The sequence below is a fragment of the Streptomyces sp. NPDC051180 genome (assembly GCF_040689545.1).
Lineage (GTDB): Bacteria > Actinomycetota > Actinomycetes > Streptomycetales > Streptomycetaceae > Streptomyces.
In genome coordinates this window covers 226,735-282,008 of sequence record NZ_JBFBBC010000005.1, presented here as the reverse complement: position 1 = coordinate 282,008, position 55,274 = coordinate 226,735, and the positions used below count along the sequence as shown (strand labels likewise).

61 protein-coding genes and 3 tRNA genes (2 of these 64 only partly in view) are annotated in these 55,274 nt (G+C 69.9%); 39 read left to right on the top strand and 25 right to left on the bottom strand.

The window, feature by feature from the left end:
* From fusA to AB0424_RS12610, 4 genes are all read right to left on the bottom strand, one after another.
* A protein-coding gene (gene fusA / locus AB0424_RS12625; protein ID WP_366304581.1) for an elongation factor G crosses the window boundary here: on the bottom strand, positions 1 to 2,010 show its 5' portion. Its footprint begins 120 nt before the window's first position; 2,010 of the gene's 2,130 nt are visible here — the first part of the coding sequence; the start codon lies at positions 2,008 to 2,010; its stop codon lies beyond the left edge, outside the window.
* A 39-nt stretch (positions 2,011 to 2,049) separates the two neighbouring features.
* On the bottom strand, positions 2,050 to 2,520 hold the full coding sequence (gene rpsG, locus AB0424_RS12620; RefSeq protein WP_015035567.1) for a 30S ribosomal protein S7: 471 nt from the start codon (positions 2,518 to 2,520) through the stop codon (positions 2,050 to 2,052).
* A gap of 2 nt (positions 2,521 to 2,522) precedes the next feature.
* Positions 2,523 to 2,894 carry a 30S ribosomal protein S12 gene (gene rpsL / locus AB0424_RS12615; protein ID WP_003948652.1) on the bottom strand — a complete coding sequence of 124 codons (372 nt, stop codon included), beginning with the start codon at positions 2,892 to 2,894 and terminating at the stop codon, positions 2,523 to 2,525.
* A 300-nt stretch (positions 2,895 to 3,194) separates the two neighbouring features.
* The gene (locus tag AB0424_RS12610) at positions 3,195 to 3,644 is read right to left on the bottom strand and encodes a helix-turn-helix transcriptional regulator (RefSeq protein ID WP_366304579.1); all 450 of its coding nucleotides are present in this window, start codon (positions 3,642 to 3,644) and stop codon (positions 3,195 to 3,197) included.
* Positions 3,645 to 3,897: 253 nt separating this feature from the next.
* On the opposite strand from AB0424_RS12610, the gene AB0424_RS12605 reads away from it, so the two are divergent.
* The 3 genes from AB0424_RS12605 to AB0424_RS12595 all read left to right on the top strand — a co-directional run bounded on the left by AB0424_RS12605 (position 3,898) and on the right by AB0424_RS12595 (position 5,220).
* Positions 3,898 to 4,173, top strand: a complete 276-nt coding sequence (locus AB0424_RS12605; RefSeq protein ID WP_366304577.1) for a WhiB family transcriptional regulator — start codon at positions 3,898 to 3,900, stop codon at positions 4,171 to 4,173.
* A gap of 145 nt (positions 4,174 to 4,318) precedes the next feature.
* On the top strand, positions 4,319 to 5,023 hold the full coding sequence (locus AB0424_RS12600) for a hypothetical protein (protein WP_366304787.1): 705 nt from the start codon (positions 4,319 to 4,321) through the stop codon (positions 5,021 to 5,023).
* Positions 5,017 to 5,220 carry a hypothetical protein gene (locus tag AB0424_RS12595; RefSeq protein WP_366304576.1) on the top strand — a complete coding sequence of 68 codons (204 nt, stop codon included), beginning with the start codon at positions 5,017 to 5,019 and terminating at the stop codon, positions 5,218 to 5,220. The genes AB0424_RS12600 and AB0424_RS12595 overlap by 7 nt, the downstream gene beginning before the upstream one ends.
* A gap of 98 nt (positions 5,221 to 5,318) precedes the next feature.
* Here the strand turns inward: AB0424_RS12595 and AB0424_RS12590 are convergent, their stop codons facing one another.
* Positions 5,319 to 6,146 (bottom strand): hypothetical protein, encoded by an 828-nt coding sequence (locus AB0424_RS12590; protein WP_366304574.1) that lies wholly within the window; start codon positions 6,144 to 6,146, stop codon positions 5,319 to 5,321.
* Between the two features lie 257 nt (positions 6,147 to 6,403).
* On the opposite strand from AB0424_RS12590, the gene AB0424_RS12585 reads away from it, so the two are divergent.
* From AB0424_RS12585 to AB0424_RS12570, 4 genes are all read left to right on the top strand, one after another.
* Positions 6,404 to 6,814, top strand: coding sequence for a hypothetical protein (locus AB0424_RS12585; RefSeq protein ID WP_366304572.1), 411 nt, complete (start codon positions 6,404 to 6,406; stop codon positions 6,812 to 6,814).
* Positions 6,815 to 7,063: 249 nt separating this feature from the next.
* Positions 7,064 to 7,675 carry a phage tail protein gene (locus AB0424_RS12580; RefSeq protein ID WP_187623348.1) on the top strand — a complete coding sequence of 204 codons (612 nt, stop codon included), beginning with the start codon at positions 7,064 to 7,066 and terminating at the stop codon, positions 7,673 to 7,675.
* Between the two features lie 88 nt (positions 7,676 to 7,763).
* Positions 7,764 to 8,054: a hypothetical protein gene (locus AB0424_RS12575; RefSeq protein ID WP_366304570.1), complete on the top strand. Its 291-nt coding sequence runs from the start codon at positions 7,764 to 7,766 to the stop codon at positions 8,052 to 8,054.
* A gap of 110 nt (positions 8,055 to 8,164) precedes the next feature.
* Positions 8,165 to 8,491 carry a hypothetical protein gene (locus AB0424_RS12570; protein WP_366304568.1) on the top strand — a complete coding sequence of 109 codons (327 nt, stop codon included), beginning with the start codon at positions 8,165 to 8,167 and terminating at the stop codon, positions 8,489 to 8,491.
* Between the two features lie 27 nt (positions 8,492 to 8,518).
* Here AB0424_RS12570 and AB0424_RS12565 read toward each other — a convergent pair whose 3' ends face one another.
* Positions 8,519 to 9,433, bottom strand: coding sequence for a hypothetical protein (locus tag AB0424_RS12565; RefSeq protein ID WP_366304567.1), 915 nt, complete (start codon positions 9,431 to 9,433; stop codon positions 8,519 to 8,521).
* 303 nt (positions 9,434 to 9,736) lie between these two features.
* Between AB0424_RS12565 and AB0424_RS12560 the strand changes: the two genes are divergently transcribed.
* From AB0424_RS12560 to AB0424_RS12495, 14 genes are all read left to right on the top strand, one after another.
* Positions 9,737 to 9,949 carry a hypothetical protein gene (locus AB0424_RS12560; RefSeq protein ID WP_366304565.1) on the top strand — a complete coding sequence of 71 codons (213 nt, stop codon included), beginning with the start codon at positions 9,737 to 9,739 and terminating at the stop codon, positions 9,947 to 9,949.
* Positions 9,950 to 10,041: 92 nt separating this feature from the next.
* Positions 10,042 to 11,022 (top strand): hypothetical protein, encoded by a 981-nt coding sequence (locus tag AB0424_RS12555; RefSeq protein ID WP_366304563.1) that lies wholly within the window; start codon positions 10,042 to 10,044, stop codon positions 11,020 to 11,022.
* Between the two features lie 27 nt (positions 11,023 to 11,049).
* Entirely contained in the window at positions 11,050 to 12,249 is a 1,200-nt protein-coding gene (locus AB0424_RS12550) for a phage tail protein (protein WP_366304561.1), read from the top strand.
* A complete protein-coding gene (locus tag AB0424_RS12545) occupies positions 12,246 to 13,490 on the top strand; it encodes a tape-measure protein (RefSeq protein ID WP_366304559.1) in 1,245 nt (414 codons plus the stop codon). The genes AB0424_RS12550 and AB0424_RS12545 overlap by 4 nt, the downstream gene beginning before the upstream one ends.
* A gap of 39 nt (positions 13,491 to 13,529) precedes the next feature.
* Positions 13,530 to 14,462, top strand: coding sequence for a phage tail protein (locus tag AB0424_RS12540; protein ID WP_366304558.1), 933 nt, complete (start codon positions 13,530 to 13,532; stop codon positions 14,460 to 14,462).
* A gap of 51 nt (positions 14,463 to 14,513) precedes the next feature.
* Positions 14,514 to 15,707 (top strand): hypothetical protein, encoded by a 1,194-nt coding sequence (locus tag AB0424_RS12535; RefSeq protein ID WP_366304556.1) that lies wholly within the window; start codon positions 14,514 to 14,516, stop codon positions 15,705 to 15,707.
* Positions 15,708 to 15,743: 36 nt separating this feature from the next.
* Positions 15,744 to 16,952 carry a hypothetical protein gene (locus AB0424_RS12530; RefSeq protein WP_366304555.1) on the top strand — a complete coding sequence of 403 codons (1,209 nt, stop codon included), beginning with the start codon at positions 15,744 to 15,746 and terminating at the stop codon, positions 16,950 to 16,952.
* A gap of 49 nt (positions 16,953 to 17,001) precedes the next feature.
* Positions 17,002 to 18,141: a hypothetical protein gene (locus AB0424_RS12525; protein ID WP_366304553.1), complete on the top strand. Its 1,140-nt coding sequence runs from the start codon at positions 17,002 to 17,004 to the stop codon at positions 18,139 to 18,141.
* 10 nt (positions 18,142 to 18,151) lie between these two features.
* Positions 18,152 to 19,291, top strand: a complete 1,140-nt coding sequence (locus AB0424_RS12520) for a hypothetical protein (protein WP_366304552.1) — start codon at positions 18,152 to 18,154, stop codon at positions 19,289 to 19,291.
* A complete protein-coding gene (locus AB0424_RS12515) occupies positions 19,291 to 19,860 on the top strand; it encodes a hypothetical protein (protein ID WP_366304550.1) in 570 nt (189 codons plus the stop codon). The genes AB0424_RS12520 and AB0424_RS12515 overlap by 1 nt, the downstream gene beginning before the upstream one ends.
* A 34-nt stretch (positions 19,861 to 19,894) precedes the next feature.
* Complete coding sequence (locus tag AB0424_RS12510) at positions 19,895 to 20,272, top strand: ATP-binding protein (RefSeq protein ID WP_366304549.1); 378 nt, start codon at positions 19,895 to 19,897, stop codon at positions 20,270 to 20,272.
* A 109-nt stretch (positions 20,273 to 20,381) separates the two neighbouring features.
* The gene (locus AB0424_RS12505) at positions 20,382 to 21,293 is read left to right on the top strand and encodes a peptidoglycan-binding protein (protein WP_366304547.1); all 912 of its coding nucleotides are present in this window, start codon (positions 20,382 to 20,384) and stop codon (positions 21,291 to 21,293) included.
* Positions 21,294 to 21,328: 35 nt separating this feature from the next.
* Positions 21,329 to 21,565 carry a hypothetical protein gene (locus tag AB0424_RS12500; protein ID WP_366304545.1) on the top strand — a complete coding sequence of 79 codons (237 nt, stop codon included), beginning with the start codon at positions 21,329 to 21,331 and terminating at the stop codon, positions 21,563 to 21,565.
* On the top strand, positions 21,552 to 21,815 hold the full coding sequence (locus tag AB0424_RS12495) for a hypothetical protein (protein ID WP_366304544.1): 264 nt from the start codon (positions 21,552 to 21,554) through the stop codon (positions 21,813 to 21,815). Before AB0424_RS12500 ends, AB0424_RS12495 begins: the two co-directional genes overlap by 14 nt.
* A gap of 66 nt (positions 21,816 to 21,881) precedes the next feature.
* On the opposite strand, the gene AB0424_RS12490 is transcribed toward AB0424_RS12495, so the two are convergent.
* The 10 genes from AB0424_RS12490 to AB0424_RS12445 form a co-directional block, all read right to left on the bottom strand.
* Positions 21,882 to 25,781 (bottom strand): DNA-directed RNA polymerase subunit beta', encoded by a 3,900-nt coding sequence (locus tag AB0424_RS12490; RefSeq protein ID WP_366304543.1) that lies wholly within the window; start codon positions 25,779 to 25,781, stop codon positions 21,882 to 21,884.
* 99 nt (positions 25,782 to 25,880) lie between these two features.
* Positions 25,881 to 29,363: a DNA-directed RNA polymerase subunit beta gene (rpoB, locus tag AB0424_RS12485; protein ID WP_366304542.1), complete on the bottom strand. Its 3,483-nt coding sequence runs from the start codon at positions 29,361 to 29,363 to the stop codon at positions 25,881 to 25,883.
* Between the two features lie 547 nt (positions 29,364 to 29,910).
* Positions 29,911 to 30,294, bottom strand: a complete 384-nt coding sequence (rplL, locus tag AB0424_RS12480) for a 50S ribosomal protein L7/L12 (RefSeq protein ID WP_056552432.1) — start codon at positions 30,292 to 30,294, stop codon at positions 29,911 to 29,913.
* A gap of 111 nt (positions 30,295 to 30,405) precedes the next feature.
* On the bottom strand, positions 30,406 to 30,936 hold the full coding sequence (gene rplJ / locus AB0424_RS12475; RefSeq protein WP_055641868.1) for a 50S ribosomal protein L10: 531 nt from the start codon (positions 30,934 to 30,936) through the stop codon (positions 30,406 to 30,408).
* 248 nt (positions 30,937 to 31,184) lie between these two features.
* The gene (locus tag AB0424_RS12470; RefSeq protein WP_366304539.1) at positions 31,185 to 32,123 is read right to left on the bottom strand and encodes a hypothetical protein; all 939 of its coding nucleotides are present in this window, start codon (positions 32,121 to 32,123) and stop codon (positions 31,185 to 31,187) included.
* A gap of 119 nt (positions 32,124 to 32,242) precedes the next feature.
* Positions 32,243 to 32,971, bottom strand: coding sequence for a 50S ribosomal protein L1 (rplA, locus tag AB0424_RS12465; RefSeq protein ID WP_015035537.1), 729 nt, complete (start codon positions 32,969 to 32,971; stop codon positions 32,243 to 32,245).
* A gap of 78 nt (positions 32,972 to 33,049) precedes the next feature.
* Positions 33,050 to 33,484, bottom strand: a complete 435-nt coding sequence (rplK, locus tag AB0424_RS12460; protein ID WP_015035536.1) for a 50S ribosomal protein L11 — start codon at positions 33,482 to 33,484, stop codon at positions 33,050 to 33,052.
* 158 nt (positions 33,485 to 33,642) lie between these two features.
* Positions 33,643 to 34,566 (bottom strand): transcription termination/antitermination protein NusG, encoded by a 924-nt coding sequence (gene nusG / locus AB0424_RS12455; protein ID WP_366304537.1) that lies wholly within the window; start codon positions 34,564 to 34,566, stop codon positions 33,643 to 33,645.
* A 44-nt stretch (positions 34,567 to 34,610) separates the two neighbouring features.
* Positions 34,611 to 34,898, bottom strand: a complete 288-nt coding sequence (secE, locus tag AB0424_RS12450) for a preprotein translocase subunit SecE (protein ID WP_017239539.1) — start codon at positions 34,896 to 34,898, stop codon at positions 34,611 to 34,613.
* A gap of 103 nt (positions 34,899 to 35,001) precedes the next feature.
* Positions 35,002 to 35,074 (bottom strand) — tRNA-Trp (locus AB0424_RS12445).
* A 205-nt stretch (positions 35,075 to 35,279) separates the two neighbouring features.
* Here AB0424_RS12445 and AB0424_RS12440 point away from each other — a divergent pair.
* From AB0424_RS12440 to AB0424_RS12430, 3 genes are all read left to right on the top strand, one after another.
* Complete coding sequence (locus AB0424_RS12440) at positions 35,280 to 36,506, top strand: pyridoxal phosphate-dependent aminotransferase (protein WP_366304535.1); 1,227 nt, start codon at positions 35,280 to 35,282, stop codon at positions 36,504 to 36,506.
* Between the two features lie 140 nt (positions 36,507 to 36,646).
* Entirely contained in the window at positions 36,647 to 37,669 is a 1,023-nt protein-coding gene (locus AB0424_RS12435; protein ID WP_366304534.1) for an adenosine deaminase, read from the top strand.
* 142 nt (positions 37,670 to 37,811) lie between these two features.
* Positions 37,812 to 38,444, top strand: coding sequence for an NAD(P)H-binding protein (locus AB0424_RS12430; protein ID WP_366304532.1), 633 nt, complete (start codon positions 37,812 to 37,814; stop codon positions 38,442 to 38,444).
* A 22-nt stretch (positions 38,445 to 38,466) separates the two neighbouring features.
* On the opposite strand, the gene AB0424_RS12425 is transcribed toward AB0424_RS12430, so the two are convergent.
* From AB0424_RS12425 to AB0424_RS12400, 6 genes are all read right to left on the bottom strand, one after another.
* Positions 38,467 to 39,585: a UDP-N-acetylmuramate dehydrogenase gene (locus AB0424_RS12425; RefSeq protein WP_366304785.1), complete on the bottom strand. Its 1,119-nt coding sequence runs from the start codon at positions 39,583 to 39,585 to the stop codon at positions 38,467 to 38,469.
* Positions 39,582 to 40,010, bottom strand: coding sequence for a MaoC family dehydratase (locus AB0424_RS12420; protein WP_366304530.1), 429 nt, complete (start codon positions 40,008 to 40,010; stop codon positions 39,582 to 39,584). The genes AB0424_RS12425 and AB0424_RS12420 overlap by 4 nt, the downstream gene beginning before the upstream one ends.
* A gap of 2 nt (positions 40,011 to 40,012) precedes the next feature.
* Positions 40,013 to 40,465, bottom strand: a complete 453-nt coding sequence (locus AB0424_RS12415) for a MaoC family dehydratase N-terminal domain-containing protein (protein ID WP_366304528.1) — start codon at positions 40,463 to 40,465, stop codon at positions 40,013 to 40,015.
* A 136-nt stretch (positions 40,466 to 40,601) separates the two neighbouring features.
* The gene (gene rpmG / locus AB0424_RS12410; RefSeq protein WP_003956487.1) at positions 40,602 to 40,766 is read right to left on the bottom strand and encodes a 50S ribosomal protein L33; all 165 of its coding nucleotides are present in this window, start codon (positions 40,764 to 40,766) and stop codon (positions 40,602 to 40,604) included.
* 88 nt (positions 40,767 to 40,854) lie between these two features.
* A tRNA-Met gene (locus tag AB0424_RS12405) sits at positions 40,855 to 40,927 on the bottom strand.
* 44 nt (positions 40,928 to 40,971) lie between these two features.
* A tRNA-Thr gene (locus AB0424_RS12400) sits at positions 40,972 to 41,044 on the bottom strand.
* Between the two features lie 206 nt (positions 41,045 to 41,250).
* Between AB0424_RS12400 and AB0424_RS12395 the strand changes: the two genes are divergently transcribed.
* The 3 genes from AB0424_RS12395 (at position 41,251) to AB0424_RS12385 (ending at position 44,693) form a co-directional block, all read left to right on the top strand.
* The gene (locus tag AB0424_RS12395) at positions 41,251 to 42,531 is read left to right on the top strand and encodes an amidohydrolase family protein (protein WP_366304527.1); all 1,281 of its coding nucleotides are present in this window, start codon (positions 41,251 to 41,253) and stop codon (positions 42,529 to 42,531) included.
* A 2-nt stretch (positions 42,532 to 42,533) separates the two neighbouring features.
* Positions 42,534 to 43,190, top strand: coding sequence for an SDR family oxidoreductase (locus AB0424_RS12390; RefSeq protein ID WP_366304525.1), 657 nt, complete (start codon positions 42,534 to 42,536; stop codon positions 43,188 to 43,190).
* A gap of 1,035 nt (positions 43,191 to 44,225) precedes the next feature.
* A complete protein-coding gene (locus tag AB0424_RS12385) occupies positions 44,226 to 44,693 on the top strand; it encodes a hypothetical protein (protein ID WP_366304523.1) in 468 nt (155 codons plus the stop codon).
* 545 nt (positions 44,694 to 45,238) lie between these two features.
* Here AB0424_RS12385 and AB0424_RS12380 read toward each other — a convergent pair.
* The 3 genes from AB0424_RS12380 to AB0424_RS12370 form a co-directional block, all read right to left on the bottom strand.
* Complete coding sequence (locus AB0424_RS12380) at positions 45,239 to 45,784, bottom strand: hypothetical protein (protein WP_366304522.1); 546 nt, start codon at positions 45,782 to 45,784, stop codon at positions 45,239 to 45,241.
* A 139-nt stretch (positions 45,785 to 45,923) separates the two neighbouring features.
* Positions 45,924 to 46,469 carry a GNAT family N-acetyltransferase gene (locus tag AB0424_RS12375; RefSeq protein WP_366304783.1) on the bottom strand — a complete coding sequence of 182 codons (546 nt, stop codon included), beginning with the start codon at positions 46,467 to 46,469 and terminating at the stop codon, positions 45,924 to 45,926.
* 40 nt (positions 46,470 to 46,509) lie between these two features.
* Complete coding sequence (locus tag AB0424_RS12370; RefSeq protein ID WP_366304520.1) at positions 46,510 to 47,268, bottom strand: GntR family transcriptional regulator; 759 nt, start codon at positions 47,266 to 47,268, stop codon at positions 46,510 to 46,512.
* A gap of 455 nt (positions 47,269 to 47,723) precedes the next feature.
* On the opposite strand from AB0424_RS12370, the gene AB0424_RS12365 reads away from it, so the two are divergent.
* From AB0424_RS12365 to AB0424_RS12310, 12 genes are all read left to right on the top strand, one after another.
* Complete coding sequence (locus AB0424_RS12365) at positions 47,724 to 47,990, top strand: DUF6284 family protein (protein WP_366304519.1); 267 nt, start codon at positions 47,724 to 47,726, stop codon at positions 47,988 to 47,990.
* Positions 47,987 to 48,163 (top strand): hypothetical protein, encoded by a 177-nt coding sequence (locus AB0424_RS12360; protein WP_366304518.1) that lies wholly within the window; start codon positions 47,987 to 47,989, stop codon positions 48,161 to 48,163. Before AB0424_RS12365 ends, AB0424_RS12360 begins: the two co-directional genes overlap by 4 nt.
* Positions 48,160 to 49,293, top strand: a complete 1,134-nt coding sequence (locus tag AB0424_RS12355; RefSeq protein WP_366304516.1) for a conjugal transfer protein — start codon at positions 48,160 to 48,162, stop codon at positions 49,291 to 49,293. Before AB0424_RS12360 ends, AB0424_RS12355 begins: the two co-directional genes overlap by 4 nt.
* Positions 49,290 to 49,625 (top strand): RRQRL motif-containing zinc-binding protein, encoded by a 336-nt coding sequence (locus AB0424_RS12350; protein ID WP_366304514.1) that lies wholly within the window; start codon positions 49,290 to 49,292, stop codon positions 49,623 to 49,625. The genes AB0424_RS12355 and AB0424_RS12350 overlap by 4 nt, the downstream gene beginning before the upstream one ends.
* Positions 49,622 to 49,840, top strand: coding sequence for a hypothetical protein (locus AB0424_RS12345; RefSeq protein WP_366304512.1), 219 nt, complete (start codon positions 49,622 to 49,624; stop codon positions 49,838 to 49,840). The genes AB0424_RS12350 and AB0424_RS12345 overlap by 4 nt, the downstream gene beginning before the upstream one ends.
* Entirely contained in the window at positions 49,837 to 50,217 is a 381-nt protein-coding gene (locus AB0424_RS12340) for a DUF6251 family protein (RefSeq protein WP_366304510.1), read from the top strand. The genes AB0424_RS12345 and AB0424_RS12340 overlap by 4 nt, the downstream gene beginning before the upstream one ends.
* Before the next feature lie 76 nt (positions 50,218 to 50,293).
* A complete protein-coding gene (locus AB0424_RS12335) occupies positions 50,294 to 50,503 on the top strand; it encodes a DUF6257 family protein (RefSeq protein ID WP_366304508.1) in 210 nt (69 codons plus the stop codon).
* A gap of 90 nt (positions 50,504 to 50,593) precedes the next feature.
* Positions 50,594 to 52,756 (top strand): cell division protein FtsK, encoded by a 2,163-nt coding sequence (locus AB0424_RS12330; protein ID WP_366304507.1) that lies wholly within the window; start codon positions 50,594 to 50,596, stop codon positions 52,754 to 52,756.
* A gap of 224 nt (positions 52,757 to 52,980) precedes the next feature.
* Positions 52,981 to 53,169, top strand: a complete 189-nt coding sequence (locus tag AB0424_RS12325; protein ID WP_366304505.1) for a hypothetical protein — start codon at positions 52,981 to 52,983, stop codon at positions 53,167 to 53,169.
* Between the two features lie 3 nt (positions 53,170 to 53,172).
* Positions 53,173 to 53,514, top strand: coding sequence for a hypothetical protein (locus tag AB0424_RS12320; protein WP_366304504.1), 342 nt, complete (start codon positions 53,173 to 53,175; stop codon positions 53,512 to 53,514).
* 85 nt (positions 53,515 to 53,599) lie between these two features.
* Positions 53,600 to 54,472, top strand: coding sequence for a bifunctional DNA primase/polymerase (locus tag AB0424_RS12315; RefSeq protein WP_366304502.1), 873 nt, complete (start codon positions 53,600 to 53,602; stop codon positions 54,470 to 54,472).
* A gap of 1 nt (position 54,473) precedes the next feature.
* On the top strand, positions 54,474 to 55,274 hold the 5' portion of the coding sequence (locus AB0424_RS12310) for an ATP-binding protein (RefSeq protein ID WP_366304500.1). Its footprint extends 675 nt past the window's final position; 801 of the gene's 1,476 nt are visible here — the first part of the coding sequence; the start codon lies at positions 54,474 to 54,476; its stop codon lies beyond the right edge, outside the window.

Below are 55,274 nucleotides of genomic sequence, written 5' to 3'. Positions count from 1 at the left end.
GTAGCCGAACATCTCCGAGAGGGGCACGAGGCCCTTCACGACGCGGGCGCCGCTGCGCTCCTCCATGGCCTGGATCTGGCCACGACGGGAGTTGATGTCGCCGATGACCTCACCCATGTAGTCCTCGGGCGTGGTGACCTCGACGGACATCATGGGCTCGAGGATGACCGGCGAAGCCTTCCGCGCGGCCTCCTTGAACGCCTGCGAACCGGCGATCTTGAACGCCAGCTCGGAGGAGTCGACCTCGTGGTAGCCACCGTCGAGAAGAATGACGCGAACGCCCGTCATCTCGTAGCCGGCCAGGATGCCGAACTGCATGGCCTCCTGCGCACCCGCGTCGACCGAAGGGATGTACTCCTTCGGGATGCGGCCACCGGTGACCTTGTTCACGAACTCGTACGAGGCGTCGCCGCCCTCGATGGGCTCGATCGCGATCTGCACCTTGGCGAACTGACCGGTACCACCGGTCTGCTTCTTGTGGGTGTAGTCAAGTCGCTCGACGGCCTTGCGGATCGTCTCGCGGTACGCGACCTGCGGCTTGCCGACGTTCGCCTCGACCTTGAACTCGCGACGCATGCGGTCGACGAGGATGTCGAGGTGAAGCTCGCCCATACCACCGATGATGGTCTGGCCGGTCTCCTCGTCCGAGTGCACCTGGAAGGAGGGGTCCTCCTCCGCGAGACGCTGGATGGCGACACCCAGCTTCTCCTGGTCACCCTTGGACTTGGGCTCGATGGCGACCTGAATGACCGGCGCCGGGAAGTCCATGGACTCCAGGATGACCGGGTTCTTCTCGTCGCACAGCGTCTCACCGGTGGTGGTCTGCTTGAGGCCCATGACGGCGACGATGTCGCCGGCGCCCACCGAGTCGATCTCCTCACGCTTGTTCGCGTGCATGCGGTAGATCTTGCCGATGCGCTCCTTCTTGCCCTTGACGGAGTTCAGCACCGCGGTGCCGGCCTCCAGGCGACCGGAGTAGATCCGGACGAAGGTGAGCTTGCCGAGGTGCGGGTCGCTCGCGATCTTGAACGCGAGGGCCGACAGCGGCTCGTCGTCGGACGGCTTGCGCTTGACGACCAGCTCCGCGTCCTTGACGTCGTGGCCCTCGATGGCCTCGACGTCCAGGGGGGAGGGGAGGTAGCGCACGACCGCGTCGAGCAGGGGCTGGACGCCCTTGTTCTTGAACGCGGTGCCACAGAAGACGGGGGTGACCGTCTTCTCGCCGCCACCCTTGCCGGAGGCAATGGTGATGCGACGGACGGCAGCGTAGAGCTGCTCCTCGGTGGGCTCGACACCCTCGAGGAAGAGCTCCATGAGCTCCTCGTCGTTCTCGGCGACGGTCTCGACCAGCTTGGCGCGCCACTCTTCGGCGAGCTCGGTGTGCGAGGCCGGGATGTCGACGACGTCGTACATCTCGCCCTTGCTGGCCTCGGCGGACCAGACGAGGGCCTTCATGCGGACGAGGTCGACGACGCCCTGGAAGTCCATCTCGGCGCCGATCGGGAGCTGCATGACGATCGGGACGGCGCCGAGGCGCTCCACGATCATGTCGACGCAGCGGAGGAACTCGGCACCCGTACGGTCGAGCTTGTTGACGAAGCAGATACGCGGAACGCCGTAGCGGTCCGCCTGACGCCAGACAGTCTCGGACTGGGGCTCGACACCGGCCACGCCGTCGAACACGGTGACAGCACCGTCGAGCACGCGCAGCGAACGCTCCACCTCGACGGTGAAGTCGACGTGACCCGGCGTGTCGATGATGTTGATCGTGTGATCGACGTTCTCGAGCGGCCAGTGGCAGGTCGTCGCGGCGGACGTGATCGTGATGCCGCGCTCCTGCTCCTGCTCCATCCAGTCCATCGTGGCAGCGCCGTCGTGGACTTCACCGATCTTGTACGAGACGCCGGTGTAGAACAGGATCCGCTCGGTGGTGGTCGTCTTGCCCGCGTCGATGTGCGCCATGATGCCGATGTTGCGCACCTTGGCAAGGTCAAGCGAAGTGGTAGCCATATCGGCTCAGTCTTCTCTCGGTCTCGATGTGGGTTGCGACTACCAGCGGTAGTGCGCGAAGGCCTTGTTGGACTCGGCCATCTTGTGCGTGTCCTCGCGCTTCTTGACCGCAGCTCCGAGGCCGTTCGAGGCGTCGAGGAGCTCGTTCATGAGGCGCTCGGTCATGGTCTTCTCGCGACGGGCGCGGGAGTAGCCGACGAGCCAGCGGAGGGCCAGCGTGGACGCGCGGCCCGGCTTGACCTCGATCGGCACCTGGTAGGTGGCGCCACCGACACGGCGGGACTTGACCTCGAGGGCCGGCTTGACGTTCTCGAGAGCGCGCTTCAGCGTGATGACCGGGTCCTGGCCGGTCTTCTCGCGAAGACCCTCCATGGCGCCGTACACGATGCGCTCGGCGGTGGAACGCTTGCCGTCAAGCAGGATCTTGTTGATCAGCGAGGTGACAAGAGGAGAGCTGTAGACCGGGTCGATGATGACCGGGCGCTTCGGGGCGGGGCCCTTACGAGGCATTCTTACTTCTCCTTCTTGGCGCCGTAGCGGCTGCGAGCCTGCTTACGGTTCTTGACGCCCTGCGTGTCGAGGGAACCGCGGATGATCTTGTAACGAACACCCGGCAGGTCCTTCACACGGCCACCGCGCACGAGCACGATGGAGTGCTCCTGCAGGTTGTGACCCTCACCCGGGATGTAGGCCGTGACCTCGATGCCGGAGGTCAGACGCACACGCGCGACCTTACGGAGCGCCGAGTTCGGCTTCTTCGGGGTGGTCGTGAACACACGCGTGCAGACGCCGCGACGCTGAGGGGAACCCTCAAGTGCGGGCGTCTTGTTCTTCTCGACCTTGTCCTGCCGGCCCTTACGGACCAGCTGCTGGATCGTAGGCACTACTTCTCCGGTTTCTGTGTGCCGTCGGTAAAACTAACCTGGAACATTCACCGACCCACGCGGTCGGGTGTGTCGGATCTCGCGGACCTCCCGCACGAGGCGGGAACGGCGCGGATCACGGTGGCCGATATATGACTCGCTGTGCGGTTGAGGACACGCACGCGAGCCCAGGCACACCCCAGGCACAAGGCATGAGCGTACCTACCGCACGGACTCCGGTCAAAACAAATGCCCGCACGCACGGAGGACCGGCGGCCCGGAAAGGGGCCGCCGGTCGCGCCCGGTGGCGATCCGTCGCGGTCAGTCGCGGGCGGTGCGCCTCGGCTCGACGGCCGCGGGGCCCTCGACGGCCTCCGCGTCGGGCTCCAGGAACTGGTTCACGACCTTGACGAAGACCCCGAGGCGCTCGTCGGGGACGCCGAGCCAGCGGGCGAAGTCCTCCATCGTCGGCTGCCAGTCGTCGGGCGGCAGCAGGTCCGCGGCGAGGGGGAGTTCCTCGGGGCTGACCCGGCCGGACCGGATGAGCATGTCGCGGACGGAGACGCCGAGCAGGGGGGCGATCCTGCGCATGGTCTCCAGGTCGGGCATGCTCTGGCGCTGCAGGAGCCGCGTGACGGCGGCGCGGTGCACGCCGGCCTCGTCCGCGATGCGGGACTTGCCGCCGCCGCGGGGGCTGTCGATGTCGTAGCCGCGCGCCCGCATCAGGCCCTCGACCCATCCTGCGAACTCGTCGAGCCCTTGAGTGCTCATGTGTGTACCGCTCCTCGCTCCCCCACCCTCCGGATCCCATACCTTAGCGTGCTTGCGCGCACGGAATTACGTGCTTTCGGGCACGCAATCGTGTCGAATCGGTGAAGGGTCCGCGCCGCCGTGCGGGTTTTTTGTTGCGCGCTCGCACGCAACGTGTAACTCTGGCTCGCCGCCGCACTCGTCGGCCCCCCGAGCCCCAGGAGCCCCACCGGCCCCATGGAGCCGGACGGGCCCCGGACCGTGGAGAACTCCCTTGTTCCAACCCGACCCGTCCCCCTGGCAGGCCCACGCCGCGTGCGCCGGCCTCTCCCCGTCCGTCGTCTTCGCCCGCCGCGCCCAGGAGGCGGCCCCGGCCCTGCGGGCCTGCGCCGACTGCCCCGTCCGCCGCGAGTGCGCCTCCGCGGTGGCCCCGGCCGAGAGCTACTTCGACGGCGTCTGCGCCGGCCGCCTCTGGCGCAACGGCCGCCCGGCGGACGCCCAGCGCGTGGCGAAGGCGATCGCACGGGCGGGGAGCGGCCGCCGTGGCTGACCGCACCGGGGACACCGGCACCGCGGAGACCCGCCCCGCCGGAAGCCCGCCCCGCACCTCCGCCGGGCGGACCGCCCGGACCGGCGCCGACCGCGCCCCCACCGCCCGCCCCGTCCCGGCCGCCGCCGGCCGGACCGTCGAGCTCGTGCTGCGCGACATCACGCTCTGGGCCGCCTCCCTGGTCCGCCAGTTCCCCGAGCTGGCCGAGGAGTTGGCGCCCGGCCGCCGCTCCCCCGCCGGGAGCGCGCCCACCGCCCCGCACCCGGGCCGCGACGAACTGATCCGCGAGGAGCGGCGGGAGGCGCTGCTCCTCGAACAGCGTCACGGCCTGTCGGTCCCCGGGCACGGCGCCGCCCCGATCCGGCTGCACATCTCGGACGCCATCCGGGACATCACCGACGGGGTGGTGGAGCTGGAGGAGGCGGTCTGCGCCCGGCTCGCGCTGCCGCGCCCGCGCCGGGCCGGGGTGATCGAGCGGCTGCGGCGGATCGTCGGGGTGATCGACGCCGTCGCCGCCCACCCCGACCTCGCCCGCCACGTCCGCGACGAGATCCGGCGGATGGCCCGCCGGTGCGCCCGGACGCTGGGCGACGCCGAGACGGTCGTCCGCGTGTCCGGCCGCTGCCCCTGGTGCGACTCGGTGTCGCTGCGGGCGTTCCCCGACCGCCGCGCGGTGCTGTGCGTGAACCCGGCGTGCGTCTGCACGGACGCCGCCTGCGGCTGCCAGGACGACCCCGCCTACCGGCACCTGTGGCCCGAGGGGCAGTGGCAGGAGCTGTCGGACGCCTCGGGGACCGGTACCGAGGAGATCGCGGCGGCGATGGACGACACGAAGGAGACCTCATGCTGAGCTCGCCCGCGCTGCCCGCGCTGATCCCCGGGCCGCTCGCCGCCGAGGAGGCGGGGGTCGCGCCCGCGACGATCCGCAAGTGGGTCCAGCTGGGTCATCTGCGGGCGGCGGGCCGGGCGGGGCGGGCGCAGCTCTTCCGCCTGGAGGACGTGTTCGCGGCGGAGCGGCTGGCCCGCCGCCGGCCCCGTACCGCCTGATCCCCCGCCGGTGCGGGCCCGGCGCCGAGCGCCCCGCCCCCGTCCCGCCGCCCCGCCCCCTGAGCGCCCCGCGTCCCCTGTGGACGCGGGGCGCTTCGTCATGCCGCCAGGAAGGCGCGCAGGGAGCCGACGAGCGCGTCGGCGAAGCGCTCGCGCACCGGTTCGGGGACGCGGTCGAGGGAGAGGTAGGGGTTGAGGTCCTCCAGTTCGACGAGGAGCAGCTCCCCGTCGGGCGCGCGGCAGGCGTCGACGCGCTGGATGCCGTGGTCGAGGGTGTTCCACGCGATGAAGCGGCGGGCGAACGCGAGGTCCTCGGCGGTCGGCTCGTACGGTTCGAGGACCCAGCGGCGCTCCGGGTCGGGGGCGTACAGGGCGTACTGGAAGAGGTCGTCGACGAAGTAGAAGGAGACCTCGTACCGGAAGTCGACGCGCGGCTGGACGAGGAGGTCTCCGTAGGAGAGGCCGGCGAGTTCCTCGTACGGCAGGAAGCGCAGCCCTATGGAGTCGGCGCCGGCCTTGGGCTTGACCGCGTACCGCTCGGCCTCGGGCAGCCGGTGGAGGTCCTCGGGCCGGTCGACGGTGGGGATGACGGGGTGGCCGGCGGCCGTCAGGTCGAGGAGGTACCGCTTGCCGGCCATGTCGCCGCGGCCGTGCAGCGGGTTGTAGACGCGGGTGCCGAGGGCGGTGGCCCGCTCGCGGAAGGCGTCGTACTCCTCGCGGTAGCCGAGGACGGGTCCGCTGTTGCGGACGACGACGGCGTCGAAGTCCGCCATGAGCGCGGCGGCGTCGAGCGGGTGGCAGAGGGCCAGGTCGAAGTCGGCGCGCAGCCGGGCGGTGAGCTGGATGTCCTCGTCACAGTAGCGCCGCCCCCGGGCCGGGTAGGCGAGGTCGGTCACGTAGAGCAGGTGGGGGCGGTCGGCGGACACGGGCGGCTCCCTGGGGTTCGGTGACGGCCAACCTATCCAGTGGTGATCCCGGGCCCGGGGCACAGGGGTCCCGAACTAGTTGCGTGCGCGCACGCTCTCTGTCACAGTTGGTGCAGCGGCGGAGCTGCGCCCGCAGGACGGGCGGCAGTCTCCGCCGTTCGCCGTCCGGGCGCGCTGCCGCGCGCCCCGCCCCTCCCGCCGGAGCGCCCCGGACGGCCCCCGTCCCGCACCCGTCCCCTCTCCCGAGGAGAACCGTCATGACCACTCCCCCGAGTGCTTTCCCGGACGTCGAGAAGCTGGTCGTCGACGTCCTCAAGGCCGACCCCGCCCTCGCCGGCGTCACCGTCGCCGCCGGCGCGCCGGCCGGCTTCGACGGCACCCAGAGCGCCGTCCTGGTCAACCGCCGCGGCGGCGCCTGGATCGGCGACCTGCACGTCGACATGCCGCTGATCGAGTTCGAGGTGTACGGGCCGAGCAAGACCGCCGCCCACGTCCTCGCCAACGCGGCCCGGCGGGCGCTGCTCGCCACCATCGGCAAGCAGCTCGGCGCGAACAACGTCGTCCACGACGTCGAGGAGCAGGACGGGCCGCGCTGGATGCCCGACTACCTCTACCGGGGCGCCAACCGCTACCTCTGCGTCATCCGCCTCTCCCTGAGCGTCTTCTGAGCCTCCCCGAGCGCCTCACGGGACCCCGCGGGCGTCCTCCGGGCCCCGACAGCCCGGACGGACCCTGATCCGTCCGCCGTCCCGACCGCCCCTCCCGGCGGCTCGGGCCTTCGAGCGCCCCGAGCCCGCGCGGCTCCCCGACGGGCGCTCGCCCACAGACCAGGCCCCGCCGTCCGGCGGGGCCTTTGCCGTACCCGGACCCGACGTCCGGGGCGGTCGTCACCACCCAACCCAAGGAGAAACCCCACCATGGCTGGAAACAACTCCGCCGAGATCCGCGTCGCCGGCACCGGCAAGCTCTACGTGGCCGACGCCGGCACGTCCGCCCCGGCCACCTTCGGCACGGACTCCGCCGCCGACTGGTCCGGCGCGGGCTGGAAGGACCTCGGCTTCACCTCCGGCGACGGCGTCACCTTCTCGAAGAAGGACAAGCTGGAGGCCATCGACTCGTGGCAGTCGGTCTCCCCGGTCCACTACATCTACTCGAGCCGCGACCTCTCGCTGAAGTTCTCGCTGCTCCAGTTCAACGAGGACACCCTGCCCTTCTTCATGGGCGGCGACGCCGTCAAGGCGGAGCCGACGCCGGCCGTCGACACCTACCGGTACGAGATCGCCGAGCGTCCGTTCGCCGACGTGCGCGCCCTCGGCCTGGAGTTCACCGACGTCAAGGCCGGTGGCACGACCGCGGTGAAGTACCGCTTCATCATCCCGCGCGGCCAGGTCACCGCGACCGACGACATCAAGCTGGCCCGCAAGGCGGCGTCCCAGCTGGGCGTCACCTTCAGCGCCATGTCGAAGGGCGACGGCAAGCCGCTGGCGACCTTCCTCATGAAGGACAGCCAGTACAGCGCGACGGTCTGATCCCTCTCCACCCGGGGCGGGACGGCACACCGCCGGCCCGCCCCACCCCTCTCCTCCTCACTCACGCGAACAAGGAGTACGCATCACCATGGCCCGCTTCGACGTCAACGCCGCCCGCGCCCAGCGACAGGAGGCCCACGGCCGCGCCTGGTCCTTCGAGCTGGACGGCGAGAGCTACACCCTTCCCACCGAGCTGAGCCGTGCCACCGCGAAGGCGCTGCGCAAGCTCGACGACAACGACGTGGACGGGCTGCTCGCACTCCTGATGGGTGAGGCGCAGTTCTCCCGCTTCGAGCAGCACGACACCACCATGCAGGACATCGCCGCCATCCTGGAGGCGTACGGCAAGGAGACCGGGCTCGGCCTGGGGGAAGACTGAGCCTCGCCGAGTTCGTCGACGAACACGCCGAGGCCCTTGAGGCGGACCTCCTCCGCTACTACGCCGTCGACCTGCTCGACTGGCACCGCGGCGAGCTCTCCAGCCGCCGCGTGCTCGTGCTGATCAAGCACCTGCCGCGGGACAGCGCCGTCCAGCGCGAGCTCCACGGCGAGGCCGCCGAGTGGTCGATCGGCGACCATCTGCTGGCGGCGGCGGTGGATCACCTGGCCATCTCCAACTGGATGTTCGCCTGCGTCAACACCGGTGAGGACTCCGACCCGCCGGAGGCTCCGACGCCCGTCCCCCGTCCCGGTGCCCCCACCGACGGCGAGGACGGCGCGGAGGCGTCGGCGGACCCGGTCACCGGCGGGGAGGGCGCGCCCGCAGAGGAGAGCGCCCTGCCGTCGCACCACGCCATCGCCCGGTTCTTCGGGTGATCCCGCGGCCCCCGGAGCCCCTTCCCGTCAGGGAGTGGGCTCCGGGGGCGCTTCTTCCCGTCCCCGCTCGGCGCCCATGTCCTTCTCCAGGGCCCTGGCCCGGTCGGACAGCCGGCGCCCCCTGCCCGCGCGCGCGTCCGGTTCGGCGGCCTCGGCCTCGCGCCGGTCGGCGGGCGGGCCGACGGGCACTCCGGCCAGCGGCGGGACGATCGGCCGGCCGCCCTTGCCGCGCACGACCTTCCGCACCGGGCGGCCGTTGCGGCGGGCCCGGCTCTCCTGGGCGGTCACCAGGACGTCCGGCTCGCCCTCGGGCTCGTACGCGCTCCGGTGCTCGGGCTCGACCTCCCCGTCGGGGGCGTCCGCCTCGGGCGGCTCCTCCTGACCGGGCCGCCGCCCCGCACCCTGGCCCTGGCCCTGGCTCTGGCCCGGTCCCGTTCGCAGGCCGGACTCGGACCGCTGTCCCGGTACGGGGCGCCGTTCCGGTTCGGCCCGCTGACCGGGTTCGGCCCGCTGGTCGAACTGTTCGCGTTCCCTGCGGACGCGCTCCTCGGCCTCGACGACGGCGGCGGGCGGTTCCAGGAGCCGGGCGAAGGGCAGCGCGATGACCCGGGCGCCTTCCTGACCGGCGCCCGTGCGCCGCTGGGGGCGGCGGATTCCACGCGCGTCACCCTGGCCCTGGGCGTAGGCGTCGGCGACGCGCCTCTCGTACTCCCGCCGGATGCGCGGCAGTTCGTCGGACACGGCCTCCGCCCAGCCGGCGGTGAACGCGGCCGTCTCCCGGCGGTCGACCTCGGCTCTCGGGATCACGACGAGGTCCTCGGGGGCGTACCCGGACACATGGACGAGTTCCGAGAGGTACGCGAAGAGATGGGGCAGATCAGGGTGGGCGGCCAGCCAGTCGACGACCCGCTCCCGGTGACTGGCACCCGGCTCCGTATCCATGGTCAGTGCTGCCTTCCAGCCCCCTGGGGTCCCCGCGCGCCCCTCGCGCCCCTCGCCCCCAGGAGTGGTCCGGTCCGGGGAACGCGTCTTCCAGGTTACCCGGTCGAACACATGAGCCGTTCAGCCGCCAACACGTTCGGAAAACGCGCAAGAAGACACACCGTCAGGCGTTTCCCGCTCGACAAACCTCGAACAGATGTTCCACACTCTGTTCGCACAGTAGTTCGAACACGTGGTGCCCCCGCTCCTCACTCCGCGGCGCCGCCACACACGCACGGGCAAGCAACCGGAAGGCAGGCGTCCATGACCCAGCAGGCCGAGGCATCGCGACCGCAGATCCCTCTCCAGGACCGCCTCCGCCAGCTCCTCGACGGACCCGTCGCCCTCGACAAGAGAGCCCTGCTCGGCACCTTGTACGCCGAGGTCTCCCGCTACGAGACCCTCGCGTACACGGCGGGCTGGAACGACGCCCTCGCGACGATGCGCCGCGGCCCCCGCCGGGACGACGACGCCTAGCAGCGCCGGCTGCACCCGCACGAACGAGCCCCTGCCCCCACCGGCAGGGGCTTTTCGGCGCTTGGCCCCCACGGGCCGGAAGCGGAGCAATCATGGCAGAAGTAACGAACGAGGACCTCCAACTCCAGATCGCAGGCATCAGGCACTACGTACGGAAGGTCGACGGCGGCTGGCTGCCCACGACCGAGTGGCTGAAGCAGAAGCTGGCTCCCCTGGAGCTCGTCGGCGACATGAAGGAGAAGATCGAGGACATCCACAAGGAGGTCGTCAAGAACCCGGTCTCGGAGTACTTCGAGGCCGCCGGCCTCGACGGCATCGCCGCCGGTATCGAGAAGCTCTACGAGGGCGAGGGTTTCGGGACGGCCTTCAAGTACTGGGGGTCGACCGTCGTCGGCGGCATGGTGGCCCTCGTCATCGGCGCGCTCAGCGTCTACCTGGCGGGCAAGTTCGTGGGCCTGCGCCGGGACATCCAGGAGCTCATCAGCCGTGACGGGCTGATCCGCGGCTACGACGAGAACGGCGATCTCACCCGCCAACCCCGAACAGCCATCGAGGACCGGGAGCGCCGGGTCGCCCGAGGCGGCGGCACCCTCGCCGACATCCCCCAGAACGCCAACTTCGACGCCCTGCGCGGACAGCTGGAGTCGCTCAACCCGGAGCTGGAGAAGTTCAACCAGCGCGCCCCCGGCTTCGTCACCAACTTCCGCAAGATGCCGAGCGCCGCCAAGCTCACGCCGACGGCGGAGGGCGTCGACAAGATCGCCAAGGCCGTCACCGAAGCCCCGAACGCCTCGACCCTCGGCAGGGTCGCCAAGAGCCTCGGCAAGATCACCGATGCCGTGAAGGACGCCAACCCCGGCCACATCTCCAAGGTCGCCAAGGCCGTCGGGAAGCTCAAGCTCGCCGTGGACGGACTCGACACGGCCAATATCCCCAAGGCCGCCCCCCTCCAGGGCGCGGCCGACGCGGCGCACAACCTCGCCACCAACACCGGGACCCTCGCCGGGAAGCTGCGGGAGTTCGCACGGACGGTCAGCTCCCTGAACGACGAGCTCGGCGGCGCGGCCACCTGACCCCCACCCCCCGAAAGGAGGTGACCCATGTCTCTCGTCAGAAACCTGAAGAACGCGTCCGACTCCCTGCGCAGCCTCAAGACGCAGGCGTCCGGCGCCGGAAGCTCGGTCAAGAAGGTCGGTGACGCCGGAAAGACGGCGTCGAGTCAGCTGCAGTCCCTCAAGACCAACGCCCAAGGCTCCAACACCCAGCTCAAGAACCTCAAGACGGCTTCGGACCAGGCCGAGAAGGCCATGTCCAAGGCCGGCAGGACGGCGGAGTCCGCCGGCACCAAGATGGGCAAGTACGAGTCCGGAGCGGGCAAGGCCGCCAAGGGCCAGGACAAGCTCAACAAGTCGATGAAGGGCAACTTCCTCGCCCGGCTCATCGAACTGTTCATGCCGCTGATCGAGAAGATCGTCGACATGGCGCTGCAGTCGAAGACGATGCAGAAGATCCTCAAGAAGGCGTTCGACGCCGTCAAGACGGTCATCAGCTCGGTCATGAAGGCCGTCGGCCCGATCATGAAGAAGGCGGGCGACCTGATCAAGACGGTCTGGAACGGCATCAAGAAGGCCGTCTCCACCGTGGTCAAGGCCGTCGCCACCGTCATCAAGACCTACGTCACCATCTGGAAGACGGTCATCACGACCGTCATGAAGGCGATCAAGGCGGTCATCGGCACCGTCTGGAACGGCATCAAGGCCGTCATCACCCCGGTCGTGAACTGGATCAAGAGCGCGATCCCGAACGCCTTCTCCGCCGTCAAGGACAAGATGTCCTCCATCTGGAACGGCCTGCGGGACATCGCGTCCCGGGCGTTCGAGGGCATCAAGAGCGGCGTGTCCGGTCCGATCAACGCCGTCATCGGCCTGATCAACCGGATGATCCGGGCCGTCAACGGGGTCAAGGTCAGCGTCCCCGGCTGGGTGCCGGTCGTCGGAGGCAAGACCTTCGGCGTCAACATCCCGACCATCCCGATGCTGGCCACCGGTGGTGTCGTCATGCCCCGCACCGGCGGCGTCCCTGCCATCCTCGCCGAGGCCGGCGAGGCCGAGGCCGTCCTCCCGCTGTCCAAGCTGGACCGGCTGCTCGCCCTCACCGCCCGCCGGGCCCGCCTGGCCCAGGGCCACCCGGGCGGCGCCAACGGCCCCGGCCTGCACATCGAGAACTACCACGCCGCCCGCAACAGCGACCCGCAGTCCACGGCGGACGCCCTGATGTACCTGGCGAAGGCGCGCGGATGAGTGCCGCGGTCGCCATGCCGAGGTTCGGCACGGTCACTCCGGCGATGGCCTCCCTGCGCCAGGGCGCCGGTCAGGCGGGCGACTCGTTCAAGCGGCTGCGGCAGGACGTCCAGCGGGCGGCGGGCGGCATCGGAGGTCTCACCACCGCGCTGCGCACCGCCGGCACCTCCGTCCGCACCCTGGGGAACACCGCGTCGGGGGCGGCGACCTCGGTCCGGCGGCTCAAGCAGTCCAAGGCGGCCACGGGCGTCAGGAAGCTCGGCACCGCCGCGGGCAAGGCCAGGACCGTCGCCGGGAAGCTCGGCCCCGCCGTCGGCGGGGTCCTCGCCCTCCTCGCCCCGCTGCTGCCCGTCACCGACACCATCACCCGGCTGATGGACACCTACGGCACGGTCATGACGGTCGCCTCGGTCGCCATGACCGGCATCAACCTCGCCATGAGGGCCAACCCGATCGGCTTCCTCGTCGGCATCCTCGTACCGGTCGCCGCCTGGCTCATCGAGTACGCGATGCAGACCGAGACCGGCCAGAAGATCATGAAGCAGGTGTTCCAGGCGGCGCTCAAGGGCTTCCAGTCGGTCTGGACGTTCCTGCAGCCGGTGATCAAGCTGATCGGGCAGGCCGTCGGGACGTACTTCAAGGCGTACCTGACGCTCTTCACGGGCGCACTGAAGATCATCGGCAGCGGGATCGGCGGGATCTCCCGGGTCCGCACCACGGTCACCTCCGCCTCCCACGCCCTGCGCGGCATCGCCTCGCGCACGATCGGCGGGATCAAGAACGCGGTCAAGCCGGTCCTGTCCTTCATCACCGACAAGATCCCGGGTTTCTTCCGGCACGCGAAGGACGCCGTCGCCAACGCCCTGCGGGGCATGGGCGATCTGGTCAAGGGCGCCCTCAGCGCCGTCCTCGGCGTCGTCAAGGGCCCGATCAACGGGCTGATCGCCTTCGCCAACTGGATCATCGACGGGCTCGACAAGCTCAGCTTCAGCCTCCTCGGCAAGAAGTTCGGCGTCGACCTCGACAAGATCCCGATGCTCGCCGAGGGCGGTGTCGTCTTCCCCGGCGCGTCCGAGGCGCCGCGCATCGACCCGATCTCCGACCTGGAGCACCGCCGCGTCCCCGCGCTCACCGAACCGCCCCGCAAGCCGTACCGCGTGCGGGACTTCCACGAGGACCCGGGCGCCGGCCCCCGGTCGACCGCCGAGGACCTGCTCTTCCTCGCGACCGCCCGCGCGTGACACCCGCCGACCTCCCACCAGAAGTGAGGTGACGGCCCCATGGCCGAGACCACAACCACCTACGCCGGCAGCGACCTCACCGCCGACCTCGCGCCCGGCTCGCTGATCACCCAGGACGGGCAGATCCAGTGGGCCGGGCTCCTCATCGGCCCCGGCACCCCGTTCAACGTCGACAGGTCCGGCCTCCAGGGCTGGGAGGACCTGCCCGAGTACGACTCCTCCGACGCCGACCGGCCGACCTCGCACGGCGCCTGGCCCGGCTCCCGGTACGCCAAGCCCCGCAAGATCGCCGGCACGGTCGTGCTGATGCCGGAGTTCAACGGGGCGACGGAGGTCATCCGCGCCCTGCGGCAGTCCCTCGCCCTGCTCGACGAGGAGCGCTGGCTCACCGTCCGGCTGCACGGCGAGATGCTCGCCGTGCGCGCCCGGATCGCCCAGCGCGTGGTCCCCGCGGACCAGGGCTTCGCCACCCAGGGCAGTTCGAGGATGTCGATCCAGTGGCTGGCCGCCGACCCGCGCCGCTACGCCGTCAACGAGCAGACCGCGAGCACCACGGCCCCGCAGCCCGAGACCGGCCTGACCTGGCCGCCGGAGGGCCTGCAGTGGCCGCTCTCCTGGGGCCAGGCCACCTCCACCGGCGACGCCGTCGCCGAGAACACCGGCTCCGCCGCCGCCCACCCCCTGATCGCCTTCCGCGGTCCGTGCTCCATGCCGACCGTCACCGAGCGGATCAGCAAGCGCCGGCTGCGGTACGCCATCGACCTGGCCGCCGGCGACGAGCTCGTCGTCGACACCGCCAACGGCACCGTGATGCTCAACGGCACCGCGTCCCGCCGCCACACCGCCATGGCGGACTCCAGCCCGGAGGAGCTCTTCGTGCTCGAACCGGGTCGCACGGAACTGGCGTTCCGGCCCGACGAGGCGACGCCGGAGGCCGTGATGACGGTCCGCTGGCGCAGCGCCGAGTGGTGACCGGACCCCGCTCCTCGCCCGCTTCCCCCTCCTCACGAAAGAGGTGAACCCATGACCGTACGGGCCGCCTGGCTCCAGCCCACGGGCCAGACCCGGGAAGACACCCGGATCGCCCTGTCGGCGCTCCTCACCCCGAACGGACAGAGCGCGGCGGAGACTCCGCTGCGCTCGCGCCCCGGCATCGTGCCGGGCGGCCTGGCGCTGACCGGCACCGGACCGATGCAGTGCTCGATCGGCACCGGCCGGGCCGTCATCCAGGGCGGCGACACCGCCCAGGGCGCGTACATGCTCGCGGTGACCGCCCCCGAGACGCTCACCCTCGCCGACGGCGACCCGCAGAACGGCCGGATCGACCTGATCGAACTGGCCGTCCTCGACGACGCCTACGACAGGAGCGGCTCCACCACGGCCGTGATCCGGCTCGTCAAGGGCGCGCCCGCCGCCGCCCCGGTCGCCCCCAACTCCGGTCCCGGCAGCGCCTTCCCGCTCTACACGGTGTCGGTCCCGGCCGGCGCCTCGGCCGGCAACGGCGGCGTCCAGTGGACCACCCCGGGCGTGGTCACCACCCAGCACTACCCGATGACGGCGCTCGGCGGCATCATGCCGACCAGCGGCTTCAAGGGCGCCTACGCCGGCCAGTACCGCGACGTCGCGGGCCTGCTGCAGCGCTGGGACGGCACGACCTGGATCTCGTACCCGAAGCACATCGGCGGCATCGCCCCGCACGGCACCATGACCAGCGGCGGGTACGCGGGCCAGTACCGCGACAACGCCGGGATCCTGCAGCGCTGGGACGGCTCGGCCTGGCAGTACGCCGAGGGCAAGGCGACGATCCTGTTCAGCGCCTCCCAGACCGCGATGCAGAGCGTGCCGACCGGCACGTGGACGCCGATCACCCTCCAGGGCGTCGACATCGACGACTTCACCGGCTGGAACGGCACCGACAGCTTCGTCGTCCCGCGCACCGGCTGGTGGCGGGTGTCCGGCCACGTCGCCTGGAACGGCGACTCCACCACCGGCGTGCGCGGCGCCCGCGTCACCGTCGGCGGGGTCGGCGTCCCCCGGATGACCTGGCTCGCCCCGGCCTCCACCGGAGCGGTCACCGTCGGCGGCCAGGGCCTGGTCAAGCTCACCGCCGGGAACGTGGTGCAGCTCGCCGGCTACCACAACCACACGGCGGCGGTCCGCACCCTCGGCGGCTCCGGCTACTACTGCAACCTCTCCGCCCAGTGGATCCGGTCCTGACCCCGCCCTCCCCGTAACCCCGATTGGAGCAACGCCATGAACCTGCGCAGCAGCTGGACCCTCGAGACCGGCCAGACCCGCGAGGACACCCGCCTCACCCAGATGGGCGCCACCAACGCGCTCAACCCCGTCCAGGTGCGGTCCGGCATCCTGCCGGGCTCGTACGACGGCAAGTACCGGCTGTCCGGCTTCTGGATGACGAACTCCGCCGCCATGTCGGCGATCGTCTCCGAAGGCCGGGCGGTCATCCAGGGCGACATCTCCCAGGGCGCCTACCCGGTGACGCTGCCGACCTCCGAGGTCGTCACCTTCGCCGCCGGCAACGCGCAGTTCGACCGGATCGACCTCGTCGTCCTGCGGATCTACGACAAGCTGTACGAGGGCACCCGCAACGAGGCCGTCGTCGAGGTCATCCAGGGCGTCCCCGAGGCGAACCCGAAGGCGCAGCCGGTGCCGGCGCGCAGCCTCCCGCTGTACGAGGTGCGGGTCCCGATCGGCGCCAGCGCGGGCAACGGCGGCATCCCCTGGGCCTCGGCCCTGAAGGACCTGCGCTCGACCGTCGTCTCCGCGGGCGGCATCCTGCCGGTCGAGGGGCCGGTCCAGCCGGGCGCCTACCCGGGCCAGTACCAGGACACCCCGAACAGCCAGTTCCAGCGCTGGGACGGCGGCAAGTGGGTGTCCTACCCGGAGGCCGTCGGCGGCATCATCCCGGCCTCCGCCTCCACCACCCAGGGCAGCTACACCGGCCAGTACCGGGACACCACCGGCGTGCTCCAGCGCTGGAACGGCACGGCGTGGGCGCCGGCGTTCCCGGGGCCGTACTTCGCCGACCAGCAGGACGCGGGCTACACCCTGTCGACGACCTACGTGAACACCCTGCTCGACCGGACCACGAACCCGTTCACGCTGACCTTCACGGCCCCGCCGTCCAAGAGCGTGCTGATCACCTTCGGCTCGCGGGTGGAGACCATCCTGGAGTCCGGCACCAACGCCGCCGCGGGCGCCTGGATGTGCCTGAAGATCACCCAGGGCGCCACGGTCGTCCGCGACCTGGACGACGAGCTGGCGGTGAAGGGCGGCCGCTCGGTGGCCCCGGCGGACGGTGTCTCCGCCTCGACGGTGCAGCGCCTGAGCGGCCTCACGCCGGGCGCCTCGTACACGCTCACCGCGTTCTACCGCACGACGCACGCCAACATCCGGGCGTGGTTCGACAACAGCTTCATGCAGGTCACCCCGCAGTACTGAGCCCACGCGGCCGCCGCCCCGCCCCCGTCCCGCCCGACAGGAGAACCGCATGCCCGTACGATCCGGCTGGCTGACGCCCACCGGCCAGACCCGACAGCACACCCGTCTCACCCACATCGGCGCCACCACCCCCGTGAACCCGCTGGCCTCGCGGTCCGGCATCCTGCCGGGCTCGTACGACGGCAGGTCCCGGGTCGGCGGCCTGTGGATGGCCTCCTCCGGCCCGATGACGGCCACCGTCTACCACGGCCGGGCGGTCGTCCAGGGCACCAATGCCGACGGCGCCTACCCCGTCGCCCTCGACCAGGACATGGCCGTCACCTTCGGCGACGGGGACCCGCTCAACCCGCGGATCGACCTGGTCGTGCTCCGCGTCCACGACCACGACGCCGACACCCAGGGCAGGTACGAGGCCGTCGTCGAGATCGTCAAGGGCGAGGCGAAGGCCGCCCCGGTGGCCCCGGCCGCCCCGGCCCGCTCGCTGGTCCTGTTCAGCGTGAAGGTCAAGGCCGGGGCCTCGGCCGGCAACGGCGGCATCGACTGGGCCGGCGGCGCCTCCACCGACCTGCGCACCACGCTGGTCGCGGCGGGCGGCATCCTGCCGGTCTACAACAACGCCGGCGTCCCCGGCTCCTACCCGGGCCAGTACCAGGACAACGACAACGCCCACTTCCTCCAGCGCTGGGACGGCACGGCCTGGGTCGCCTACCCCAAGGAGATCGGCGGCATCGCGCCGAGCGGCACCCTCACCACGGGCAGCTACTCCGGCCAGTACCGCGACTCCGGCGGCCAGCTCCAGCGCTGGAACAACAACGCCTGGACCGCCTACCAGCCGCCCGTCGAGGTGGAGACGAGCGGCACGGGGGCGACCCCTGCCGCCGGCTGGACCCTCGTGGGCTTCGCGGGCCGCAGGACCCGCGGCGTGGCCACCGTCTCCGTGACGGTGTCCCGCAGCGGTGCCGACCTCACCGCCACCACCGCCGGCAACCTCAGCCCCGACGAGCTGGTCTGCACCCTGCCGGCGGGCTGGCGGCCCTCGTTCGCGTACGAGGCGTCCGGCACCGACTTCTACGGCCAGGGCGCGTTCACCTTCTCGCCCGACGGCAACGTCCATGTGCGCACCTGGTCCGCGAACGGCGTCCTGACCGCCGGCCGGAGCATCCGCATCACCGCCACCTACGTCCTCTGAGGGGACCTCGATGACGATCGACACGCCCTACCGGGCGATCTTCTGCGACCTGCTCACCGACCAGACGCTCGACATCCTCCCCCTGCGGGACGTCTCCTTCGACGACTACATCGGCAAGGCCGGCTCGCTCTCCGGCACGATCCCCATCCCCGACGAGGCCATCGCCGAGCGCGTCAAGAAGGTCCGGGAGGGCCGCACCGCGGTCTACCTGGAGCGCGGCGGCGACCTGTGGTGGGGCGGCATCGTCTGGACCACCACCCTGCAGTCCAGCGGCCGCGGGGTGCTGACCCTCGGCATCCAGGCCGCCACGTTCGACTCGTACGCGGGCCGCCGGCGCATCCGCACCGACATCACGTACGACACCCCCACCCAGCAGCTGGTGATCGCCCGCAGGCTGTGGGCGGAGCTCGACGTCCAGACCTACCCCGGCGACCCGGACGCGGAGAACCCCAAGCGCCTCGGGATCTCGTTCGGCGACGAGGTGCCGCGCAAGCCCGAGGTCAAGCGCACCGTCTCGTGGCGCAGGGGCGACGAGACCGTGTACCTGGACGCGCTCAACCAGATCGCCGAGATGCAGGACGGCTTCGAGCACCAGATCCTGGTCTACCGCGATCCCGTCTCCGGACAGCGCATCCGGCAGCTCCGGCTCGGGGAGCCGAAGATCGTCAACGGGTCCACCGACCTCCTCTTCGACCGCCCCGGCGTCATCCTGTCGTACTCCTTCCCCTACGACGCGACGCGCGGCGCCACCACCGCCGTCGCCCGCGGCGCCTCGGCGAACGGCAACGCGGCCCAGGAGTCCCGCCCGCTGTACGGCAAGGAGCAGTACCGCAGCGAGCTGCTCGCCGACGGCTGGCCCCTGATCGACCTGTCCTCCGACCACAACGAGGTCACGGACGAACTCGCCCTGGAGGCACTGGCGTCGGCCGAGCTGAACCAGGTCATGGGCGCCGTGGTGATCCCGGCGATCACCATCCACCTGGGCGGCATCGTGCCGCCCGCGCTCATCGGGCGCATGGCCCGCATCCGTATCCACGACGAGTGGTTCGCCCAGGGTCTCGACGCCCGCTACCGCATCATCGGCGTCAAGGTCACCCCGCCGGAACGCGGCCGCTCCGACACCGCCGAGCTCTACCTCGAGGAGTCCTGATGCCCCAGCTGCCCGAGGACATCATCGACCGGCTGAACCAGATGGAACGCCGGCTCAAGGCCCTGTCCACCGCCGTCAACACCCGCCCCGCCGTCAACGAGTTCCGCCCCCCGCAGACCGGCAGCGTCACCATCACCCGGCCGCTGTTCCGGATCTTCGACGGCTACAACCACGAGATCTTCGCCGACGACATCATGACCGGCGGTCTCGCCCGGCCCTGGCTGCCGCTCACCCCGCCGCTGCCGAGCGACACGAGCAAGTGGCCCTCCACCACCGCCGGCGCCTTCACCACGATCGCCCGCTGCTCCAACCCCATCTGGCAGCCGAAGATGCGGCTCGCCGTCAACACGGCGGCGTCGACCGGCGGCGCCGGCCAGATCCGGGTGCTCGTCGACAGCGTCCCCTTCGGGCCCGTGGTCACCGCCGGCACCATCTACGACCACCTCGGCCTGCTGCCCGGCGACATGAAGACCCGCTTCGGCCAGACGATGTACATCGAGATCCAGGCGCTGGCCACCGCGGGCACGGTCTACGCCCAGCCCGTCCTCATCCACGGCGCCCAGACCTGACCCACCCGCCGCACAGCGACCACGAGGAGCACCCATGACCATCGACCCCACCCAGCCCTGGGGCGTGACCATCGACTACGCGGGCCGCGCCGTCGTCACCGAGGACGGCCACACCCTGACCGTGCGCGTGTACGACAACACCATGGGCTACACCCTGCAGCGCGACCCGGTGACCGGGCAGTACCCCTCGGTGTACGTCACCGCCGAGCTCACCGAGAAGGGCACCGGCGACGCCACCCTGCGCGGCTCCGGCCTGGTCGTCGTGGAGGCCCGGGACGGCGTCCCGACCGTCCCCGACCAGACGGCCGTGCAGCGCGCGGTCACGGCCGCCCTCGCCGACTTCGAGACCCGCCGGGCCGCCTGCGCCGCGCTCTGCGCGACCTGGGCCCCGCCGGCCCCGCCCGTCCCGTAGGCCCTCCGGCCGACCGGGACGCACCCGCGCCCCACCTCGTACGCCCGCCCGACCGGCTCCCCCGGTGCGGGCTTTTTTCATGTCCGCACACCTGTCCGGAGGACACCAGATGGCCACTCCCCTCACCGCGGAACGGCTCGTCGCCGCGCTCCGCGCCGAAGGCGTCACCGTCGTCGAACACCCCGGCTGGCGCACCCACAGCCGCAACCACGTCGGCGCCTGGGGCCCGGTCACCGGCGTGATGATCCACCACACGGTCTCCAGCGGCACCGCCTCCTCCGTCGAGCTCTGCTTCGACGGGTACGAGGGCCTGCCGGGGCCGCTCTGCCACGGTGTCATCGCCAAGGACGGCAGCGTCCACCTCGTCGCCAACGGCCGCGCCAACCACGCCGGCGGGGGCGACCCGTCGGTCCTCCGGGCCGTGATGAGCGAGACGTACGGGGACCGGCCGCCGGCCCCCCGCGTCCACCAGGGCAGCCCCGGCGCCGTCGACGGCAACTCCCGCTTCTACGGCTTCGAGTGCGTCAACCTCGGCACCGGCAACGACCCCTGGCCGGCCGCCCAGCTCGACGCGATCGAACGGGTCTCGGCCGCCCTGTGCCGGGCCCACGGCTGGGGCGCCCGCTCCGTCATCGGCCACCTGGAGTGGTCCGACTGGAAGAACGACCCCCGGGGCTTCGGCATGCCGACCCTGCGCGACCGGGTCCAGGCCCGGCTGAACAAGACGCCGTCGAAGAACGTCCCCTCCACGGGCAAGCCGGCCGCACCCCGCCTCCAGCCGTTCCCGGGCGCCTCGTTCTTCCGCAAGGAGACGAGCTCCCCGGTCATCACGGCCATGGGCCGCCGCCTCGTCGCCGAGGGCTGCTCCGCGTACACCGTCGGCCCCGGCCCCCGCTGGAGCGAGGCGGACCGGCTCGGCTACGCGAAGTGGCAGCACAAGCTCGGCTTCCGCGGCTCGGACGCCGACGGCGTCCCCGGCGCCGCCTCCTGGAACGCCCTGAAGGTCCCGTACACGCAGTAGGCACCCCCCGACCCCCCACAGCAAGGAGTCACCCGATGTCCGATGCCGCCAAGCGCACGGCCCGCACCGTCCTCCAGTCCGCCGTCGGCATCGCCGTCGTGCTCCCCGCGATCGTCGACGCCTCCGGCGTCCCCGCCACCCTCCCCTGGGTCGCCGGGGCGCTGGCCGTCGCCGGCGGGCTGGCCCGTGTGATGGCCCTCGACGCGGTGCAGAACCTGCTGCCGTCCTGGCTGCGCAGCACCACCCCGGGCGGTGCCGATGACCGAGTCTGACCCGAACGACCCGGTCGCCGTCGCCGTCGAACTGGAACGGCTGCGCGGCACGCTGGAGGCCGGCTTCGCCCGAGTCGACGGCTCCCTCGCGCTGCTCGTCCAGCGCAGCGACCAGACCGACCGGCAGCTCGCCGACCACGAGGCCCGCCTCGACGAGCTGGAACGCTCCCGCTGGCCGCTGACCAGCATCGCCGCGCTCACCGCGAGCGCCGGCGTCCTCGTCGCGGTCTGGGAGCTGGCCGGCCGCTGAGCCGGCCCCGGGCACGCCGAAGGGCGGCCACCCCGTCGCCGGGGTGACCGCCCTTCGCCCTACTGCTTACTGGTTGTACGGACCGTAGTCGTAGTCCTCCAGCGGCACGGCCTGGCCGGAGCCCGAGCCGAACGGCGAGTAGTCGATGTCGTCGTAGCCGACGGCCGAGTACATCGCGGCCTTGGCCTCCTCGGTCGGCTCGACCCGGATGTTGCGGTAGCGGGAAAGACCCGTACCGGCCGGGATGAGCTTACCGATGATGACGTTCTCCTTGAGGCCGATGAGGCTGTCGGACTTGGCGTTGATCGCCGCATCCGTCAGGACTCGGGTCGTCTCCTGGAAGGACGCCGCCGACAGCCACGACTCGGTGGCGAGCGATGCCTTGGTGATACCCATCAGCTGCGGACGGCCGGAGGCGGGGTGACCGCCCTCGGTGACCACACGACGGTTCTCGGTCTCGAACTTCGACCGCTCGACCAGCTCGCCCGGCAGGAGCTCCGCGTCGCCGGACTCGATGATCGTCACGCGGCGGAGCATCTGCCGGATGATGATCTCGATGTGCTTGTCGTGGATCGACACGCCCTGCGAGTTGTAGACCTTCTGGACTTCGCCGACCAGGTGGACCTGGACCGCGCGCTGACCGAGGATCCGGAGCACGTCGTGCGGGTTGGTGGCACCCACGGTGAGCTTCTGGCCCACCTCGACGTGGTCGCCCTCGCCCACGAGCAGACGGGCACGCTTCGAGATCGGGAACGCCGTCTCGTCGGTGCCGTCGTCCGGGGTGACGACGATCTTCTTGGTCTTCTCGGTCTCCTCGATGCGGACGCGGCCGGCCGCCTCCGAGATCGGGGCGACACCCTTGGGCTGACGGGCCTCGAAGAGCTCGACGACACGCGGCAGACCCTGGGTGATGTCGTCACCGGCCACACCACCGGTGTGGAAGGTACGCATCGTCAGCTGGGTACCGGGCTCACCGATGGACTGGGCGGCGATGATGCCGACCGCCTCACCGATGTCGACCAGCTTGCCGGTGGCGAGCGAACGGCCGTAGCAGAAGGCACAGGTGCCGACCGCGGACTCACAGGTCAGGACCGAACGGGTCTTGACCTCCTCGACGCCCGCGTTGACCAGGGCGTCGATGAGCACGTCACCCAGGTCGACGTTGGCCGGCGCGATGACCTTGCCGTCGACGACGACGTCCTCGGCGAGCATCCGCGCGTACACGGAGGTCTCGACGTCGTCCGTCTTGCGCAGGACACCGGCCTCGTCCTTCGCCGCGATCCGCAGCTTCAGACCGCGCTCGGTGCCACAGTCCTCCTCGCGGATGATGACGTCCTGCGAGACGTCCACCAGACGACGGGTCAGGTAACCCGAGTCGGCGGTACGCAGGGCGGTGTCGGCGAGACCCTTACGGGCACCGTGCGTGGAGATGAAGTACTCGAGGACGGTGAGGCCCTCGCGGAACGACGCCTTGATGGGACGCGGGATCGTCTCGTTCTTGGCGTTGGACACCAGACCACGCATACCCGCGATCTGACGCATCTGCATCATGTTTCCTCGGGCACCCGAGTCGACCATCATGAAGATGGGGTTCGTCCGCGGGAAGTTCGCGTTCATCGCCTCGGCGACCTCGTTGGTCGCCTTGGTCCAGATCGCGATGAGCTCCTGCGTGCGCTCTTCCTTGGTGATGAGACCGCGCTCGTACTGCTTCTGGACCTTCTCGTCCTGCGCCTCGTAGCCCTTGACGATCTCCTTCTTCGCCTCGGGAACGACGACGTCGGAGATGGCCACGGTGACGCCGGAGCGGGTCGCCCAGTAGAAGCCGGCCGCCTTCAGGTTGTCGAGCGTCGCCGCCACGATGACCTTGGGGTAGCGCTCGGCGAGGTCGTTGACGATCTCGGAGAGCTGCTTCTTGCCGACGGAGTAGTCGACGAACGGGTAGTCCTCGGGCAGCAGCTCGTTGAAGAGCGCGCGGCCCAGGGTCGTCCGCAGACGGAACGAGTCGCCCTGCTGCCACTCCGGCTCGCCCTCCTCGGCGACCGGGGGAACCCAGCCACGGGGAGCGACGGTGCCGACGGGGAAGCGGATCTCGATCTCCGACTGGAGCGCGAGCTCGCCGGCGTCGAACGCCATGATCGCCTCGGCCGTGGAGCCGAACGCGCGGCCCTCGCCCTTGGTGTCACGGAGCTCGCCGTCGGTGGTCAGGAAGAACAGACCGAGGACCATGTCCTGGGTCGGCATCGTGACCGGACGGCCGTCGGCCGGCTTCAGGATGTTGTTCGAGGACAGCATCAGGATGCGGGCCTCGGCCTGCGCCTCCGCGGAGAGCGGCAGGTGCACGGCCATCTGGTCACCGTCGAAGTCCGCGTTGAACGCGGTGCAGACGAGCGGGTGGATCTGGATGGCCTTGCCCTCGACCAGCTGGGGCTCGAACGCCTGGATGCCGAGGCGGTGCAGCGTGGGCGCACGGTTCAGCAGGACCGGGTGCTCGGCGATGACCTCTTCGAGGACGTCGTACACGACCGTGCGGCCGCGCTCGACCATCCGCTTGGCGCTCTTGATGTTCTGCGCGTGGTTCAGGTCGACCAGGCGCTTCATCACGAACGGCTTGAAGAGCTCCAGCGCCATGGCCTTGGGCAGACCGCACTGGTGCAGCTTCAGCTGCGGACCGACGACGATGACGGAACGCGCGGAGTAGTCCACACGCTTGCCGAGCAGGTTCTGACGGAAACGACCCTGCTTGCCCTTCAGCATGTCGCTGAGGGACTTCAGCGGACGGTTGCCGGGGCCCGTGACCGGGCGACCACGACGGCCGTTGTCGAAGAGGGCGTCGACCGCCTCCTGGAGCATCCGCTTCTCGTTGTTCACGATGATCTCGGGGGCACCGAGGTCGAGCAGACGCTTCAGGCGGTTGTTGCGGTTGATCACGCGGCGGTACAGGTCGTTCAGGTCGGAGGTCGCGAAGCGGCCACCGTCCAGCTGCACCATCGGACGGAGGTCCGGCGGGATGACCGGGACGCAGTCGAGAACCATGCCCTTGGGGCTGTTCGCGGTCTGCAGGAACGCGGAGACGACCTTGAGGCGCTTGAGCGCACGGGTCTTCTTCTGGCCCTTGCCGGTGCGGATGATCTCGCGGAGGCGCTCGGCCTCCTCCTCCAGGTCGAAGGACTCCAGGCGCTTCTGCAGCGCCGCGGCACCCATCGAGCCGTCGAAGTACGTGCCGAAGCGGTCACGCAGCTCGCGGTAGAGGAGCTCGTCGCCCTCCAGGTCCTGGACCTTGAGGTTCTTGAAGCGCGACCAGACCTCGTCCAGACGGTCGATCTCGCGCTGCGCACGGTCGCGCAGCTGCTTCATCTCGCGCTCGGCGCCCTCGCGCACCTTGCGGCGCACGTCGGCCTTGGCGCCCTCGGCCTCGAGCTCGCCGAGGTCGTTCTCGAGCTTCTTGGCGCGGGCCTCCAGGTCGGAGTCGCGACGGTTCTCGATCTGCTGGCGCTCGACGGAGACGTGCGCCTCCAGCGAGGGCAGGTCACGCGTACGACGCTCGTCGTCGACGTACGTGATCATGTACGCCGCGAAGTAGATGACCTTCTCCAGGTCCTTCGGGGCGAGGTCGAGCAGGTATCCGAGACGCGACGGGACGCCCTTGAAGTACCAGATGTGGGTGACGGGAGCGGCGAGCTCGATGTGGCCCATCCGCTCACGGCGCACCTTCGCGCGGGTGACCTCGACGCCACACCGCTCACAGATGATGCCCTTGAAGCGGACGCGCTTGTACTTGCCGCAGTAGCACTCCCAGTCCCGGGTCGGACCGAAGATCTTCTCGCAGAAGAGTCCGTCCTTCTCGGGCTTGAGCGTGCGGTAGTTGATGGTCTCCGGCTTCTTGACCTCGCCGTGGCTCCACTGACGGATGTCGTCAGCGGTAGCCAGACCGATCCGGAGCTCGTCGAAGAAGTTGACGTCGAGCACTATGCGTCAATCCCTCTCAGGGTTGTAAGTCTTGGGGTCTGGAACGGGGGTCCTGGGGCCGGCGGGGGGACCATCACTGGTCCCCCTGCCGGACTCCCGTCAGACCTCTTCGACGCTGCTCGGCTCGCGCCGGGACAGGTCGATACCGAGCTCCTCCGCTGCGCGGAAGACGTCCTCGTCGGTGTCGCGCATCTCGATGGACATGCCGTCCGAGGACAGCACCTCCACGTTGAGGCACAGGGACTGCATCTCCTTGATGAGCACCTTGAAGGACTCGGGGATGCCGGGCTCAGGGATGTTCTCGCCCTTGACGATGGCCTCGTAGACCTTCACACGGCCGGTCACGTCGTCGGACTTGATCGTCAGCAGCTCCTGGAGGGCGTAAGCGGCGCCGTACGCCTCCAGCGCCCACACCTCCATCTCACCGAAGCGCTGGCCACCGAACTGGGCCTTACCACCCAGCGGCTGCTGGGTGATCATCGAGTACGGACCGGTCGACCGGGCGTGCAGCTTGTCGTCGACCAGGTGGTGGAGCTTGAGGATGTACATGTACCCGACGGAGATCGGGTCCGGGAACGGCTCGCCGGAGCGGCCGTCGAACAGCCTCGCCTTGCCGGACGGGAGGACCAGGCGGTCACCGTCGCGGTTCGGGAGCGTGTGCTCGAAGAGGCCGGAGATCTCGTCCTCGCGGGCACCGTCGAACACCGGGGTGGCGACGTTGGTACCGGGCTTGACCTCGTCGGCGCCGATCGCCTGGAGGCGCTGCGCCCACTCGTCCGCGAGGCCGGAGACGTCCCAGCCGCGGCTGGCGAGCCAGCCGAGGTGGATCTCCAGGACCTGTCCCGGGTTCATTCGGGACGGGACACCCAGCGGGTTGAGGATGATGTCGACCGGGGTGCCGTCCTCCAGGAACGGCATGTCCTCGATCGGCAGGATCTTGGAGATGACGCCCTTGTTGCCGTGACGGCCGGCGAGCTTGTCACCATCGGTGATCTTGCGCTTCTGGGCGACGTAGACGCGGACCAGCTGGTTCACGCCCGGGGGAAGCTCGTCGCCCTCCTCGCGGTCGAAGACGCGCACGCCGATGATCTTGCCGATCTCGCCGTGGGGCACCTTCAGCGAGGTGTCGCGGACCTCACGCGCCTTCTCGCCGAAGATCGCGCGGAGCAGGCGCTCCTCCGGGGTGAGCTCGGTCTCGCCCTTGGGCGTGACCTTGCCGACCAGGATGTCGCCGGCGACGACCTCGGCACCGATGCGGATGATGCCGCGCTCGTCGAGGTCGGCGAGGACCTCCTCGGAGACGTTCGGGATGTCCCGGGTGATCTCCTCCGGGCCGAGCTTGGTGTCACGGGCGTCGACCTCGTGCTCCTCGATGTGGATCGAGGAGAGGACGTCGTCCTGCACGAGGCGCTGCGACAGGATGATCGCGTCCTCGTAGTTGTGGCCCTCCCACGGCATGAACGCCACGAGCAGGTTCTTGCCGAGCGCCATCTCGCCGTCTTCGGTGGCGGGACCGTCGGCGAGGACCTGGCCCTCGATGACGCGGTCGCCCTCGTCCACGACGACCTTCTGGTTCACAGAGGTGCCCTGGTTGGAGCGGGAGAACTTGTGCAGGCGGTACGTGATGTACGTGCCGTCGTCGTTGGCGACCGTGATGTAGTCGGCCGACAGCTCCTGGACGACACCGTCCTTCTCGGCCTTGAGCACGTCGCCGGCATCGGTGGCGCAGCGGTACTCCATGCCGGTGCCGACGAGCGGGGCCTCCGACTTGATCAGCGGGACGGCCTGGCGCATCATGTTCGCGCCCATGAGGGCACGGTTGGCGTCGTCGTGCTCGAGGAACGGGATCATGGCGGTCGCGACCGACACCATCTGGCGCGGCGAGACGTCCATGTAGTCCACGTCCGACGGCTCGACGTAGTCGACCTCGCCGCCACGCTTGCGGACCAGGACGCGCGGCTCGGTGAACTGCATCTCGTCGTTGAGCGCGGCGTTGGCCTGCGCGATGACGAAGCGGTCCTCCTCGTCGGCGGTGACGTAGTCGACCTCGTCGGTGACCTGGCCGTCGACGACCTTGCGGTACGGCGTCTCGATGAAGCCGAACGCGTTGACGCGGCCGTACGAGGCGAGCGAACCGATCAGACCGATGTTCGGGCCTTCGGGGGTCTCGATCGGGCACATGCGTCCGTAGTGGGACGGGTGCACGTCTCGGACCTCGAAGCCGGCCCGCTCACGGGACAGACCACCGGGACCCAGCGCCGAGAGACGACGCTTGTGCGTCAGACCCGACAGCGGGTTGTTCTGGTCCATGAACTGCGACAGCTGGCTGGTGCCGAAGAACTCCTTGATGGAGGCGACGACCGGCCGGATGTTGATCAGGGTCTGCGGCGTGATCGCCTCGACGTCCTGGGTGGTCATGCGCTCGCGCACGACGCGCTCCATACGAGCCAGACCCGTGCGGACCTGGTTCTGGATGAGCTCGCCGACGTTGCGCAGACGACGGTTGCCGAAGTGGTCGATGTCGTCGGTCTCGACGACGATCTCGTTGCCGTTCTCGCCGATCGTCTCGGTCTCGCCCGCGTGGAGCTTGACCAGGTACTTGATCGTGGCGATGACGTCGTCGGTGGTGAGCACGCCGGCGTTCAGCGGCTCGTCGGCGCCGAGCTTCTTGTTCACCTTGTAGCGGCCGACCTTCGCGAGGTCGTAGCGCTTCGGGTTGAAGTAGAGGTTCTCGAGCAGCGTCTGAGCGGCCTCACGGGTCGGCGGCTCGCCCGGACGCAGCTTGCGGTAGATGTCGAGCAGCGCGTCGTCCTGGCCCTGGGTGTGGTCCTTCTCCAGGGTGGCGCGCATGGACTCGTACTCGCCGAACTCCTGCAGGATCTGCTCGGTGGTCCAGCCGAGGGCCTTCAGCAGCACGGTGACGGACTGCTTGCGCTTGCGGTCGATGCGGACACCGACGAGGTCGCGCTTGTCGATCTCCATCTCCAGCCAGGCACCCCGGGACGGGATGATCTTGGCGGAGAAGATGTCCTTGTCGGACGTCTTGTCGATCGAGGAGTCGAAGTAGACGCCCGGCGAGCGGACGAGCTGCGACACGACGACACGCTCGGTGCCGTTGATGACGAAGGTGCCCTTGTTGGTCATGAGCGGGAAGTCGCCCATGAAGACCGTCTGGGACTTGATCTCGCCGGTCTCGTTGTTCGTGAACTCGGCGGTGACGAAGAGCGGGGCGCCGTACGTGAAGTCACGGTCCTTGCACTCGTCGATCGAGTTCTTCGGCGGCTCGAAGCGGTGGTCGCGGAAGGTCAGCGACATCGACCCGGAGAAGTCCTCGATCGGGGAGATCTCCTCGAAGATCTCCTCCAGACCGGACTTCGTGGGGACGTCCTGTCCCGACTCAAGGGCAGCCTCGACGCGAGCCTTCCAGGCGGCGTTGCCGAGCAGCCAGTCAAAGCTCTCGGTCTGCAGCGCGAGGAGGTTCGGAACCTCGAGGGGCTCCTTGATCTTTGCAAAGGAGATGCGCAGCGGGGCGGTGCTTGCGCCGTTGTTCGTATTGGTCGAGGCGTTGCGCGAGGCGGCCAAGAGGGGGTCCTTCCGAGGGCTCGGACTCACTACGCGCGTACCGGTCCCCTGCATCGCTTCACGGCAGACTTTTCCTGATATGGCCAAAAAGCCAGGTCAGACGGGGTCGGTCCGAGTAGCGGATGCGAAGGTATGCCCCTGGTGACGGGCAGGGGGCAGCTAACAGGCAGCGCAAAGGGTCAGTGTAGCCACTTGGCTCACTGATGTCCAGGGCGAATAATTCGCGACCCTCGTTGCTCTCAACTCCGCGGTACCTCGCGCCGTGCGGCGCACCTCGATACTGCCCGTTCAGTCGTCGATCCATGCCTCGGAAACGGATCGTTGTGACGACGCGTCCTGAGAATTGCGCGCTGCGTGCGGTTCGTCAAGGCCCCCCGGTGTGCGGGGCGCACGGCGAAGATCACCATACTCCGCTTCCGGCGGCCCTCGGGGCCCCCGCCACGCCCGTCCCGGGAACGCCGAAAGGCGACCACCCAGATGGGTGATCGCCCTTCGGTGCCTCCGCGTTACACGGGGGCAGGAGTCAGCTCAGCGAGCCGAAACGGCCTTACTTGACCGTGACGGAGGCGCCGGCGGCCTTGAGGGACTCGGCAGCCTTCTCGGCGGCCTCCTTCGCGACCTTCTCGAGGACCGGCTTCGGGGTGCCGTCGACGAGGTCCTTGGCCTCCTTGAGGCCCAGGGAGGTGAGCTCACGCACGACCTTGATGACCTGGATCTTCTTGTCGCCGGCACCCTCGAGGATGACGTCGAACTCGTCCTGCTCCTCGACGGCCTCGGCACCGGCGACCGGGGCGCCCGGGCCGGCGACGGCGACGGCGGCGGCGGCGGTGACGTCGAACTTGTCCTCGAACGCCTTCACGAACTCGGAGAGCTCGATGAGGGTCATCTCCTCGAACTGGGCGAGGAGGTCGTCCTGAGAGAGCTTCGCCATGATGGGCGATCCTTCCACTAATTCGGCAGGTGCCGATGTGTCTTTAGAGGCGGGCGTAACGGCCCGCTACGACCCGTGCACTAGGCGGCACGGATCAATGCGCGAGCCGAATTACTCGGCACCGCCCTGCTCGGCGAGCTTGACGCGAAGCGCTTCCGCGGTGCGGACGAACTTCGACGGCAGCGCCTGGAGGAGCGAGGCAGTCTGGGACTGCTTGCCCTTGAAGGCACCGGCCAGCTTGCTGAGCAGAACCTCGCGGGACTCGAGGTCCGCAAGCTTCTTGATGTCGTCGGCGGAGAGAGCCTTACCGTCAAGGACACCGGCCTTGATGATGAGGTTCGGGTTCTCCTTGGCGAAGTCACGCAGGGCCTTCGCCGACTCCACCGGGTCACCGGTGACGAAGGCGACCGCGGTCGGACCAGCGAAGTGCTCGTCCAGTGCGGTGATCCCGGCCTCGTTGGCCGCAATCTTGGTCAGCGTGTTCTTCACCACGGCGTACTGGGCGTTCTCACCGAGCGAACGACGCAGCGTCTTGAGCTGCGCCACGGTGAGACCCCGGTACTCGGTCAGCACGGCGGCGTTGGAGCTCTGGAACGCGTCCTTGAGCTCGGCCACCGATGCAGCCTTGTTGGGCGTCGGCATAGTGCTTCGGCCTCCTTCCGGGTGATGAGGACCGCTCAGAAGGTGGCTGAACAAAACAAAACGCCCCGGGCGCAGGCGCACGGGGCTTGGCTCGACCGGACAAGAAGTCCGGGAACTGTCCACAGTCACCTGCGCGGGTCGTCCGTTGTCAGCGGATCCTTCGGCCACCGCACCCGGTAGGGCACAGCAACGACCAGCGGTCTTTGGCTTCTGTGGAAGCGTACGCGACCGGGGCGGCCGGGGGCAAATCAGCCCTTGCCGAGTTCCTTCAGCATCGCGAAGAGGTCGACGGTGTCCTTGGCCGGCGGCTCCTGGACGGCGATCGCGGTGCCGTAGTCGCTGTAGTCGGCCCGCATGGTCATCGTGCCCTGGGCCATGGTCATGCCGACGTCCATGCGCGCCGGGTAGCCGTCCTCGGTCACCCAGAGCTCGGTGTCGTAGCCCTTGAGACCCGCCTTCTTCATGGAGGCGACGAGCTGGTCGTGCTCCTGCCGGGAGAGGAGCTTCGAGGACTCGTTCGCCTTGAGCATCTGCTCGAAGGTGAGCGTGCCCTTGTAGTGCTGGGTCTCCAGGCCGTTGACCTTCTCAGGCCCGAGGTGCTTCAGGTTCGGCGAGTCGAGGAGCAGGGCCAGCTGCTGGGCCGGGTCTTGGTTCATGTTGTCCAGGCCGCCGGTCATCTGCTTCTGCAGCGCCGCGTCGCCGGAGGCGTCGGCCGCGGCCTTCATGTCCAGCTTCATCCAGCGCTTGCCGTCCATCTCGGCGGCCTGCTCGGCGCCCATGTCGACGTACATGACCTGGTCGAGCATGATCATGCGCATCTGCTCGGGGGCGCCCGGGCTGCCCGCGGAGAGCAGGGAGCCCTTCATCGTGATGTCCATCGACGCCGGGGCCCAGCCCTGGACGCCGGTCATCTCGACGGTGCCGGACTCCGCGCCGACGCCCTTCATGCTCATCGTCATCTTGACCTTGGCGGCCTTGGCGGCCGAGGTCTTCCGGTACGCGGCCTGGATGACCTTCGTGGCGTCGCTCAGGCTCTGGGTCTGCCGCTCGGCCGCCGGCTTCGTCGTCGTGCTGCCGGCCTTCGCCCCTCCGGCCTTCGCGTCGCCGTCCTGACAGCCCGCGACGCCCGTCACGACGGCCAGGGCCGTCAGGGCGACGCCCGCGCGCTTCCATGCGGACTTGTTCATGAGTGTTCCCCACCCCTTGATCCACGTCTTTACGGTTTCTTGAACCGTAACAAAGAGCCGGCCCCCGCCTCTCCGGAGAGAGGCGGGGGCCGGCTGACCACTCAGCGAACCGGTTCGGTTCAGACCGCGGCCGGGTCCTCCTCGACGAGGAGGTTGCGGGTGCGGTTGGAGTCCAGCGGGATGCCGGGGCCCATCGTCGTGGTGAGGGTCGCCTTCTTGATGTAGCGACCCTTCGCGGCCGACGGCTTCAGACGGAGGATCTCCTCCAGCGCGGCGGCGTAATTCTCCACCAGCTTGGTCTCGTCGAAGGAGACCTTGCCGATGATGAAGTGGAGGTTCGAGTGCTTGTCCACTCGGAACTCGATCTTGCCGCCCTTGATGTCGTTGACAGCCTTCGCGACATCGGGGGTGACGGTGCCGACCTTGGGGTTCGGCATGAGACCACGCGGGCCGAGGACGCGGCCGAGGCGGCCGACCTTGCCCATGAGGTCCGGGGTGGCCACCACGGCGTCGAACTCGTTCAGGCGGTTGCCCTTGGAGATCTCGTCGATGAGCTCGTCGGAGCCGACGATGTCGGCGCCCGCGGCGATCGCGGCCTCGGCACGGTCACCGGTCGCGAAGACCAGGACCCGGGCGGTCTTGCCGGTGCCGTGCGGAAGGTTCACGGTGCCACGGACCATCTGGTCGGCCTTGCGCGGGTCGACACCCAGGCGGAAGGCGACCTCGACGGTGCCGTCGAACTTCGTGGTGGCGGTGTCCTTGGCGAGACGGACGGCCTCGAGGGGAGCGTAGTTCCGCTCGCGGTCGACCTTGGCGTCCGCGCCGCGGAGAGCCTTGCTGCGCTTCACTTCTTCTCCTGTTGGTTCAGGTATGGAGTCGTGGTGCGGGCCGCGCCGGCCCTACCACTGAGGTCACGAGGGGGGTGATCAGCCCTCGACCGTGATGCCCATGGAGCGGGCGGTGCCAGCGATGATCTTGGACGCGGCGTCCAGGTCGTTGGCGTTCAGGTCGGGGAGCTTGACCGTGGCGATCTCGCGGACCTGGGCGGCCGTGAGCTTGGCGACCTTGGTCTTGTGCGGCTCGCCGGAGCCCTTGTCCACACCCGCGGCCTTGAGGATCAGCTTGGCGGCCGGCGGAGTCTTGGTGATGAAGGTGAAGGTGCGGTCCTCGTAGACCGTGATCTCCACCGGCACGACCATGCCACGCTGCGACTCGGTCGCGGCGTTGTAGGCCTTGCAGAACTCCATGATGTTGACGCCGTGCTGACCCAGCGCGGGGCCGACCGGCGGGGCCGGGTTGGCCGCACCGGCGTTGATCTGGAGCTTGATAAGCCCCGTGACCTTCTTCTTCTTGGGAGGCATTGCTCTCTCCGGGTCCTAGTGAGAGTGTTCAGCCCGCCATCCGGTCATCCGGATGGAGGCATACCGCACCACGATAACGGGTATAGACGTGCGGCTAAAAACCGAGCAGGTCAGAGCGGCTGCGAGAGCCACTCTGACCTGGTCGGAAACCTGTGGGGTCAGTTCTTCTGGATCTGGTCGAAGCTGAGCTCGACCGGGGTCTCGCGACCGAAGATCTCGACGAGACCCTTGACCTTCTTCGAGTCCGGGTTGATCTCGTTGATCGTGGCCTGGAGGGTCGCGAAGGGACCGTCCGTGACCGTCACCGAGTCGCCGACCTCGAAGTCCAGGACCTGGACCTCCAGCTTACGGGCCGGAGCCGGCTTGCCCTCGGCCTCGGCGGCCTCGCGGGCGGCCTTCTCCTCGGCCTCCGGGGCGAGCATCTTGACGATCTCGTCCAGGGTCAGCGGGTACGGGTCGTAGGCGTTGCCCACGAAGCCGGTGACGCCGGGGGTGTTGCGGACGACGCCCCAGGACTCGTTCGTCAGGTCCATGCGGACGAGGACGTAGCCGGGGAGCTTGTTCTGCTTGACGTTCTTCCGCTCGCCGCCCTTGATCTGGACGATCTCTTCCTCGGGGACCTCGGCCTGGTAGATGAAGTCCTCGACGTTGAGCGAGACGGCACGCTGCTCGAGGTTGGCCTTCACGCGCTTCTCGTAGCCCGCGTAGGTGTGGATCACGTACCACTCGCCGGGGAGGGTGCGGAGCTCCTCGCGGAGCGCGGCGACCGGGTCGACCGGGGCGGCCGGCTCGGCCTCCTCCTCGGTCTCTTCCTCGGCGTCCTCGTCCTCGGCGTCCTCGTCCTCGGCCTCGACGGTGTCGTCCTCGTCGTCGGCCTCGACGGTCTCGTCGGACTCGGCGTCCTCGTCGGACTCCGCCTCGTCCTCGTCCGCGTCCTCGGTCTCGAGGGCGAACTCCTCGGCGGCCTCGGCGGCAGCGTCGTCAGCAGCGTCTGCCTGGTCCTCGTCGGCGGCCTCCACGATGTCCAGCTCGTCCTCGACGGACTCGGACTCGAAGGCGTCGTTCAGGTTCGCGTCAGACACGGTGGCTGCTTCTTCCTGCGATACAGATGGGGTGGAACAAAAAGTCAGCCGAAGACGTACTTGACTGCTTCCTGGAAGCCATAGTCAATCACGGTGACGAGGCCGATCATGATGACGACGAAGACAATCACCACGGTGGTGTACGTCGTCAGCTGGCTGCGCGTGGGCCAGACGACCTTGCGGAGCTCGGCGATGATCTGGCGGTAGAAAAGCGCGAGACGGCCGAGGGGGCCCTTCTTGCCGCGCTTGCCGCCCTTGCGGGACTTCTTCTTCGAGTCCGCGGCCTCGTCGTCGGCATCAGGCATGTCGATGGAGCCTACGGCGTCCGTCACGATCTCTCACCTGATTCCGGGTCGGCCGTGCCGCGCCCGGGTGGAGCCGCACGGCGGTGCAATGAAGTACGTACATGCGCACAACACCTGGCGGTGTGTGTAGCAGGGCCGGAGGGACTTGAACCCCCAACCGCCGGTTTTGGAGACCGGTGCTCTACCAATTGAGCTACGACCCTTTGTCGGTGTCCCCAACGTACCGCATCGTGAGATGTGGTCGGTGCGGGCCAACGAGGAGTGAGCATACGTGGTCAGGGGGCCCCACGTCGAACAGAAACCGGCCCGACCTGCCGCCGGAAGCGCGTACGACCGGTAATGACCGGTCCTGTCCGGTCCTTGAAACCTGTGTGCCGGGCCCTGACGCGGTCTGGGACCATGGGCCGTATGAGCGCTGCTACCCCTCCCACCGAGCGTCGGGTCTCCGCCCGGATCGGTGCGATCTCCGAGTCCGCCACCCTCGCCGTCGACGCCAAGGCCAAGGCCCTCAAGGCCGCCGGGCGCCCGGTGATCGGGTTCGGCGCGGGCGAGCCCGACTTCCCCACCCCGGACTACATCGTCGAAGCGGCCGTCGAGGCTTGCAAGAACCCGAAGTACCACCGGTACACGCCGGCCGGCGGTCTGCCCGAGCTGAAGAGCGCGATCGCCGCGAAGACGCTGCGCGACTCCGGCTACGAGGTCGACGCCTCCCAGGTCCTGGTGACCAACGGCGGCAAGCAGGCCATCTACGAGGCGTTCGCCGCGATCCTCGACCCGGGTGACGAGGTCATCGTCCCGGCGCCGTACTGGACCACGTACCCCGAGTCGATCCGCCTCGCGGGCGGTGTCCCGGTGGAGGTCGTGGCCGACGAGACCACCGGCTACCGGGTCTCGGTGGAGCAGCTGGAGGCCGCCCGCACGGAGCGGACCAAGGTCGTCCTCTTCGTCTCGCCGTCCAACCCGACCGGCGCGGTGTACAGCGAGGCCGACGCCGAGGCGATCGGCCGCTGGGCCGTCGAGCACGGCCTGTGGGTGCTGACGGACGAGATCTACGAGCACCTGGTCTACGGCGACGCGAAGTTCACCTCGCTGCCGGCGATCGTCCCCGAGCTGCGCGACAAGTGCATCGTGGTCAACGGCGTGGCGAAGACGTACGCCATGACGGGCTGGCGCGTCGGGTGGATCGTGGGCCCGAAGGACGTGGTGAAGGCCGCGACGAACCTGCAGTCGCACGCCACGTCCAACGTGAGCAACGTGGCACAGGTCGCCGCGCTCGCCGCCGTCTCGGGCAACCTGGACGCCGTCGCGGAGATGCGGACCGCGTTCGACCGCCGCCGCCAGACGATCGTGCGGATGCTGAACGAGATCGAGGGCGTGTACTGCCCGACGCCGGAGGGCGCGTTCTACGCGTACCCGTCGGTGAAGGGGCTCCTCGGCAAGGAGATCCGCGGCAAGCGCCCGCAGAGCTCGGTCGAGCTGGCCGCCCTGATCCTGGACGAGGCCGAGGTCGCGGTCGTCCCGGGCGAGGCGTTCGGCACCCCGGGCTACCTGCGTCTGTCGTACGCGCTGGGCGACGAGGACCTCGTCGAGGGCGTGTCCCGGATCCAGAAGCTGCTGGCCGAGGCCACCGACTGACATCCCCTTCGGTCCCCCGGTCCGGGGACCGGCCGGGCCCCCGTGTTCTCCGGAACCGGGGGCCCGTTTTTGCGTTCTAGCAAGGACCCGATCGGGGAAACGGGCTGTCTTCGTCCATTCGGGTGCGGCAGGATCGGGCGATGGAGCACGTTTACCGCGACCTCAGCACACTGCCCAAGGCCCATCTGCACCTGCACTTCACCGGTTCGATGCGGCCCACCACCCTGATCGAGCTGGCCGACAAGTACGGCGTGCACCTTCCCGAGGCGCTGAGCAGCGGTACGCCTCCGAAACTGCGGGCCACCGACGAGCGCGGCTGGTTCCGCTTCCAGCGTCTGTACGACATCGCACGCTCCTGCCTGCGCGCGCCGGAGGACATCCAGCGGCTCGTCCGGGAGGCGGCCCAGGAGGACGTGCGGGACGGCTCCGGATGGCTGGAGATCCAGGTCGACCCGACCTCGTACGCCCCGCACCTCGGCGGGCTCATCCCCGCTCTGGAGATCATCCTGGACGCGGTCGACTCGGCGTCCCGGGAGACCGGGCTCGGGATGCGGGTGCTCGTCGCGGCGAACCGGATGAAGCACCCCCTGGAGGCGCGGACGCTCGCCCGGCTCGCGGTCCGCTTCGCCGACCGGGGGGTGGTGGGCTTCGGCCTGTCGAACGACGAACGGCGGGGCATGGCAAGGGACTTCGACCGCGCCTTCGCGATCGCCCGGGAGGGCGGCCTCCTCGCGGCGCCGCACGGCGGCGAGCTGACGGGCCCGGCGTCCGTGCGGGACTGCCTGGACGACCTGCGGGCGGCCCGGGTCGGCCACGGGGTGCGGTCGGCGGAGGACCCGCGGCTGCTGCGGAAGCTCGCCGAGCGCGGGGTGACCTGCGAGGTCTGCCCGGCGTCGAACGTGGCCCTCGGGGTGTACGAGAAGCACGAGGACGTGCCCCTGCGGACGCTCTTCGAGGCGGGGGTGCCGATGGCGCTGGGCGCGGACGACCCGCTGCTCTTCGGTTCGCGGCTGGCCGCGCAGTACGAGATCGCCCGCCGGCACCACGGGTTCACGGACGCGGAGCTGGCGGAGCTGGCCCGTCAGTCGGTGCGGGGCTCGGCGGCCCCGCCGGACGTCCGGAAGAAGCTGCTGGCGGGCGTCGACGACTGGATCGGCGCCTGACCTGACTCCCGCATCGGAGCGCGGGCGCTCCCCCGGGCGTTCTCCCGTCGTCGTCGAGGAACTCCCGAGTCGCGCGGGCCGGGCGGCGCGAAGATGGTCGGCGAGCCCGTCGAAGGGCACTCGACCACCTGGGGGGACACGAATGAAGCTCACCGTCTTCGGCGCGACCGGCGGCACGGGCCGGGAGATCGTCCGCCAGGCGCTGGCCGCGGGCCACGAGGTGACGGCCGTCGTGCGCGACCCGGCCCGGCTGACGGTGACCGGCGAGCGGCTCGTGGTCCGGCGCACCGACCTCTCGGACCCCGACGCGCTGCGCGAGGCCGTCACCGGCCGCGACGCGGTCCTGTCGGGCCTGGGGGCCCGCAGCAGGGCGGACGCGGGCGTCGTCGCCCGGCTGACCCGCTCGGTGCTCACGGCGATGGAGGTGGAGGGCGTCCGCCGCCTCCTGGTGGTCAGCGCGGCCCCGCTCGGCCCGGTCCCGGAGGGGCAGGCCGTCGTGGACAAGGTCGTCCTCGCGGTGATCAACGCGGTCCTGAAGGACGTCTACGCCGATCTGCGGGTGATGGAGTCCCACCTCGCCGCCGGCTCCGCCGACTGGACCGCGGTACGCCCGCCCCGCCTGACGAACGGCCGGGGCACCGGCGCGTACCGCAGGGTCGTCGGCGGCACCCCGCCCCGGGGCCGTTCCCTCGCCCGCGCGGACGTGGCCCACGCCATGCTGGCGATGGTCGGCGACCCGGCGACGGTGCGGCAGGGCGTCGGCGTCGCGTACTAGGGGGTGTCCCTGGGAGGTGTCCCTAGAGGGCGACGCCCACGGTCACCGGCTCGTTGACGAGGGTGATGCCGAAGGCGTCGTGGACCCCGGCGACGACCTCGCGGGCGAGGGCGAGCAGATCCTCGGTGGTCGCCTCGCCCCGGTTGGTGAGGGCGAGGGTGTGCTTGGTGGAGATCCGCGCGGGCCCGGAGCCGTAGCCCTTGGTGAAGCCGGCCCGGTCGATCAGCCAGGCGGCGGAGGTCTTGACCGCGCCGTCCTCGCCGGCGGGGAAGGCCGGCGGGGCGACGTCCGGGCCGAGGCGGTCGGCCACGCGCGCGAGGAAGGCGTCGTACTCCCCCGCGGTGAGGATCGGGTTGGTGAAGAAGGAGCCCGCGGACCAGGTGTCGTGGTCCTCCGGGTCCAGGACCATGCCCTTGCCGGCGCGGAGCCTCAGGACCGTCTCGCGGGCCGCCGCGAGCGGCACCCGGTCGCCGGCCTCCACACCGAGGGCGCGGGCGGTCTCGGCGTACTTGACCGGTGCCGACAGCCCCTCGGCGTCCTCCAGCCGAAAGCGGACGCGGAGCACCACGTACCGCTCGGGGTGCTCCTTGAAGAGGCTGTGCCGGTAGGAGAAGGCGCACTCGGCGTTGGTGAGGGTGACGGTCTCCTCCGCGCGCCGGTCGTAGGCGACGACCTCGGTCACGGTGGCGGAGACGTCCTGGCCGTAGGCGCCGACGTTCTGGATCGGGGTCGCGCCGGCCGAGCCGGGGATGCCGGCCAGGCACTCGATCCCGGCGAGCCCGGCCTCCACGGTCCGCGCCACGGCGTCCGTCCAGACCTCGCCGGCGGCGAGCTCCAGGCGGGTGCCGTCGAGGGCGAAGCCGGTCGTGGCGATCCGCAGCGCCGTGCCGTCGAAGCCCTTGTCCCCAATGACCAGGTTGGATCCGCCGCCGATGATCAGCAGCGGGGTGCCCGTGGTGTCGGCCTCGCGGACCGCGGCGACCACCTCGTCGTCGGTGGTGGCGGTGACGAGCCGGGTGGCGGGGCCGCCGAGCCGGAAGGTGGTCAGGGGCGCGAGGGGGGCGTCGTGGAGTGGCTGCACGGGCTCAAGGGTACGGGCCCGCCGCTTCCGCGACGGGCCCGTGACACCGGGTGCGGTCAGGCGAGGCGGACCACGGCCCGGGACATGCCGAGGACCTTCTGTCCGGCGCTCGTCGCGGTGATGTCGACCCGCACGCGCCCGTCGTCCAGCTTGGCGGCGACCTTGGCGCTGACCTCGACGAGGGCGCCCCGGTCGTCGTTGGGGACGACGACCGGCTTGGTGAAGCGGACGCCGTACTCGACGACGGCGGCGGGGTCGCCTGCCCAGTCGGTCACGACGCGGATCGCCTCGGCCATGGTGAACATGCCGTGGGCGATGACGTCGGGGAGGCCGACCTCGACCGCGAACTTCTCGTTCCAGTGGATGGGGTTGAAGTCACCGGAGGCGCCGGCATACCGGACCAGAGTGGCGCGGGTCACGGGGAAGGTCTGCGCGGGCAGCTCGGTGCCGACCTCGACCTCGTCGTAGGCGATCTTGGCGGTCATGGTCAGGCCCCCTCGGGTGCGCGGGAGACGAGCTTGGTCCAGGCGGTCACGACGTGCTCGCCGGAGGCGTCGTGGACCTCGCCGCGGATGTCCAGGATGTCGTTGCCGGCGAGGGACTTGATCGCCTCGATGGTGGAGGTGACCGAGAGGCGGTCCCCGGCGCGGACGGGCCGGGTGTAGGCGAACTTCTGGTCGCCGTGCACGACGCGGCTGTAGTCGAGACCGAGCTGCGGGTCCTCGATGACCGCGCCGGCCGCCTTGAAGGTGATGGCGAAGACGAAGGTCGGCGGGGCGATCACGTCGGGGTGACCGAGTTCCTTGGCCGCCTCCTGGTCGGTGTACGCCGCATTCGCGTCGCCGATCGCCTCGGCGAACTCGCGGATCTTCTCGCGGCCGACCTCATAGGGCGGGGTGGGCGGATAGGTCCGGCCCACGAAGGACTGGTCGAGCGCCATGGCCTCGATACCTCCTGGATTTGTTGCCGATGTTGCCGATGACGCGTTCGTCACGACCGTCGGCGAGCTCGTGGAACTCGCGGACAAACGACACGAGGCCGCCCCCTGGTGGGGACGGCCTCGTGTACGAGCCTGATTAACGCGTCTCGCGGTGCGCGGTGTGCGAGTTGCAGCGAGGGCAGTGCTTCTTCATCTCAAGACGGTCCGGGTTGTTACGCCGGTTCTTCTTGGTGATGTAGTTCCGCTCCTTGCACTCCACGCAGGCCAGCGTGATCTTCGGGCGGACGTCGGTGGCAGCCACGTGAGTGCTCCTTGACGGACGGATGGACGGATGAACGCATAGAAGAGTAGCCGATCGAAGGACCGACCCCACAATCGGCTACTGTCTGTAGCGGTGACCGGACTTGAACCGGTGACACAGCGATTATGAGCCGCTTGCTCTACCGACTGAGCTACACCGCTTTGATGATCCGGAACCCGTCCGAAGACGGGATCCTTCTCACCAGAGCCCCAATACGGAATCGAACCGTAGACCTTCTCCTTACCATGGAGACGCTCTACCGACTGAGCTATTGGGGCGAGCGAGGAAGACATTACACGGTCTCCGGCCCATCACCCAAATCCGTTTCCCCCCACCCCCGCGACGGCTCTCACCAGGCGTCCCGTAGGCCACTCGTGGACTCGTCGGTACGACTTATGCGCACCTCCTCGAAGGCGGGTCGGGCCGCCCCTAGGCTCGGCCCGACGCTGCGTGATCTTGATCGTGAGGAGCCTTGAGGAGCCCGATGTCAGCCGACAGCAAGCAGCCCCAGCCGCCCGAGGACGGCGCCGCCACGACCGCCGACTCGACCTCGCTCCTGCTCTCCCACGCCCGGCTCACCGACGGGCGGTCCGTGGACGTCCGCCTCTCCGGCGGCCGCATCGAGGCCGTCGGCACGGCGGGCAGCCTGGCCGCGGTCGGCGCGCGGGTCGACCTCACCGGCTATCTGCTGCTGCCCGCCGCCGCCGAACCCCACGCCCACGCCGACACCGCCCTCTCCTCCGACACCCCCGGCCCCGTCTCGTACGCGCCGGACGACGTGCAGCGGCGGGCCACCGAGGCCGCGCTGCTCCAGCTCGGCCACGGCGCCACGGCGCTCCGCGCGCACGTGCGGATCGGCGACGTCCAGGGGCTCGGCCCGCTGGAGGCCGTGCTCCAGGCCCGGCGCTCGCTGCGCGGCCTCGCCGACCTCACGGCCGTCGCCGTCCCCCGGCTCCTCACCGGGGTCGCGGGCGCGGACGGCCTCGCCATGCTGCGGGACGCGGTCAAGATGGGAGCCGGCGTCGTCGGCGGCTGCCCCGACCTCGACCCGGACCCGGCCGGATACGTCGAGGCGGTCCTGGAGATCGCCGCCGAGCACGGCGTCCCGGTCGACCTGCACACCGACGCCGACGACCCGGCCCGCCTCGCCCGGCTCGCGGCGATGGCCGGCGGACTGCGGCCCGGCGTGACGCTCGGCCCCTGCGCCGGCCTCGGCCGGCTCCCCGCCGACGCGGCACGGCGGGCGGCCGACCGGCTGGCCGCCGCCGGCGCGACCGTGGTCTGCCTGCCGCAGGGCGGCTGCGGCGGGACGGAGACGCGGGGCGCGGCCCCGGTCCGGCTCCTCCGGGCGGCAGGGGTGCGGGTCGCGGCCGGCAGCGGGGCGCTGCGGGACGTGGCCAACCCGGTGGGCCGCGGGGACCCGCTGGAGGCCGCCTACCTCCTCGCCTCGCTGGGCGGGCTGCCGCCGCAGGAGGCGTACGCGGCGGTGAGCGCCGAGGCGAGGGCGGTGATGGGGCTGCCGGAGGTGCGCGTGGAGGCCGGCTTCCCCGCGGAGCTGCTCGCGGTGCGCGGGGAGCGCCTGTCGGGGGTGCTCTCCCTCGCGTACAGCCGGATCGTCGTCCACCGGGGGCGGGTGGTGGCGCGGACGAGCGCGGTGCGGGAGTACTGCGACTCGGCGGCGGCGCTCGACCTGCCGCGCCAGGCGCGCCCGGAGCGTCCGCCCGAGCCGGGAAGCCCTCCGGCCGGTCCCGTCGTACGGTCGTGAGTATGCGCATCGTCATCGCTGGAGGACACGGTCAGATCGCCCTGCGCCTGGAGAGGCTGCTCTCGGCGGGCGGACACGAGGTCGCGGGGATCATCCGCAGACCGGAGCAGGGCGCCGACCTGCGGGAGGCGGGAGCCGAACCCGTCGTGCTCGACCTGGAGTCGGCGTCGGTCGAGATGGTCGCCGCCGTCCTCCAGGGCGCCGACGCGGCCGCCTTCGCCGCCGGAGCGGGGCCGGGCAGCGACGCCGCCCGCAAGGACACGGTGGACCGCGGGGCCGCCGTGCTCTTCGCGGACGCGGCCGAACGCGCGGGCGTACGCCGCTACCTCGTCGTCTCCTCGATGGGCGCCGACGCCACCCATCAGGGCGACGAGGTCTTCGACGCCTACCTCCGCGCCAAGGGCGCCGCCGACGACGCCATCCGCGCCCGCACCACCCTGGACTGGACGATCCTGCGCCCCGGCGCCCTCACCGACGACGCCGGCACGGGCATGGTCCGCCTGGAGGCCCGCACCGGCCGCGGCCCCGTCCCCCGAGACGACGTCGCCGCCACCCTCGCCGAGCTCCTCGACACCCCCGGCACCGCCGGCCTCACCCTCGAACTCGTCTCGGGCTCCACGCCCCTGAACGTCGCCGTGAAGGACGTCGCCGGCAACTGACCCCCGGCCGAAAACGACTGAAGGTCCCCGGTGAGAACACCGGGGACCTTCTTCGCGTGGCGACGCCAGGATTCGAACCTGGGTAGGCTAAGCCGACGGATTTACAGACTTCTGGCTTCCGCCACTAAGGAGTGCCGCTGACCTGCGACGAAGCGCGCCGGTTCTCACATAGGCGAAGCAGTCGTCCGCGCCTCGTCCAGCGCTCATGAACTTTCAGCGTCAGGCCGCTCATTCATGAAGCGATAGGCCGCCATCCCCAACGTCGCTATGGCAACGAAGGCTCCACCCGCCCCTGCGACGACTCCTGTCGGCTCGGCGCCGAGCGCGTAGAAGAGCACTCCCGAAGCAACCGCCGCACACACGCTGCTGAGCATGATGACGGCCAGCCAAACCCCACGCTGCGAAGCGGTAGTTGAGCTCACTTGCCCTCCTCCCTGGCGTTTGCGCGCCAGGCTCGCACGGTCTCCCGACGACCATCGGGATCACAACGACGACCGTGCCAGACGCGAAACCGCAGGTCAAAGGAGTGGATGCACCTTTGCGAAGGTGTCACTAAGCGCTCCTACTGGACACGCCCGACTGCCGTGGAGTAGCTCTATGACCGATGCGATTGAAGGACCAACCCTTCGCGCAGGAAAGGAAGAAGAGGACTACTAGTACCCCCGTGACCCCTGGTACCCCTGGTACCGCCTGTCTCTCCTTCGCAAAGGTCGACGAGTTTTGCCGAACCCTCTGTTCCCGTCTGCCGTCACGCTCCTAGACAAGGCAGTAACCACCGCTGCACGACGCACCCAGGTGCCCTTCTGGCCCTCCTTCGTAAGGGCGAGGGAGGGCGCAGGCGCCCCACCGCTCGCTCGGCTCATCCAAGGTGGTCGCGGGGGTGAAGTACGACTCAAGCTCTATCTGTGCATCACGATGATGGCCACTGCGGAACCGCACGACATTCGGAGGCCGCCCACACCACAGCTCTGGTCCCGAATGCTCGCCTTGTCTTCCGAGACCGGACCCCGGCGAATCAACAGCAACCTCAAGTGGTTGGCCGCGAACAAGTTCATTGACTTGAAGCCTCGACAGGGCAATACGCCCATGATTCAGATGCTTTCACTCGATATGCCGGCCCTTCCCTACTCGCGAGCGAGCGCCCTGGCGCGCTACATCAGCGTCCCGACCGAGTTCTGGAGCCGGGGGTGGATTGTGGAGCTTGGCCCCACAGCAATTGCCCTACTACTCATCCTCCTCGAATCTCAGGGTGGGTACGACCGACCCCGGTATGTTCCGAAGGAGAGGCGCGAAGCCTACGGCGTCTCCCACAACACCTGGACCCAGGGAAGGAAGGAACTCGAACGACACAAGCTACTGACTGTAGGGCGGACTCCACAGGGCGGCGACTTCGACTACACCCGCCTGCGCAACACGTACTGGATCCACAAGGAACGACTCTTCAGCTCACCCGGGTCTCCCGAGACACGCTTGCTGAACTTTCCCCCAAACTTCGCCGACTAGGAGCTGCATGGCCATTAAGCAGCGGGCTACTCGTACCGCTGCCGCTACTTGGGCGGGAAGCGGAAGAAGGGGAAAGGTCAGTGGCCAGAGGGACGGCGAGGGGCCACAACGTGCGGGATGTCATCGGCTTGGGTGCGTGAATCAGGGCGCGCGAGGGGGTGGGGAGGACTGCCGCGAGAGGGGCCGCGGCCGCTGGCCGCGTGCAAGCACGGCGGCGATGCCCCTCTCCACGGAAAGTGGGCACGCGTGTTTGGTCCGGAAGCGACGTAGGGCCGGGCCGTCTTCGCGGTCCGGCCCTACGAACTGGCGAAGGATACGAGATTCGAACTCGTGAGGGGTTGCTCCCAACACGCTTTCCAAGTCTGGTGGCAGGACTCAGGTCAGTGCACGCGACTGTTCACCTGCGTTCAAGGGTGTTCCCGACGCCGTGGATAGCTTCAGTGCGCACGCCTGCGAACGTGTGCGGACGGCCGCGAATGAGACGGAAAATGAGACGAGGCTCGAGAGCCGTTAAGGCTTGCAGGAGCCGACGGGCTTTCGGTTGGTCATGAGTGACGACCCTCGGACGCGACACTGGCCGCTTGGTTTCGTACCGCGTCTTCGATCGCTGCCCGGTACGCACGAGCAGCCTTGACCTCTCGCCGGCTTGCCCGAATGGCTGTGACTACCACGAGATTGCACACCACGAAGCCACCCGTGATCAGGGAGATCAGTGAGATCCAGGCCGAAACCGGGTCCGGTTGACGACCATCATCGGCCAACCATCCCAATGTCAGGATCAGTGAGGTCAAAAGGGACACAGCAACTGAAGACCAGGCGAAGTAGACCCAGCCGTACGAGTTCACCGCAGGGTCCTCTGCACGCGCTGCTGTGGTGACGCGCGCGGCTATCTCTTGCAAGCGAGTGCGAGAAGACTCAGGATCTCGGGCGGAGACCTCAGCCATCGCCCTCTCGTACGCCTCGACCATCCGTTCGCTGCTCTGCTGGCTTCGGCGTAGGAACTGGTGCGCTTCGACTGCCGCAACGAGCAGCAACACGGGTGCAACTGCCGCGACAGTGGTGGCGTAGGACTCGGTCATCCTCAGACTCATGAGGGCATTTTGAGGTTCCCTGATCCATCCGGTCACCGTTTTCGATGGAACTGCTGGAGGGGAGGGCGGCAGCGTCGAGGCAGAATGCCGGGAGCCCGGCCGGGGGTGCCAGCCGGGCTCAGGACTGTAAGTGGTGCGGCTAGCGAGGGTTTGGCACTACTCCTTCCTGGGGCCGACTCGTGACTGGGCTGCCCACTGTCAATGGTGTCTCCGGGAGGCTCAGATTCTGCACGGGACGTTGGGCGAGCCAGCCCGAGAGACGGTGAGCGGGGGCCTCCGTTCGCACATGCTCGAATCCAAGACGCTCGTAGTACGAGTGGAGACCCGTGTTCGTGCGCCAGGTATCGATTCGGACCCAGTCCCGGCCTTCCGTGGCGGCCAGACGCGACGTCCAGTCCACGATGCGCTCCCCGAGCCGCAGTCCCGCTGCCCGCCGCCCGACGATCAGTTTGTAGAGGTAGAGCGCGGATTCTGGGCGGTCGCCATCCGTCCAGAAGTCCCGATCGACAGGGCCACGGCTTACGGTCGCCAGGATCGCGCCGTCGCCACCCTCGACAATCCAGGCGCGTCCTTCATCGATGGAGGCGCGCCACTTGCAGATCGCCTTGGCCCCCGTCTCGGGGTCACTCCACTGATCGGTGCCCTTGGACCGGAGCCAAGTCTCTGCCTCGGTCCGGAGCGCCATCAGAGCAGGGACGTCCTCCGCCCTCGCGGGGCGGAGGAACTCAGTCAGTGTCGACTTCATAGAGGATCTTGTGCCTATCTCCCGGGAGGATGGTGACCATGCAACGCAGGGGTTTGCCGTCCGCGTCGTAGCCCGTTCGGGTGTGCTCCGCGACCGGCGTCGCCGCTGGTAGCGCCAACAGTTCGGCTTCACGGTTCGTGGGCATTCGGACCGAGATTTCGTCCCTGTACTTGGCCTGGATGATGCCGACGGATGCCAGCACACCACCCGGGGCCGACACGTCGCGCGGCTCCATCAAGAGCGTGCCGTTGACCAGCTCCGGCGGGAAGTACGAGTCGGCCAAGGCATAGGGGCGGTTGTCCACGTAGCGGATGCGCTTGCGTGCGACAGCCAGGCCCTCGTCCGGCAGTGCCAGAGCGAGCCGCACGTGCGCCGGCGGCTGAACGATTGATACCGAGATGTCTTGCCTTGGCGCCTTACCCTCCTCTTCCACGGCACTGGCCCACTGGTCACCGGCGGTCCGCCCCTCGACAGCGTTTTCGTGCCGGCTGCGACTCTCTAGTGTCGTCCAGTTCCAGACGACCGGCGGGTAGTCCTCTCGGACGTACTTGCCCTGGCCCTGACCTGTCACGATTAGGCCCTCGTCGACGAGCACGCGCACGCCCGCGCGGATGGTCTCGCGGCTGTAGCCATACTCCGCCATCATTTTGGATTCACTCGGCAGAGGGTCGCCCGGGGTGAGTACCCCCCTCACGATCCGATCGCGTAGATCAGCCGCGATCTCCTGAGCCTTCGTCATGTGCCTTCGCACGGCGCCCCTTCCGCATCGCTCCAACTCCTCCGTACAAGTTAGACCAGGGGGCTTGACTCGCCAACCCTGCATCTACAAACTGATGGCACGTCACTCCTCCAGACAAGTCGGATGGGGTGTCAGGTACGTAGCTATGCCCATGAGTTCGGGACTGCTGGCGCCCTTTTTTGGGGGCAAGCCTCGAACGCTTGCTGCTTGAGAACTGAACAGAGGGCGCACCGCAACCCGCACTGGGGGAGAGCGGCCGTCAGTACGGACATCCGATTCCGCAGCCGTCTCGGCTGCGGCCGGTTGCCTCCCCTGCCCGTCCGGCCCTCTTCGCGGGGGCCTGTACGGGCGGGGCTGAGGGGAGCCGGAGTCCCTGGTTCTAACGGCGAGACCCCCCGGAGCGGGAACTCCGGGGGGTCGGTTCGGGCCGTTCCTGTCTGAGAGGAACACACCCAATGAAGTCCATCGCTGCACTTCAGGCCGTTGTTACGGCCACCCCGTTCGACGGTGAGCCGTCGGACGCGGAGCTGGACGCGATCGAGTGGGAGATGCCGCTGATCCTGGCGGAGGTCGACCTGCTCGACGCGGAGATCATGACGCTCGACCGTCCGGCCACGATGCTGGACGAGCGGCGGATCCGCCGGGCCCGCAACCGGGTTCTGGCCGAGCGCCGGGACCTGACCAACCGCGCCAGCCGGACGCGGGCGGGCGGTGCCGCGTGAACACCCTCACCTACTGGCTCCTGATCGCCCTGGCCGTCGGAGTCGAGACCTGGGGCCAGGTCATCGGCAACCAGGACGTCACCTTCGTCGGCTTGATCGCCGGACTCGGTGTGATCGCCGTCGCCCGCCTCCTGTACCGCGCCGACCAGAGCGAGAGCGGTGAGGAGGCGTGAACGCCACCGGCAAGGAGCTGAGCAAGCTCCAGCGGATCGTGCTGGGGGCGGCGTTCGTGCCGATGATCGCCACGGGCGGCGCCGGCGGGTACGGCACCTTCACCAACATCAAGGCCGCCTACGGCTCCGGCACGGCCGTCGGTGCGGTCGCGGCCGGCGAGGGCGCCACCGCCGTCCTGGCGATTGTGCTGCTCGGCCTGACGCTGCTGGGCCAGTCCTCGCCGCGCGTGATCAGGGCGGGGCTGTGGGCTCTTCCCGCCGCAGCGGCGGCCATGTCCGCCACGGCGGCCACCTCTCTGGGCGAGGTGGTCATCTACGCCCTGACCCCGATGGGCATGACCGCCTCCGCCGAGGGCGCCGCGTTCCTCGCCCGTCGGATCGTCGTCTACCGCGACGGTCACGACGCGGAGGCCGAGGCGCACACCGCCGCGATCGTGCAGGCCCTCGCCTACCACCGGGCCCGCGCCGCGAACCACCCCGGTGAGTGGACCCGCAAGCGCTCCGAGCGTGCGTCATGGCGCCTGGCGCGGAAGGTCGGCACCGGTGATCACACCCTCGGTGCCCGACTGGTCGACGTCCAGCGCGACCACATCACCGCCGGAGCCGATGCCGCCCTCGCCGACATGTTCGGCCTCCCCACCACCATCGGACCGGTCGACGAACCGGCCGCCCTGACGGTGGAGCTGGAGGTAGACCGGTCTACCCGACCGATCCACCCTGCAGATGCGGAGGAAACAGAACAGATCAGTATGGAACGGTCTACCTCTGACCTGCCCGTACCGGCCATCGAACCGGCCCCTGCCAAGCACAGCCCGCACGACCTGTTCCAGCTCGAAGAGCCCACCCGGCCCGGTCCACCTGAGTTGACCGATCGGGGATCCAAGCGGGTCGACGCGGCCGAGCAGGCGCCTGCGACCAAGCGGGTGACCCGCCGGGTCCCGGAGGCAGCCAAGTCACCCCAGCCCCGCCGCACCCGGGAACAACTCCTCGCTGAGGCACGGGGGCTGACGGAGTCGTGGCCACTGGAGAACCTGACGGCCGACCGGATCCGGCGGGCGGTTCGCACGTCGCCGGAGAAGGGCCGATGGCTGCGCGAGACCTTGCGGGCCGAGCGCGGTGAGGCCACGTGAGCACGCTCCCCGTCTACCCCTGGCGACTCGCCCCCGAGGGTCTCGCCACGGTCCGCCAGCTCCGGGCGATCGGGCTGCGGCCCGGCGGTCAGGACGTCGCCGCCCAGCTCGAACGACCCCGCCGCCGGCGCGAACCGCTGATCGCGTTCCTCTACCGCATCGACCTGGCTCGCCCGGTCCGGCCGATGACCCCAGCCCGGTGGGCGGCCCTGGCCAAGGCGAACGCGGCCCGGCGGGTCTGCCCGGAGTGCGGGCGGGACGCCGGGTACCGCATCCCGCCCTCGCTCGGCATGTGCGCCCCCTGCGCCTACCCCGACACCGTCGCCGCGTGAGCGGCAGCAAGGAGCTTGCCGTGTCCGACCGGAACGACGACCCGCTGTTCATCGCCTACATGCGCTCCTTCGAGGCGTCCGCGACGCACACCGCCACCTGCGGGGACTGCCAGGACGGCGAGCCGTGCGCCAAGGGCGACCCCCTCCACGCCGAATTCATCACCCTCCAGGACACCTGGACCCAGAAGGCCCGAGCCGAAAGGGCACGACCGTGAACCATCTCCCCGAGCCGGTCCGGGTCGTACAGCTCCCGGACGGCACCTACACCTACGCCGACCACCTCCCCGCCCCGCAGGGCACGTTCAGCGGCCCGCAGGTGGTCCACCAGCACATCCACCAGGCGCCACCGGACCGCACCGTCCAGCGGATCGCCCTCGGCTCCGGCATCGGGGCCGGCACGGTTGCCGCCGGGGTCTACTTCGGCCCGCTCCTCGTCGGCGCACTCACGGCGATCGCCGCCAATCTCGCCCTGCTCGCGTTCCTGGCCGCCGTCCTGGCCTGGGGCGTGGTGAGCGTCGTGAAGTCGGTCGGCGGCACGGACGGCAAGGCCGCCGCCAAGACCCTGGCCAGGACGCGTAAGCGCCGCCGCTGACGGCTGCCCGATCCGCCCGACACGTACGGGCGGTGAGGGGAGTCGGGACAGCCCCGGCCCCGGAAGGGACCGTGTCGTGGCCAGCAAGAACAACGAGAACGAGACGAACACCCCGCCGCTGACCGCCGGTGAGAAGGCGCAGGTCGGCTGGTACGTCGCCCGCATGTGCAAGCGCGGGATCGCCGGAGAGGGCGTCTACCAGGGCGACCTGGAGGCCAAGGTCGAGCGCGTCATCGACAAGGCGCGCAAGCGCGCCGACAAGAACGCCCAGCGCAACGCCAAGTAGCTGTGCCCCGGGGCGGCCGACAGCCGCCAAGCATCCCGACCGCCCCGGGCCCATCCCGCACCTCTTTCGAGCAGCAGGAGAACCTCCATCATGACCGAGCCCGCGACCGAGGCGACCGTGGTCAGCCTTGCCGATCACCGCGCCGCCCGCACCGACGAGGCGCCGCCGATAGACCTGAACAAGGCCCCCGAGCAGGACGGAGCCGAGCCCGAGGAGTCGGGCGTCGACGTGGTTGACCTGCCCGGCAACCCCCTGGCGGACTGGCTGACCGTCCCCGACATGCCGGTCCTGCCGGTGTGGGCCCGGTCGGTGAAGTCGATCCGGGAGAACACCGCCGCGCTGGGGCGTCTGGCGTGGTGGCTCTTCCGCTACCACGGCGTGCGCACGCCGAAGTACCTGCTCAAGACCGTGCTCCTCGCGGCCCGCGGCTTCTTCCGCGCCGCCAAGGGCCTGTGGCCGATGCTGTCGGCGCAGGAGCAGTCCGCGACCGTGAAGGCCCTGCGCGCCCAGTCGAAGCTCCGGCCGGAGGACATCGACCTGGCGGCCCGTCACCAGGCCGCCTACGCCGAGCGCACGCAGAGCCGTCGGTGGCGGTTCGGTATCGCCGCGATCGGCGTCGCGGCCGCCGCGACCGGCATCCTGCTCGCCGACCCGCTCCTCCAGGCCGCGATCGGCGCCGCCGTCACCGTCCCCCTCGCGCACCTCGGTCGCGGTGAGGAGACGCGGCTTTTGGACCAGGCGGCGCCGCCGATCCGGGTGGACATGTCCGCGCAGCAGCTCAACGACGCGCTGAGGGCCGCCGGCCTCCTGAAAAGCGGCAGCGGCAAGGACGAGAAGGACCTTCCGCGTGTGGCCTGCACGATGGGCCCCGTCCGGGACGGCCGTGGCTGGTCGGTGATCTTCGACATGCCACGGGGCGGCGGCAAGACCGCCTCCGACGTCCTCGCCAAGCGGGAGGTCATCGCCCAGGAACTCGGCGTGGACGAGATCCAGGTCATCATGTCCCGCGTCCGCGCCGTCAACGGCGGCAACGCCGGCCGCGTCTCGATGTGGGTCTCCGACGACGACCCCTACCTCGGTACGCCGAATCCCTCGCCGCTGGAGAAGGCCGAGCGGTTCTCCATCTGGGAGCCGGTCCCCTTCGGCCAGGACGCCCGGGGCACCCGGATCAGCGTCCCGGTGATGTGGCAGTCGATGTTCTTCGGCGGACTCCCGCGCCGGGGCAAGACCTTCACCCAGCGGCTCCTGACCGCCGCCGGGCTGCTGGACCCGTTCGTGCGGCACTACGTCGCGGACGGCAAGGGCGGCGCCGACTGGATGCCCATGAAGGCCGTCGCCCACCGGCTCGTCATGGGCGCCGAGGACGACGCCATCAACGCGCTCAAGGCCATGCTCGCGGAGCTGCTCGCGGAGATGGAACGCCGCTTCGCGCTGCTCCGGGACCTGCCGCCGTCGGTGTGCCCGGAGGGCAAGCTCACCCCGGAGATCATCGCCCGCTATAACCTCCCGGTCATCTTCGTCACCATCGACGAACTCCAGGAGTTCTTCACCGCCATGGAGCGCGAGGACCGCGAGCAGGTCATCAACGACCTGTGCCGCATCGCCCGGCGTGGACCGGCCGCCGGGTTCATCTCCAACTTCGCCTCCCAGCGCCCCGACGCCGAATCGGTGCCGACCAAACTCCGGGAGATCATCACCATCCGCTACTCCACCCAGGTCGTCGACCGCGCGTCCAGCGACATGGTCCTCGGCAAGGGCAAGGCCGCCCAGGGAGCCGACGCCTCGGTGCTCTCCGAGGAGCACAAGGGTGTGGGTGTCCTGGTGACCGGTCCGGCTTCGTACGTGACGGTGCGGGCCGACTACCTCGACGCCACCGCCTTCGCCGCCCTGTGCCGCAAGGGCCGCACCCTGCGCCAGGAAGCCGGGCAGCTCACCGGGGATGCGGCCGGGGACGTCACCGCCGCCGCCGACGCGGCCGGCGTCACCGTCCCGCCGATCGTCTCCGACGTCCTGGAAGTCATGCGGCACTCCCCGCGCATGTTCACCCCCGACCTGCTCGCCGGACTCGTCAACATCGACGAGGACACCTACGGCGACTTCAACGCTGAGGCCCTCGCCTCCGCGCTGGAGGCCGCCGGGGTGAAGCGCACGAGCAAGCAGGTCAAGATCAGCGGCAGCAACGGCGCGGGCTACCAGCGGCGCGACATCGAGGCCGCCGTGCCCGCCGAGATCCTCCTGTCGGCAGGCCGGTAGAGGGGTCCCCCTCTACCCACCCCAGGATCAACACCCCACGAACGACCCCTCCCGCGCGCTTCCGGAGGGGCCGCGAAGTAGAGGGGGCCCTTTACCCCGGTCATGGGGGTGGTAAGGGCCTCTGACCTGCAAGGTAATGCCGGTAAAGGGGGTCGTCCCGGCCCCTGCCGGACGCTCCCAGACCCCGAGAACAGGGGCTGGTCACTCCCAGGGAGACACCGACCGTGGTCATCACCGTCTCGTTCGTCGTCCTCTTCGGACTCGTCCTGTTCTTCCTCCTGCGGTCCAAGGAACTGGGCGGCGGCGCCGCCTTCACCGCCGCCGGATTCGGCTTCTTCCTCGCCTCCACCGGCGCCGCCAAGCCCATCAACCAGCTCACCGAGAGCCTCATCCAGGCCGTCTCCCAGCTCTGACCCATGGGCCACCTGGACTGGGGCGACGCCCGGCACTTCGACCGCACCCAGGACCGGCCCTGCTGCCTGTGCGGCCGACCGACCCCCATGCGGTCCCACGCCGGTGAAGCCGTCCACAAGGTGTGTGCGGAGGACTGGAACAGCGCCCACCCCGACGAGGCCCGCCGCTACACCCCGCCGTCCAAAGACCGGCCGCAGCACGAGGTCGGCTCCTGGCGCTTCCACAACGACGGACCTGTCACCGACCAGCGCGTCACGGTCCTCACTGCGGTCACGACCGGCTCCCCGCCGCGCGTCGTCGATGTCGACGTCGAGCCGGGGCAACGCGGCCTGTTCGCCGCGTGACAGCAGGAAGGGCGGCCCCCCATCTCGCCAGATCCGGGGCCGCCCTTACATCCAGCAATGCACAAGAGAACTGGAGACCCCCAGCATGACCCAACCCACCCTCATTCGGCGAGTGCACCGGGCCGACCATCTCGACATCGCGATGCGCCTGGCGGCCGGCGGGCTGCCGGTCCTGCCCCTGCGCGCGGGGAAGGGCCCGTTCGGCAACTGCCCGACGTGCGAGAAGAACGCGTGCGGCGGGCGGCCGAACATGAAGACCCCCGGCCCCTGCGCCTGCCCCCGGCCGTGCCACGCGTGGGCCGCCGCCACCACGGACCCCACCGTCGTCGCCTCCCCGGCCTGGATGGCCGCGTGGCGGCACGCCGAGGCCGTCGCGTACCACCCCGGCGGCGCCGGAGTGACCGTCGTCGACCTGGACCACCAGGGCGCCGTCGATTGGGCCCGCCGGACGCTCCCGCCCACCCGGACCGTGGCCACCACCCGGGGCGAGCACTGGATCTACTCCGGCACCATGCCCTCGGTCAACTGCGTGCGTGACGGCGTCGACCTCAAGTCGCTCATGTCCTACGCCCGTTGGCTCGGCCCCGGCACCGGCACCACGACCGACCTGCCGCCGGCCGTCCGCGCGCTCGCCGACAAGGTCCCGGCCACCGCCCGGCCCGCGCCCCGCGCGGTCTCCGTGCCCGCGCCCGCCGACGGCGGGGAGTGCCGCCACCGCTCGCCCGCCTACCTGGAGCGCGGCATCTCCATGGCCGAGCAGCGGATCACCGACGCGGCGAGCGCGATCCACACCACGGTCTACCGGACGTTCCTGGCGGTGCTGTCCGCGCACGGCCGGTGCGGCTGCCTCACCGAGGCCCACATCGCCCGCCTGTTCACCGCCGCGCACGCCAGGGGCGAATCGGCCCGGCACTGCACCGAGGCGTGGTCCAACGCTCAGTCCGCTTTGGGGATGTGACATGTCCGAGGACGACAAGACCCCGGCCCGGGAAATCATCACCGACTACGCGCAGCAGCACTTCCGGTACTTCCGCACCGTCGACGGCGCCGTCTACGCCCAGCGCAACGGCCACCCCGTCGCCCGCCCCATCCGCTCCCAGGGCACGACCGGCAGCCACCGCCAGGAACTCATGGTCGGCCTGTTCCGCGACAACCACGGCGTCTTCAACGGAACCGCATTGAAGGAGGCACTCGACTTGATCGAAGCACTCGCGCTCACCGAGGACGTCCAGCCCACCCACATCCGCGTCGCCCCCGGCTTCGACGGCGCGACCTGGCTCGACCTCGGCCGCGACGACGGCAAATCCGTCCGCATCCACCCCACCGGCTGGACGATCCTCATCCCCGACCCGAGGGAGGTGTCCTGGCGCCGCACCCAGCTCACCGGCGAGATGCCCCTCCCGGTCAAGGACACCGAGGGCAAGGGCATCGACCGGTTGATGCGGCTGTGCAACTTCGCCACCGCCCAGGGCGAGAGCCTCGCCCTGGCCTGGCTGGTCGGCTGCCTCGACCCCTCCGCCCCCGTCCCGGCCCCGTTCCTCACCGGCCCCCAGGGCGCGGGCAAGTCCACCGCCGGCCGGATGCTCACCCGGATCATCGAGGGCATGAGCGGCGACCTCCGCCGGGCGCCGAAGGACGAGGAGAACCTGATCACGGCCGTAGCCGCCGGATGGGTCACCGCCCTGGACAACCTCTCCCACCTCGGCCCGGACCTCTCCGACCTGATGTGCTGCATCGTCACCGGCGCCGAGACCATCAAG

Coding starts and splice junctions, on each gene's coding strand:
- AB0424_RS12375 (WP_366304783.1), bottom strand. CDS start 46,469: ATGGCGCTCCGGACCGAGGCAGAGACTTGGCTCCGGTCCAAGGGCACC.
- AB0424_RS12430 (WP_366304532.1), top strand. CDS start 37,812: ATGAAGCTCACCGTCTTCGGCGCGACCGGCGGCACGGGCCGGGAGATC.
- AB0424_RS12520 (WP_366304552.1), top strand. CDS start 18,152: ATGACGATCGACACGCCCTACCGGGCGATCTTCTGCGACCTGCTCACC.
- AB0424_RS12560 (WP_366304565.1), top strand. CDS start 9,737: ATGACCCAGCAGGCCGAGGCATCGCGACCGCAGATCCCTCTCCAGGAC.
- AB0424_RS12370 (WP_366304520.1), bottom strand. CDS start 47,268: ATGACGAAGGCTCAGGAGATCGCGGCTGATCTACGCGATCGGATCGTG.
- AB0424_RS12545 (WP_366304559.1), top strand. CDS start 12,246: ATGAGTGCCGCGGTCGCCATGCCGAGGTTCGGCACGGTCACTCCGGCG.
- AB0424_RS12415 (WP_366304528.1), bottom strand. CDS start 40,465: ATGGCGCTCGACCAGTCCTTCGTGGGCCGGACCTATCCGCCCACCCCG.
- AB0424_RS12330 (WP_366304507.1), top strand. CDS start 50,594: ATGACCGAGCCCGCGACCGAGGCGACCGTGGTCAGCCTTGCCGATCAC.
- AB0424_RS12595 (WP_366304576.1), top strand. CDS start 5,017: ATGCTGAGCTCGCCCGCGCTGCCCGCGCTGATCCCCGGGCCGCTCGCC.
- AB0424_RS12320 (WP_366304504.1), top strand. CDS start 53,173: ATGGGCCACCTGGACTGGGGCGACGCCCGGCACTTCGACCGCACCCAG.
- AB0424_RS12515 (WP_366304550.1), top strand. CDS start 19,291: ATGCCCCAGCTGCCCGAGGACATCATCGACCGGCTGAACCAGATGGAA.
- AB0424_RS12610 (WP_366304579.1), bottom strand. CDS start 3,644: ATGAGCACTCAAGGGCTCGACGAGTTCGCAGGATGGGTCGAGGGCCTG.
- AB0424_RS12420 (WP_366304530.1), bottom strand. CDS start 40,010: ATGACCGCCAAGATCGCCTACGACGAGGTCGAGGTCGGCACCGAGCTG.
- rplK (WP_015035536.1), bottom strand. CDS start 33,484: ATGCCTCCCAAGAAGAAGAAGGTCACGGGGCTTATCAAGCTCCAGATC.
- AB0424_RS12575 (WP_366304570.1), top strand. CDS start 7,764: ATGGCCCGCTTCGACGTCAACGCCGCCCGCGCCCAGCGACAGGAGGCC.
- rpsG (WP_015035567.1), bottom strand. CDS start 2,520: ATGCCTCGTAAGGGCCCCGCCCCGAAGCGCCCGGTCATCATCGACCCG.
- rplJ (WP_055641868.1), bottom strand. CDS start 30,936: ATGCCGACGCCCAACAAGGCTGCATCGGTGGCCGAGCTCAAGGACGCG.
- AB0424_RS12585 (WP_366304572.1), top strand. CDS start 6,404: ATGACCACTCCCCCGAGTGCTTTCCCGGACGTCGAGAAGCTGGTCGTC.
- AB0424_RS12580 (WP_187623348.1), top strand. CDS start 7,064: ATGGCTGGAAACAACTCCGCCGAGATCCGCGTCGCCGGCACCGGCAAG.
- AB0424_RS12435 (WP_366304534.1), top strand. CDS start 36,647: ATGGAGCACGTTTACCGCGACCTCAGCACACTGCCCAAGGCCCATCTG.
- AB0424_RS12495 (WP_366304544.1), top strand. CDS start 21,552: ATGACCGAGTCTGACCCGAACGACCCGGTCGCCGTCGCCGTCGAACTG.
- AB0424_RS12365 (WP_366304519.1), top strand. CDS start 47,724: ATGAAGTCCATCGCTGCACTTCAGGCCGTTGTTACGGCCACCCCGTTC.
- AB0424_RS12525 (WP_366304553.1), top strand. CDS start 17,002: ATGCCCGTACGATCCGGCTGGCTGACGCCCACCGGCCAGACCCGACAG.
- AB0424_RS12505 (WP_366304547.1), top strand. CDS start 20,382: ATGGCCACTCCCCTCACCGCGGAACGGCTCGTCGCCGCGCTCCGCGCC.
- AB0424_RS12315 (WP_366304502.1), top strand. CDS start 53,600: ATGACCCAACCCACCCTCATTCGGCGAGTGCACCGGGCCGACCATCTC.
- AB0424_RS12440 (WP_366304535.1), top strand. CDS start 35,280: ATGAGCGCTGCTACCCCTCCCACCGAGCGTCGGGTCTCCGCCCGGATC.
- AB0424_RS12380 (WP_366304522.1), bottom strand. CDS start 45,784: ATGAGTCTGAGGATGACCGAGTCCTACGCCACCACTGTCGCGGCAGTT.
- AB0424_RS12550 (WP_366304561.1), top strand. CDS start 11,050: ATGTCTCTCGTCAGAAACCTGAAGAACGCGTCCGACTCCCTGCGCAGC.
- AB0424_RS12500 (WP_366304545.1), top strand. CDS start 21,329: ATGTCCGATGCCGCCAAGCGCACGGCCCGCACCGTCCTCCAGTCCGCC.
- AB0424_RS12555 (WP_366304563.1), top strand. CDS start 10,042: ATGGCAGAAGTAACGAACGAGGACCTCCAACTCCAGATCGCAGGCATC.
- AB0424_RS12390 (WP_366304525.1), top strand. CDS start 42,534: ATGCGCATCGTCATCGCTGGAGGACACGGTCAGATCGCCCTGCGCCTG.
- AB0424_RS12510 (WP_366304549.1), top strand. CDS start 19,895: ATGACCATCGACCCCACCCAGCCCTGGGGCGTGACCATCGACTACGCG.
- AB0424_RS12565 (WP_366304567.1), bottom strand. CDS start 9,433: ATGGATACGGAGCCGGGTGCCAGTCACCGGGAGCGGGTCGTCGACTGG.
- rplL (WP_056552432.1), bottom strand. CDS start 30,294: ATGGCGAAGCTCTCTCAGGACGACCTCCTCGCCCAGTTCGAGGAGATG.
- AB0424_RS12530 (WP_366304555.1), top strand. CDS start 15,744: ATGAACCTGCGCAGCAGCTGGACCCTCGAGACCGGCCAGACCCGCGAG.
- AB0424_RS12395 (WP_366304527.1), top strand. CDS start 41,251: ATGTCAGCCGACAGCAAGCAGCCCCAGCCGCCCGAGGACGGCGCCGCC.
- AB0424_RS12470 (WP_366304539.1), bottom strand. CDS start 32,123: ATGAACAAGTCCGCATGGAAGCGCGCGGGCGTCGCCCTGACGGCCCTG.
- AB0424_RS12540 (WP_366304558.1), top strand. CDS start 13,530: ATGGCCGAGACCACAACCACCTACGCCGGCAGCGACCTCACCGCCGAC.
- AB0424_RS12535 (WP_366304556.1), top strand. CDS start 14,514: ATGACCGTACGGGCCGCCTGGCTCCAGCCCACGGGCCAGACCCGGGAA.